Source organism: Caballeronia sp. ATUFL_F2_KS9A (genome assembly GCF_023630765.1).
Classification (GTDB): domain Bacteria; phylum Pseudomonadota; class Gammaproteobacteria; order Burkholderiales; family Burkholderiaceae; genus Caballeronia; species Caballeronia zhejiangensis.
Genome location: NZ_JALQEK010000052.1, coordinates 115344 through 173014 on the forward strand (window position 1 = coordinate 115344; position 57671 = coordinate 173014).

The 57671-nt window shown below is 61.5% G+C and carries 51 protein-coding genes and 6 pseudogenes (2 of these 57 cut by a window edge); 40 read left to right on the forward strand and 17 right to left on the reverse strand.

Annotated features, from left to right (window positions below; translation table 11 throughout):
• From leuC to NCS67_RS29450, 10 genes are all read left to right on the forward strand, one after another.
• Positions 1 to 101 carry the end of a 3-isopropylmalate dehydratase large subunit gene (gene leuC, locus NCS67_RS29405; RefSeq protein WP_250437666.1) on the forward strand. 1330 nt of this gene lie to the left of the window's left edge, so 101 of the gene's 1431 nt are visible here — the last part of the coding sequence; the start codon falls outside the window, past its left edge; it ends in the stop codon at positions 99 to 101.
• 1 nt (position 102) lies between these two features.
• Positions 103 to 699, forward strand: coding sequence for a 3-isopropylmalate dehydratase small subunit (leuD, locus tag NCS67_RS29410; RefSeq protein ID WP_175980147.1), 597 nt, complete (start codon positions 103 to 105; stop codon positions 697 to 699).
• A gap of 36 nt (positions 700 to 735) precedes the next feature.
• On the forward strand, positions 736 to 1806 hold the full coding sequence (gene leuB, locus NCS67_RS29415) for a 3-isopropylmalate dehydrogenase (RefSeq protein ID WP_008346610.1): 1071 nt from the start codon (positions 736 to 738) through the stop codon (positions 1804 to 1806).
• Positions 1807 to 1913: 107 nt separating this feature from the next.
• Positions 1914 to 2939 (forward strand): ABC transporter substrate-binding protein, encoded by a 1026-nt coding sequence (locus NCS67_RS29420; RefSeq protein ID WP_008346612.1) that lies wholly within the window; start codon positions 1914 to 1916, stop codon positions 2937 to 2939.
• Positions 2936 to 3790 (forward strand): ABC transporter ATP-binding protein, encoded by an 855-nt coding sequence (locus NCS67_RS29425; RefSeq protein ID WP_175980146.1) that lies wholly within the window; start codon positions 2936 to 2938, stop codon positions 3788 to 3790. The genes NCS67_RS29420 and NCS67_RS29425 overlap by 4 nt, the downstream gene beginning before the upstream one ends.
• Complete coding sequence (locus NCS67_RS29430; RefSeq protein WP_008346615.1) at positions 3771 to 4577, forward strand: ABC transporter permease; 807 nt, start codon at positions 3771 to 3773, stop codon at positions 4575 to 4577. Before NCS67_RS29425 ends, NCS67_RS29430 begins: the two co-directional genes overlap by 20 nt.
• 28 nt (positions 4578 to 4605) lie before the next feature.
• The gene (locus tag NCS67_RS29435) at positions 4606 to 5361 is read left to right on the forward strand and encodes an SDR family NAD(P)-dependent oxidoreductase (RefSeq protein WP_008346617.1); all 756 of its coding nucleotides are present in this window, start codon (positions 4606 to 4608) and stop codon (positions 5359 to 5361) included.
• 13 nt (positions 5362 to 5374) lie between these two features.
• Positions 5375 to 6217 (forward strand): fumarylacetoacetate hydrolase family protein, encoded by an 843-nt coding sequence (locus tag NCS67_RS29440; protein ID WP_175980145.1) that lies wholly within the window; start codon positions 5375 to 5377, stop codon positions 6215 to 6217.
• A 50-nt stretch (positions 6218 to 6267) separates the two neighbouring features.
• The gene (locus NCS67_RS29445) at positions 6268 to 7293 is read left to right on the forward strand and encodes an ABC transporter substrate-binding protein (protein WP_175980144.1); all 1026 of its coding nucleotides are present in this window, start codon (positions 6268 to 6270) and stop codon (positions 7291 to 7293) included.
• 16 nt (positions 7294 to 7309) lie between these two features.
• A complete protein-coding gene (locus tag NCS67_RS29450) occupies positions 7310 to 8233 on the forward strand; it encodes an SMP-30/gluconolactonase/LRE family protein (protein ID WP_008346624.1) in 924 nt (307 codons plus the stop codon).
• Here the strand turns inward: NCS67_RS29450 and NCS67_RS29455 are convergent.
• The 5 genes from NCS67_RS29455 to NCS67_RS29475 form a co-directional block, all read right to left on the reverse strand.
• On the reverse strand, positions 8224 to 9135 hold the full coding sequence (locus NCS67_RS29455) for a LysR family transcriptional regulator (protein ID WP_008346626.1): 912 nt from the start codon (positions 9133 to 9135) through the stop codon (positions 8224 to 8226). The genes NCS67_RS29450 and NCS67_RS29455 overlap by 10 nt on opposite strands.
• 93 nt (positions 9136 to 9228) lie before the next feature.
• On the reverse strand, positions 9229 to 10476 hold the full coding sequence (locus NCS67_RS29460; RefSeq protein ID WP_250437667.1) for an enolase C-terminal domain-like protein: 1248 nt from the start codon (positions 10474 to 10476) through the stop codon (positions 9229 to 9231).
• A gap of 3 nt (positions 10477 to 10479) precedes the next feature.
• Positions 10480 to 11799: an MFS transporter gene (locus tag NCS67_RS29465; RefSeq protein ID WP_008346630.1), complete on the reverse strand. Its 1320-nt coding sequence runs from the start codon at positions 11797 to 11799 to the stop codon at positions 10480 to 10482.
• Between the two features lie 13 nt (positions 11800 to 11812).
• Entirely contained in the window at positions 11813 to 12580 is a 768-nt protein-coding gene (locus NCS67_RS29470) for an SDR family oxidoreductase (protein ID WP_250437668.1), read from the reverse strand.
• Positions 12581 to 12680: 100 nt separating this feature from the next.
• Positions 12681 to 13400 carry a FadR/GntR family transcriptional regulator gene (locus NCS67_RS29475; protein WP_250437669.1) on the reverse strand — a complete coding sequence of 240 codons (720 nt, stop codon included), beginning with the start codon at positions 13398 to 13400 and terminating at the stop codon, positions 12681 to 12683.
• A 252-nt stretch (positions 13401 to 13652) separates the two neighbouring features.
• Here NCS67_RS29475 and NCS67_RS29480 point away from each other — a divergent pair, with 252 nt between their 5' ends.
• Complete coding sequence (locus tag NCS67_RS29480) at positions 13653 to 14594, forward strand: helix-turn-helix transcriptional regulator (protein WP_250437670.1); 942 nt, start codon at positions 13653 to 13655, stop codon at positions 14592 to 14594.
• A 79-nt stretch (positions 14595 to 14673) separates the two neighbouring features.
• On the opposite strand, the gene NCS67_RS29485 is transcribed toward NCS67_RS29480, so the two are convergent.
• The 3 genes and pseudogenes from NCS67_RS29485 to NCS67_RS29495 form a co-directional block, all read right to left on the reverse strand.
• Positions 14674 to 15663: a cytochrome d ubiquinol oxidase subunit II gene (locus NCS67_RS29485; protein WP_250437671.1), complete on the reverse strand. Its 990-nt coding sequence runs from the start codon at positions 15661 to 15663 to the stop codon at positions 14674 to 14676.
• 16 nt (positions 15664 to 15679) lie between these two features.
• Positions 15680 to 16054, reverse strand: a pseudogene (locus NCS67_RS29490) (cytochrome ubiquinol oxidase subunit I); the annotation flags it as partial.
• A gap of 153 nt (positions 16055 to 16207) precedes the next feature.
• The gene (locus NCS67_RS29495; protein WP_250437672.1) at positions 16208 to 16417 is read right to left on the reverse strand and encodes a hypothetical protein; all 210 of its coding nucleotides are present in this window, start codon (positions 16415 to 16417) and stop codon (positions 16208 to 16210) included.
• 89 nt (positions 16418 to 16506) lie between these two features.
• Here NCS67_RS29495 and NCS67_RS29500 point away from each other — a divergent pair.
• From NCS67_RS29500 to NCS67_RS29510, 3 genes and pseudogenes are all read left to right on the forward strand, one after another.
• Positions 16507 to 16875: pseudogene (locus NCS67_RS29500) on the forward strand (alpha/beta fold hydrolase); the annotation flags it as partial.
• A gap of 536 nt (positions 16876 to 17411) precedes the next feature.
• Positions 17412 to 17672, forward strand: a complete 261-nt coding sequence (locus tag NCS67_RS32070) for a hypothetical protein (protein WP_309806213.1) — start codon at positions 17412 to 17414, stop codon at positions 17670 to 17672.
• A 657-nt stretch (positions 17673 to 18329) separates the two neighbouring features.
• Positions 18330 to 19469 (forward strand): porin, encoded by a 1140-nt coding sequence (locus tag NCS67_RS29510; protein WP_250437673.1) that lies wholly within the window; start codon positions 18330 to 18332, stop codon positions 19467 to 19469.
• Positions 19470 to 19520: 51 nt separating this feature from the next.
• Here the strand turns inward: NCS67_RS29510 and NCS67_RS29515 are convergent, their stop codons facing one another.
• The gene (locus NCS67_RS29515; protein ID WP_250437674.1) at positions 19521 to 20537 is read right to left on the reverse strand and encodes an ABC transporter substrate-binding protein; all 1017 of its coding nucleotides are present in this window, start codon (positions 20535 to 20537) and stop codon (positions 19521 to 19523) included.
• A gap of 221 nt (positions 20538 to 20758) precedes the next feature.
• Here NCS67_RS29515 and NCS67_RS29520 point away from each other — a divergent pair, with 221 nt between their 5' ends.
• The 16 genes from NCS67_RS29520 (at position 20759) to NCS67_RS29595 (ending at position 37246) form a co-directional block, all read left to right on the forward strand.
• Positions 20759 to 21718: a LysR substrate-binding domain-containing protein gene (locus NCS67_RS29520; protein WP_250437675.1), complete on the forward strand. Its 960-nt coding sequence runs from the start codon at positions 20759 to 20761 to the stop codon at positions 21716 to 21718.
• A 212-nt stretch (positions 21719 to 21930) separates the two neighbouring features.
• Positions 21931 to 22971, forward strand: coding sequence for a Bug family tripartite tricarboxylate transporter substrate binding protein (locus tag NCS67_RS29525; protein WP_250437676.1), 1041 nt, complete (start codon positions 21931 to 21933; stop codon positions 22969 to 22971).
• 41 nt (positions 22972 to 23012) lie between these two features.
• On the forward strand, positions 23013 to 23867 hold the full coding sequence (locus NCS67_RS29530; protein WP_250437677.1) for an amidohydrolase family protein: 855 nt from the start codon (positions 23013 to 23015) through the stop codon (positions 23865 to 23867).
• 74 nt (positions 23868 to 23941) lie between these two features.
• Complete coding sequence (locus tag NCS67_RS29535) at positions 23942 to 25975, forward strand: tripartite tricarboxylate transporter permease (RefSeq protein WP_250437678.1); 2034 nt, start codon at positions 23942 to 23944, stop codon at positions 25973 to 25975.
• Positions 25976 to 25998: 23 nt separating this feature from the next.
• On the forward strand, positions 25999 to 26529 hold the full coding sequence (locus NCS67_RS29540) for a carboxymuconolactone decarboxylase family protein (protein WP_250437679.1): 531 nt from the start codon (positions 25999 to 26001) through the stop codon (positions 26527 to 26529).
• Between the two features lie 48 nt (positions 26530 to 26577).
• The gene (locus NCS67_RS29545; RefSeq protein WP_250437680.1) at positions 26578 to 27519 is read left to right on the forward strand and encodes a LysR substrate-binding domain-containing protein; all 942 of its coding nucleotides are present in this window, start codon (positions 26578 to 26580) and stop codon (positions 27517 to 27519) included.
• A gap of 186 nt (positions 27520 to 27705) precedes the next feature.
• A complete protein-coding gene (locus NCS67_RS29550; RefSeq protein ID WP_250437681.1) occupies positions 27706 to 28677 on the forward strand; it encodes an ABC transporter substrate-binding protein in 972 nt (323 codons plus the stop codon).
• A gap of 23 nt (positions 28678 to 28700) precedes the next feature.
• Positions 28701 to 29726, forward strand: a complete 1026-nt coding sequence (locus tag NCS67_RS29555) for an amidohydrolase family protein (protein WP_250437682.1) — start codon at positions 28701 to 28703, stop codon at positions 29724 to 29726.
• The gene (locus NCS67_RS29560; protein ID WP_250437683.1) at positions 29726 to 30571 is read left to right on the forward strand and encodes an amidohydrolase family protein; all 846 of its coding nucleotides are present in this window, start codon (positions 29726 to 29728) and stop codon (positions 30569 to 30571) included. The genes NCS67_RS29555 and NCS67_RS29560 overlap by 1 nt, the downstream gene beginning before the upstream one ends.
• Before the next feature lie 21 nt (positions 30572 to 30592).
• Complete coding sequence (locus NCS67_RS29565) at positions 30593 to 31450, forward strand: HpcH/HpaI aldolase family protein (protein ID WP_250437684.1); 858 nt, start codon at positions 30593 to 30595, stop codon at positions 31448 to 31450.
• Positions 31450 to 33000: an acetolactate synthase large subunit gene (locus tag NCS67_RS29570; RefSeq protein ID WP_250437685.1), complete on the forward strand. Its 1551-nt coding sequence runs from the start codon at positions 31450 to 31452 to the stop codon at positions 32998 to 33000. The genes NCS67_RS29565 and NCS67_RS29570 overlap by 1 nt, the downstream gene beginning before the upstream one ends.
• 33 nt (positions 33001 to 33033) lie before the next feature.
• Complete coding sequence (locus NCS67_RS29575; protein ID WP_250437686.1) at positions 33034 to 33927, forward strand: phosphate ABC transporter substrate-binding protein; 894 nt, start codon at positions 33034 to 33036, stop codon at positions 33925 to 33927.
• A 17-nt stretch (positions 33928 to 33944) separates the two neighbouring features.
• Positions 33945 to 35219, forward strand: a complete 1275-nt coding sequence (locus NCS67_RS29580; protein ID WP_250437687.1) for an MFS transporter — start codon at positions 33945 to 33947, stop codon at positions 35217 to 35219.
• Entirely contained in the window at positions 35216 to 36469 is a 1254-nt protein-coding gene (locus NCS67_RS29585; protein ID WP_284504191.1) for an MFS transporter, read from the forward strand. Before NCS67_RS29580 ends, NCS67_RS29585 begins: the two co-directional genes overlap by 4 nt.
• A gap of 164 nt (positions 36470 to 36633) precedes the next feature.
• On the forward strand, positions 36634 to 36870 hold the full coding sequence (locus NCS67_RS29590; protein ID WP_250437688.1) for a hypothetical protein: 237 nt from the start codon (positions 36634 to 36636) through the stop codon (positions 36868 to 36870).
• A 121-nt stretch (positions 36871 to 36991) separates the two neighbouring features.
• Positions 36992 to 37246 (forward strand): DUF4148 domain-containing protein, encoded by a 255-nt coding sequence (locus NCS67_RS29595; RefSeq protein ID WP_250437689.1) that lies wholly within the window; start codon positions 36992 to 36994, stop codon positions 37244 to 37246.
• A gap of 54 nt (positions 37247 to 37300) precedes the next feature.
• Here the strand turns inward: NCS67_RS29595 and NCS67_RS29600 are convergent, their stop codons facing one another.
• The gene (locus NCS67_RS29600) at positions 37301 to 37567 is read right to left on the reverse strand and encodes a DUF4148 domain-containing protein (RefSeq protein WP_250437690.1); all 267 of its coding nucleotides are present in this window, start codon (positions 37565 to 37567) and stop codon (positions 37301 to 37303) included.
• Positions 37568 to 37698: 131 nt separating this feature from the next.
• Positions 37699 to 38724, reverse strand: coding sequence for a porin (locus NCS67_RS29605; RefSeq protein WP_250503924.1), 1026 nt, complete (start codon positions 38722 to 38724; stop codon positions 37699 to 37701).
• 441 nt (positions 38725 to 39165) lie between these two features.
• Here NCS67_RS29605 and NCS67_RS29610 point away from each other — a divergent pair, with 441 nt between their 5' ends.
• From NCS67_RS29610 to NCS67_RS29640, 7 genes are all read left to right on the forward strand, one after another.
• On the forward strand, positions 39166 to 40437 hold the full coding sequence (locus NCS67_RS29610; RefSeq protein ID WP_250437692.1) for an MFS transporter: 1272 nt from the start codon (positions 39166 to 39168) through the stop codon (positions 40435 to 40437).
• A gap of 49 nt (positions 40438 to 40486) precedes the next feature.
• Positions 40487 to 41473 carry a DODA-type extradiol aromatic ring-opening family dioxygenase gene (locus NCS67_RS29615; RefSeq protein WP_250437693.1) on the forward strand — a complete coding sequence of 329 codons (987 nt, stop codon included), beginning with the start codon at positions 40487 to 40489 and terminating at the stop codon, positions 41471 to 41473.
• A gap of 105 nt (positions 41474 to 41578) precedes the next feature.
• Entirely contained in the window at positions 41579 to 43483 is a 1905-nt protein-coding gene (locus NCS67_RS29620) for a TolB-like translocation protein (RefSeq protein ID WP_250437694.1), read from the forward strand.
• A 288-nt stretch (positions 43484 to 43771) separates the two neighbouring features.
• The gene (locus NCS67_RS29625; RefSeq protein WP_250437695.1) at positions 43772 to 44746 is read left to right on the forward strand and encodes a hypothetical protein; all 975 of its coding nucleotides are present in this window, start codon (positions 43772 to 43774) and stop codon (positions 44744 to 44746) included.
• Between the two features lie 90 nt (positions 44747 to 44836).
• Positions 44837 to 45862 carry a porin gene (locus NCS67_RS29630; RefSeq protein WP_250437696.1) on the forward strand — a complete coding sequence of 342 codons (1026 nt, stop codon included), beginning with the start codon at positions 44837 to 44839 and terminating at the stop codon, positions 45860 to 45862.
• 216 nt (positions 45863 to 46078) lie between these two features.
• Complete coding sequence (locus tag NCS67_RS29635) at positions 46079 to 47014, forward strand: helix-turn-helix domain-containing protein (protein ID WP_250437697.1); 936 nt, start codon at positions 46079 to 46081, stop codon at positions 47012 to 47014.
• A gap of 135 nt (positions 47015 to 47149) precedes the next feature.
• Positions 47150 to 48271: a lactonase family protein gene (locus NCS67_RS29640; protein WP_250437698.1), complete on the forward strand. Its 1122-nt coding sequence runs from the start codon at positions 47150 to 47152 to the stop codon at positions 48269 to 48271.
• Between the two features lie 1255 nt (positions 48272 to 49526).
• On the opposite strand, the gene NCS67_RS29645 is transcribed toward NCS67_RS29640, so the two are convergent.
• From NCS67_RS29645 to NCS67_RS29655, 3 genes and pseudogenes are all read right to left on the reverse strand, one after another.
• The gene (locus NCS67_RS29645) at positions 49527 to 50507 is read right to left on the reverse strand and encodes a phosphotransferase enzyme family protein (protein WP_250437699.1); all 981 of its coding nucleotides are present in this window, start codon (positions 50505 to 50507) and stop codon (positions 49527 to 49529) included.
• Entirely contained in the window at positions 50480 to 52192 is a 1713-nt protein-coding gene (locus tag NCS67_RS29650) for an alpha/beta hydrolase family protein (RefSeq protein ID WP_250437700.1), read from the reverse strand. The genes NCS67_RS29645 and NCS67_RS29650 overlap by 28 nt, the downstream gene beginning before the upstream one ends.
• Before the next feature lie 767 nt (positions 52193 to 52959).
• Positions 52960 to 53115 (reverse strand): annotated as a pseudogene (locus NCS67_RS29655) (IS3 family transposase); the annotation flags it as partial.
• A 70-nt stretch (positions 53116 to 53185) separates the two neighbouring features.
• Here NCS67_RS29655 and NCS67_RS29660 point away from each other — a divergent pair.
• Positions 53186 to 53476, forward strand: a pseudogene (locus tag NCS67_RS29660) (helix-turn-helix domain-containing protein); the annotation flags it as partial.
• Between the two features lie 13 nt (positions 53477 to 53489).
• On the opposite strand, the gene NCS67_RS29665 reads toward NCS67_RS29660, so the two are convergent.
• From NCS67_RS29665 to NCS67_RS29675, 3 genes and pseudogenes are all read right to left on the reverse strand, one after another.
• Entirely contained in the window at positions 53490 to 54287 is a 798-nt protein-coding gene (locus NCS67_RS29665; RefSeq protein ID WP_250437701.1) for a reverse transcriptase domain-containing protein, read from the reverse strand.
• Positions 54277 to 54540: pseudogene (locus NCS67_RS29670) on the reverse strand (transposase); the annotation flags it as partial. The pseudogene NCS67_RS29670 and the gene NCS67_RS29665, both read right to left, overlap by 11 nt.
• 220 nt (positions 54541 to 54760) lie before the next feature.
• On the reverse strand, positions 54761 to 55528 hold the full coding sequence (locus NCS67_RS29675; protein ID WP_250437702.1) for a hypothetical protein: 768 nt from the start codon (positions 55526 to 55528) through the stop codon (positions 54761 to 54763).
• A 523-nt stretch (positions 55529 to 56051) separates the two neighbouring features.
• On the opposite strand from NCS67_RS29675, the pseudogene NCS67_RS29680 reads away from it, so the two are divergent.
• Positions 56052 to 57188 (forward strand): annotated as a pseudogene (locus NCS67_RS29680) (IS21 family transposase); the annotation flags it as partial.
• Positions 57185 to 57671, forward strand: the 5' portion of a protein-coding gene (gene istB, locus NCS67_RS29685) for an IS21-like element helper ATPase IstB (protein WP_250437703.1). The gene runs 335 nt beyond the window's last position; the window shows 487 of its 822 coding nt (coding positions 1-487); the start codon lies at positions 57185 to 57187; its stop codon lies beyond the right edge, outside the window. The pseudogene NCS67_RS29680 and the gene istB, both read left to right, overlap by 4 nt.

Below are 57671 nucleotides of genomic sequence, written 5' to 3' on the forward strand. Positions count from 1 at the left end.
AGGGACCTGGGGTGCGCACGCATCTGATGAGTCCGGCCATGGCTGCTGCCGCTGCCGTGACAGGGCGTCTGACCGATGTGCGCCGTCTCCTGGGAGCATGAAATGGAAAGCCTGATTCACCTCGATGCGGTCGCCGTCCCGATCGCCGGCATCGATTGCGACACGGACCAGATCCTGCCCGCGCGCTTCCTGCAAAAACCCCGCTCCGACGATTTCGGCCAGTTCCTCTTTCGTGCGCTGCGCTTCGGTCCGGATGGCGCCGAGAAGCCTGAGTTCGTGCTCAACCAGGCGTCGTTTCGCGAGGCGCGCATCGTGGTGGCGAACCACAACTTCGGTTGCGGCTCTTCGCGGGAGCACGCGGTCTGGGCGCTGTATGACTACGGAATCCGGGCGGTGATCGCCCCGAGCTTCGGCGATATCTTCTTCATCAACTGCCTGAAGAACGGGCTGCTTCCGATCGTGCTGCCGGAGAGCGTCGTGCTTCCGCTCCTGGAAAGCCTCGGCAGCAGGGCAGTCAGCCGGATCTCCATCGACGTGCCCGCGCAGACCGTGACGTTACCCGATGGCGCTTCGCATCCTTTCGATATGGAGCCCTTCGCGAAGGAATGCCTGCTGCGCGGCATGGACGAGATCGATTACACGCTTTCGCATCGAGACCGCATCGATGCATTCGAGCGCAATCGTGCCGATGCATGGTGAGGCGCGCGCTTTCCAAAACGACCTGGAGGAGTTCAGATGAAGATTGCAGTCATGCCCGGTGATGGCATCGGTCCGGAAGTAGTGGCGCAGGCGCTCAAGGTGCTGCAAGTCGTGGCGCCCCATGCAGAGACCCAGGAGGCGCATATCGGCGAGGCCGGCATCCGGGCGCACGGCGTGCCCCTTCCGCAGCCCACGCTCGACGTGGCGCGCAAGGCCGACGCCATCCTGTTCGGTGCGGTAGGCGTCGCGGACGAAGCAGGGATACCCCGCGAGCGTCGTCCCGGAACGGGTCTCCTGCAGTTGCGCGAAGCGCTCACGCTGTACGCGAACTTCCGTCCGGCCTATATGTTCCCGGAACTGATCGGCGCTTCGACCTTGCGGCCGGAAGTCGTCGATGGACTCGACATCGTGATCGTTCGCGAGCTGAACGGCGATGCCTATTTCGGTCAGCCGCGCGGCTTCGAGACCAACGAGGCAGGCGAGCGCGTCGGCTTCAACACGATGCGCTATTCGGAATCGGAAGTCGAACGCGTCGCGCACGCGGCTTTCCGCGCCGCTCGTCGACGTCACCACAAGCTGTGCTCGGTGGACAAGGCCAACGTGCTGGAGGCGAGTCAATTGTGGCGCGAAACTGTCACGCGCGTCGGGCGGGACTATCCGGACGTCGAACTGAGCCATCTCTTCGTCGACGCCGCCGCCATGATGCTGATGCGCCGGCCCAAGCAGTTCGATGTCATCGTCACGGGCAACTTGTTCGGCGATATTCTGTCGGACGCCGCGGCCATGCTGACCGGATCGATCGGCATGCTGCCGTCGGCTTCGCTGGGCTACGACCGCAAAGGGCTGTACGAGCCCGTGCATGGGTCGGCGCCGGACATTGCAGGCAAGGACATCGCCAATCCGCTTGCTGCCATCCTGTCGCTCGCGATGATGCTGCGCGAGAGCTTCGAGATGGAAGACGCCGCCGAGCGCGTCGAACAGGCCGTGCGGGCCGTGCTGTCCGCCGGCTACAGAACCGCCGATATCCATCAGGAAGGTACGCAAAGCGTCGGCACCCGTGACATGGGCGATGCAGTGGTCGAAGCCTTGCAGAAAGAAGTCGTTTAGGGCGGATCGCGGCCTGGACCGGCTGGCAGCGCGGCGTCACGATCACGCAAGGCCAGCCTTGCAGGGCAGTTTTCGCACCCACATCCCTTGAAAGGGAGGAGACAACCATGAAGCTGAAACTCGCAGTTGCACTGTGCGCAGCCGTGGGACTCGTTTGCGCATCGGCCACGGCAGTGGCGAAGGACACGCCTGAGAAGCCCGAGCTGCACATCGCGGCGGCGTCGACGGGCATCACCTACCTGCCGATGCTCGTCGCCAAGCAGCGCGGCTATTTCAAGGACGAGGGGCTCGACGTAACCATCGCCGCATTCTCGGGCGGCTCGAAGACGCTGGAGGCCTTGTTGGGCGGCAGCTCCGATATGGTGGCGGGCGCGTACTCGAACACGATCACCATGGCGACGAAGGGTCAGCACCTCGTCGTGGTGGCCGCACAAGTGATTTGCCCGGGATGGATCTTCGGCGTATCGCAGAAACACGAGACCGACGTCAAGTCGCCCAAGGATTTGAAGGGCATGCGAATCGGCGTGAGCGCGCCAGGCTCCAGCACGCACATGGCGGTCAACTACATCCTGCACAAGGCGGGGCTGCAGCCTTCGGACGTATCGATCATCGGGGTGGGGCAGGCGGCCGGCGCCGTTGCGGCGGTGCGTGCGGGGCAAATCGATGCGCTTATCGTCAACGATCCCAGTGCCACGATCCTGACGAAAGACGGCAGCCTGAGACCGCTCGAGAACATGCGTACGGCGGACGGCAACGTGAAGGTGTTTGGGGCGGACTATCCCGAGTCGAGCGTATTCGCGACGCAGGACTTCATCGACAAGAATCCGAAGACGGTTCAGGCAGTCGCCAATGCGATCGTGCGCGCGGAAAAGTGGATCGCCACGGCGACGCCGCAACAGGTCGCCGACAACGTCCCGCCGCAGTTTCTGGGCGACAACAAGGCGCTCTACGCCGAGGCCTTCACGAACAGCCGACGCTGCATCGCGCAGAACGGGGAAATCACGGCCAAGGGCGCCCAAACGGTGCATGAAGTGCTTGCGGCCTTCGACCCGGCGGTGGCCTCGGCCAAGATCGACCTCGCCACGACCTACGACAATCGATTTGTCAGAAAGGCGGCAGAGGTCCAGCCATGAGCACCGCCGCGTATAGCGTCCCGCTCGACAGCGGACAGGCGGAAGCGCGCGAAGCGTTACGCTTCGACAACGTGACCTGCACTTTTGCCGGCAACGGCAAGAGAGCGCAGACCTACACCGCGGTTTCCGGCGGAAGCCTGACGATACGAGACGGCGAGTTCGTCTCGATCGTCGGTCCTACGGGTTGCGGCAAGTCGACACTGTTGAACGTCGCCGCCGGGCTTACCCGGCCTTCGTCGGGCAGCCTGAGCGTGTTCGGCAAGAAACTGACTCACGGTCTCAACACGCAGGCCGCCTACCTGTTCCAGGTCGATGCGCTCATGCCGTGGAAGACCGCCGAAGAGAACATTGCCATCGGCCTGATCTTTCGCGGGATGCCGCGCGAAGAAGCCTTGAGCGTCGCCCGCGGCTGGCTCGAGCGAGTAGGGCTGCAAGGTCATGGGAAGAAATATCCGCATCAGATGTCGGGCGGCATGCGCAAGCGGGCCGGTCTCGCGCAAGCCCTGGCGCTCAATCCCCGCATCATTCTGATGGACGAACCGTTCAGCGCGCTCGATATCCAGACTCGTCATCTGATGGAAAACGAGCTGTTACGGCTGTGGTCGAACGACCGCAAGTCCGTGATGTTCGTGACTCACGATCTCGAAGAGGCGATCTCGCTTTCCGACCGGGTCATCGTGCTATCGGCGGGACCGGGTACACGACCTATCGCTGAGTTCGAGATCGATCTCGAGCGGCCGCGCGAGATGTCGGAGATCCGGATGACGCAGCGTTTCCTTCAACTGCACACCCAGATATGGGACGTGCTTAGAGGCGAGGTTCTGAAAAGCTATGCGCGCAATCGAGTTTAGTCCAGGCAATCGCTTCACCGTTCTGGCGACGCGGCTCGCAATCCTGCTCGGCGTGCTGTTCATCTGGTGGCTCGGCACGTATCAGAAATGGCTGTCGCCGTTCTTCTTCGGCGATCCGGTAGGCGTGGCGCGTCGCATCGTCGAGTGGTTCGTCACGGGCTCGGTGTTTCGCCATCTGTACACGACGCTGCTCGAAACGATGCTTGCGTTCGCAATCGGCACGGTTCTGGGTTTGGGATGCGGTCTCTGGCTTGCCCTTAGCCCGTTTCTGGCGGTCGTGTTCGATCCGTTCATCAAAGCGATGAACTCCATGCCGCGCCTGATTTTCGCGCCGATTTTCGCGCTTTGGTTCGGGCTGGGCATCTGGTCGAAAGTCGCCTTGGGCGTGACGCTCGTCTTCTTCGTGGTCTTTTTCAACGTGTTCCAGGGTGTGCGCGAAGTGAGCCCGACCGTGCTCTCCAATACGCGGATGCTCGGGGCGAACTCGCGTCAACTGATGAGGCATGTGTATCTGCCATCGGCGACGAGCTGGGTGTTTTCGAGCCTGCACAACGCGATCGGCATCGCGTTCGTCGGCAGCGTGGTGGGCGAGTATCTGGGCTCGGAGAAAGGCGTTGGCTATCTGATTCTGCTGGCCGAAGGCGTGTTCGATATCAACTCGGTCATCGCGGGGATTCTGGTGCTGACCGTGTTCGCGCTAGTGCTCGATACGGCCGTATCGATGATCGAAGACTATCTGCTGCGCTGGCGCCCCGTGGCCGGACAGACCGTTGCCGCCAGCGCGTGAATGCGCGATCCAACCTGAAGGGACTAAATTGCAGACGAACACAATCAATCTGGCGGACCGCGTCGCTGTCGTGACGGGCGGCGCGCAAGGCATCGGTCTCGAAGTCGGCCGCCGGCTGCTCGAGTCCGGTGCGCGACTCGTGGTCTGGGACGTGAATCCTGCTGGCATCGAGCAGGCCCGTACTCAACTGCGCCGGCACGACGTTCACTTCGAGCGCGTCGACATTGCCGATTACGCGAGCGTGCAAGCGGCTGTCGCGGCGACGCTGGAATCGATGGGACGTATCGATATCCTCGTCAACAACGCGGCGATCGTCGGCCCGAATGCGCCTCTGATCGACTATCCGATCGATATCTGGAAGCAGGTCATGGAGATCGACGTGAACGGCACGTTCCATTGCTGCCGTGCGGTGGTCCCGGAAATGGTCCGTCAGAACTACGGCCGTATCGTCAATCTCGCTTCGGTCGCCGGCAAGGAAGGCAATCCGAATGCGGCGGCCTACAGCTCGGCGAAGGCCGCGGTCATCGCAATGACGAAGTCGCTGGGAAAGGAGCTGGCACGTCACGACATCGCGGTCAATTGCGTGACACCGGCCGTTGCGCGCACGCCCGGCGCGATGGAGCAGGCGCCCGAGCATATCGAGTACATGCTGGGCAAGATTCCGCGCGGCCGTTTCCTCGAACTGAATGAAGCCGCGGCGATGATCGCGTGGCTCGTCAGCGAAGAAAATTCCTTCACCACCGGAGCGGTTTTCGATCTGTCCGGCGGTCGCGCCACCTACTGAAGCGAGCATACATATGAAGCTGTTGCGCTACGGTTCACCGGGCGAAGAGAAGCCGGGCCTTCTCGATGCCGATGGACATATCCGTGACCTGTCGAACCATGTTGCCGATATCGCCGGCGACGCTCTGCTGCCGGATAGCCTCGCACGCCTGAAAGCGCTGGACATTGCGTCGTTGCCGCGCGTGGAAGGCAATCCGCGTCTGGGCCCCTGCGTGGGCGGCACGCGCAAGTTCATCTGCATCGGCCTGAATTATTCCGACCACGCAGCGGAAACCGGCGCCACGGTGCCGCCGGAGCCGATCATCTTCATGAAGGCCACGAGTGCGATCGTCGGTCCGAACGACTCGATCGAGATTCCGCGCGACTCGCTCAAGACCGATTGGGAAGTCGAGTTGGGCGTGGTCATCGGCAAGACGGCCAAGTATGTCGGCGAGGCCGATGCGATGAACCATGTCGCGGGCTATTGCGTCATCAACGATGTGTCCGAGCGCGCGTTTCAGGCGGAGCGTCAGGGCCAATGGACCAAGGGCAAGTCGGCGGATACGTTCGGTCCGACCGGGCCCTGGCTCGTCACCGCAGACGAAATTCCCGACCCGCAGACGCTGCCGATGTGGCTGGAAGTCAACGGACATCGCTATCAGAACGGCAGTACGGTCACCATGGTGTATGGCGTGCGATATCTGGTTTCATACCTGTCGCAGTTCATGTCATTGCAGCCGGGCGACATTATTTCCACGGGCACGCCGCCCGGAGTCGGCCTGGGGCAGAAGCCTCCGGTCTATCTGAAGGCGGGCGATATCGTGACGCTGGGTATCGAGGGCCTCGGGCAGCAGCGCCAGAACGTCGTGCAGGGTTGAACGCTTCGCGGGACGGTCGCGCGAGAAATATTCGACGGAGACAAACTATCGTGACAGCGCTTTGGCGTCAGGTTTCCATTGCATTGGCAATCTTCGCTGCCGTCTCGACTGCATCGGCCGCGAGCGGCGCGCCTGTGCCGGAGAAGCCGAAGCTGCATCTGGCGGCGGCGGGCGTCGGCTTTCCTTACCTGCCGTTCGTCATTGCGGACAGCCGGGGCTACTTCAAACAGGCCGGGCTGGATGTCGAGATCGGCGTGTTCAGCGGAGGCGCCAAGGCGCTGCAGGCGATGATGGGCGGAAGTGCCGACATCGTGGCAGGCGCCTACTCCAATACGATAACCATGGCCGCCAAGGGGCAGAAGCTGGTCTCGTTCGTGACGCTGGCCTCGTGCCCCGGATGGGTGTTCGGTGCGACGCGCGCGAGCCACGACAAGGTCAAGACTTATGCGGACCTGAAAGGCATGCGTATCGGCGTGAGTTCGCCCGGATCGAGCTTTCATATGGGCGTGAACTATCTGCTGAGCAAGTCCGGCTTGAAGCCCGGCGACGTGTCGATCATCGGCGTGGGTTCATCTGCCGGAGCGATCGCTGCGGCGCGCAGCGGTCAGATCGACGCGTTGATGAGCAACGACCCGGTCGCCACCGTTCTGCAGGGCAGCGGCGATCTGTTTCCGTTGGCCGTGATGCGAGACCCGGCCGGCACGCGCGCGACACTGGGCGGCGACTATCCGGAAGCGGCCATGTACACGACGAGAGATTTTCTCGTCAAGTATCCGAATACCGTGCAAGCGGTGACGAATGCGATCGTCGAGGCCGAGCGCTGGATGGCGCATGCAACGCCCGAACAGGTCGCCGCCGCCGTGCCGCAGCAATATGCGCTGGCCGAAAAGGATGTCTTCGCTCGTGCGTACGCCAACATGCGAAGCTGCATTTCGCGCGACGGCCTGATGACGGACGCCGCCGCGCATACCGTACACGATGTCCTGACCGCATTCGATCCCGAAATCGGCAAAGCATCGATCGATCTGAAGGCCACATACGACAACCGTTTCGTCGAGAATGCGGACAAGCGTTGAACCGAGGAGACCAGACATGGAGAGCGACATCCGCATCCTGGCGGAGGGCCTGATGTTCCCCGAGGGACCGGTGGCGATGGCCGATGGCTCGGTCGTGCTGGTCGAAATCGAGCGCGAGACGATCAGCCGCGTATCCGTCGACGGCAGCGTGAGCGTCGTTGCGGAAACAGGCGGAGGGCCGAACGGTCTCGCTGTGGGTCCGGACGGCGCTTTCTACATCTGCAACAACGGGGGATTCCTGTTCCGTACCGTTGCGGGGCTCAATCGCACTCGGCCGGGTATCCATCCAGGCTATACGAGTGGGCGGATCGAACGGTTCGACCCGCGCACGGGCACGCTGACGACGCTCTACGAGCGCTGCGGCGATCATCCGCTGTGCGGGCCGAACGACATCGTGTTCGACCACGAAGGCGGCTTTTACTTCACTGATTTCGGCAAGAACCGGCTGCGCGATCGCGATCACGCGGGTCTTTATTACGCGCGAGCCGACGGGTCGATGATCGTCGAAGTCGCGTATCCGCTTACTACCGCGAACGGCGTCGGTCTGTCGCCCGACGATCGCGTGGTCTACGTCGCCGAAACAGAAACGGCGCGCTTATGGGCGTTCGACCTGGAGGAACCCGGCCGGGCGCGCAAGCATCCGTATCCATCGCCGCACGGCGGACGTCTCGTGTGCGGGCTTCCGGGCTACCAGCGATTCGACAGCCTGGCCGTGGACGCGGCAGGAAACATTTGCGTAGCGACGCTCGTCACGGGTTGCATCACCGTGGTCGCGCCGACCGGCGAGGTGATGCGGCAAGTCATGGTCCCCGACGGCATGGTGACGAACATCTGCTTCGGAGGCGCCGACATGAAGACAGCGTATGTCACGATGTCCGGCACCGGGCGTCTGGGTGTGCTGTCGTGGCCGGAACCCGGATTGAGGCTAGCTTATTCGTGATTGCCGGGCTGCTGCTGCGCGCTTGCGAGCAGGTGTTTGAGGAAGAGCTGGACGGGTGCGGGAAGAGACTCCGCCTCACGCACGCAGATTTTCCAGTGCCGCTCGGCCCACGGTTCGTCCAGCAGGACAGCAACCAGCGGCGCCGAGCTGACGTAGCGCTCGGCGTGATGCTCGGGCACGAGTCCCACGCCAAGGCGCGCTTCGACCATGCTGCGCACCGGCTCGAAGCCATTGACCCGGATAGACAGCTTGAGCGGATGGTCGAGGTCTGCCGCCGCGCGCAACACCAGCGAATTCAGATAGCTTCCTTCCTGAGGCCCCACGAGCGGATATCGCGCCACCTCGCGAAACTTGAGACGGCCGGCACGGCCCAGCGGATGATCGGGCGGCATGATGACCACGAGGCGGTCGCTTCGGTACGGATAGACCTGCAGGCCGGCAGTTACCGTGGTGCCGCCGAACACGCCGATATCGGCAGTGTTTTCGGAAACGGCGCGCACGACAGCAGGGCTCAGGCTCTCCTGAAGGTCGATGCGCAAAGCTGGATGGAGATCCAGGAAATCGCGGATATCCTTGGCGATGTACTGGACGATGGTGGAGAGGCTGGCGTGTAGCCGGATCTGACCGCGAACGCCTTCCGCGTGGTCGAGCAATTCGCTTTCCATCTGCTGGATGTCGCGCAGAAGCGTCCGTGCGTGTTGCAGCAGTGCTGCCGCCGCGACGGTCAATTCCAGCCCCTTGTTGCTACGCACGAACAACGCCGTCTTGAGGATGTCTTCGAGCTGCGACATGCGCTTGCTGAGCGCCGAAGCCGCGATGTTCTCGAATTCCGCAGCCCGCGCGATGCTGCCGTGTTCGCAGACGGCGACGAAAAGCTTCAGCGATTGGAGGTCGAAGCGCAAGTGAATCTCCGGGGACGCGATCGCTCGCGCCGCGACGTTTTCATGACGCGAGAATAGCCATGGAGCCGGCAGGAAGTCAATCGAGCGCAGCCGTCAGGGTGTCTGCAACCCGCCGTCCATCAAGCGCGTCTGCGTCCATAGCACGACGTTACGCTCGCACGGATACTTCGCCGCTTCACGCTCATCGAGATCGACGCCCAAGCCCGGCTTTTCGTTGGCATGAACGAAGCCGTTGCGAAACTGAGGAAGTCCCGGGAACACATCGAGCAGTGCCTCACGCGGACCTTTCAGTTCCTGAATCACGAAGTTCGGCGGCTCGGTGCCCGACCATTCCTGCACGCCGAAATTACGCGACGCAAGGTCGATATGAATGTTCGCTGCGTGCGCGAGCGGCGACATGTCGCCCGGACCATGCCAGGCTGTCCGCACGCCGAATTGCTCGGCGAAGATCTGCAGTTTTCGCGCCGCGGTGATGCCGCCGATCTGGCTCAGATGCACGCGAATGAAGTCGATCAACCGCTCCGTAATCAGAAAGCGCCATTCATACGGATTGTTGAATAGCTCGCCTTGCGCCAGCGGCGTCGTGGTTTTCTCGCGCAGCTGGCGCATCCATTCGCCTTCTTCGAGCGCCATCGCATCTTCGAGAAAGAACAACTCGAAAGGCTCGAGCTCGCGCGCGAAGCGAATCGCCTCCACCGGCTTCAGACGCTCATGCACGTCGTGGCACAACGCGACATCGAAGCCGATCTTGCTGCGGATGCCATCGAACAGCTTGAGCGTGTCGCGAATGTACTTGCGGCTGTCGAGGTAAATGCCGTCCGCAGCGCCTTCCGGCGCATTCGATGGCGCGCGGCCGAATGCGCCGCCGCCGTATCCGCCGCTTTGACAGCGAACATGCGTGATGCCCTGCTCGCGATATCGCTGAATGTTGTCGCAGAGTTCGTTGAGATCGCGGCCATCCGCATGACGATAGATCGGCACGCCTTCGCGCACCTTGCCGCCGAACAACTGATACAGCGGCATGTTCGCCTGCTTCCCCTTGATGTCCCACAACGCCATATCGATGCCCGAGATCGCGTTGTTTTCGATCGGTCCATTGCGCCAGTACGCGTTCTGATGCATCAATTGCCAGAGCTCTTCGATCGCCTCGGCATCGCGCCCGATCAGCAAGGGCCGCAAGTAATCTTCGATCAGGCACTTGACCGCGAGATGCCGGTACGCGAAGGTCGCGCAGCCGAGCCCATACAAGCCGGGCTGATTCGTCTCGACCCTGACGACGATGAGATTGATGCCTTCAGGCGCGGTCAGGATGACCTTGACGTCGGTGATGAGCGTTGCCATGAGTTATTTCACGAGAAGAGAAGTCACGGAATCGGACTTGCTGCCCGTGCCTCCCTTGGGTGTCGAGCGCTGGCCGGTCTGCGCGGGCACCAGCATCATGAGGACGACCGACGCGAGCAGCGCCGCGGCCATGAACACATACGATGCGGAAGGACTGCCCGTCGCACCGTTCAGATAGCCGACGAGCCACGCGCCGAGGAAGGCGCCGAGCGCACCGCACGCGTTGATGAGACCGATCGCGCCGCCGAGCACATTGCTCGGAATCAGCTCGGGGACGAGCGCGAAGAACGGTCCGTAAGGCGCGTACATCGTGGCGCCCGCGATCACGAGCAACGTGAACGACAGCCAGAAATTCGACGTGCCGACGAGATACGAACCCACGAACGCGACCGTGCCGATCAACAATAACGGCCACACGAAGAGCTTTCGATTGCGCGTTTTATCGGACAGATACGATGCGAGCAGCATCAAAACGATGGCCGCGAGATACGGCACGGCGGAGAGCCAGCCGACCGAGACGATATCGATCGTTTTCGACGCCGACTTCAGAATCGACGGCAGCCACATGATGAAGCCGTACACGCCGATACTCCACAACGCGTGAATGGCGCAGCACTTGAGCACGATGGACGAACGGAACGCCGCCTTGTAGTCCCGCACCGGCGCGATATGCGCCTGCTCGGACTTGAGGATGGCATCGAAATCGGCTTTCTCCTTGTCGCTCATCCAAGGGGCATCGGCGGGACGATCCTTTACCGTGAACCACCACACGATGGCCCACAGAATCGCGGGCACGCCTTCGATCACGAACATTTCGCGCCAGCCGAAGTTGCGAATGAGATAGCCCGACACGATCGACATCCACAACACCGTGACCGGATTGCCGAGAATGAGGAACGTATTTGCGCGTGAGCGTTCCGTGCGCGTGAACCATCGGCTGATGTACATGAGCATGGACGGCATCACCGCCGCTTCGACGATGCCGAGGATGAAGCGCAGCGCCATCAACGTCGGAATGTTGCTCACCATGCCGGTCGCGGCGGCGCATAGGCCCCACAAGATGAGGCTCGCGAAGATCAGCTTCTTTACGCTGTTCTTCTGTGCGTAGATCGCGCCGGGCACTTGAAACAGGCAGTATCCGAGGAAGAACAGCGAGCCGATCAGCGACGAGGTCGCCGACGTGATGCCCAGATCCTTGTCGATGCCTGCGGCCGCCGCAAAGCCGTAGTTCGCGCGATCCAGATAAGCGAGGCTGTACGTGATGAAGATGATCGGCATGAGATGCCACCATCTTTGCGGTGCGACCGTTTTGATGTTGTCCATGATGTCTCCGATGTCAGAGTACGGCGAGCCAGCCGCCATCGACGTAAATGATTTGCCCGTTCACATAGCTCGATGCAGACGACGCGAGGTACACCGCCGTACCGACGAGCTCTTCCGGCTTGCCCCAGCGCTGCGACGGATTGCTGTTCTTGACCCACTTGTCGAAGTCCGCGTTATCCACGAGCGCCTGGTTCATGTCCGTCAGGATGTAGCCGGGGCCGATTGCGTTCGCCTGAATATCGAATGACGCCCATTCGGCGCTCATGGCGCGCGTGAGCATCTTGATGCCGCCTTTTGCGGCCGTGTAAGGCGCAACGGTCGCGCGCGCGCCTTCGCTCGTAAGCGAACCGATGTTGATGATCTTGCCGCCGCGCTTGCGCTCGATCATGCGACGCGCGGCTTCCTTCGCGACGATGAATGCGCTCGTCAGATTGGTATCGATCACGCGTTGCCAGTCGGCGAGCGCGAGCTCGATCATCGGCTTGCGGAACTGAATGCCCGCGTTATTCACGACGATATCCACTTCGATGCCCTCCGCATCCCACGCGGCGAACGCAGCGGCAACCGACGCTTCATCGGTGACGTCGAATGCGCGGCCGCGTGCGTCGAAGCCTTGTGCCTGCAGACGGCCGACAGCGGCATCGACGGTTTCGGCTTTCGTGCCGTTGACGATAACGCGCGCACCCGCCCTCGCCAGTCCTTCCACGAGCGCGTAGCCAATGCCGCGTGCCGAACCCGTGACGACGGCCGTTCGGCCATTGAGATCGAACAACTTGTTCATGCGTGTTCCTTATGTGATGCAGTCGAAACGTCGACGCGAGCGCGTCCGCGCAGCCTCTTTGGCGAGGCTGCGTTCCTGGTTGCCAAACGATGATGTATTGCTATGAAGGCGTGTCGTTCACGGTGCGGGCAAGCGCCGCGCGATCGTCGAAGTCCTTTTCCGCGCGTTCGATCAGCGTGAGCACGGCTTGCTCCGCCGCATGTGCATCGCCTTGTTCGATCGCGATGCACAACGCTTCGTGCATCGGCAGCGAGCGGGCGGGGCCGCCCTCGATCTCCGAGCTCAACTCAAAGCTCGTGCGCAGAATTGCGGAGAGCGCGTTTTGCATCTGCTGAACAAACTGGTTGTGGCATGCCGTGAGAATCGCACCGTGGAACGCGAGGTCCGCCGGCACGTATTCGCCTTGTCCTGCAACGGCGCGCTCCATCGCCTTGAATGCGCGACGCAACGCGATGCGGTCCTCGGGCGTCGCGCGCTTCGCCGCGAGCTTCGCGGCATTCGGCTCGATGATCGTGCGCAGTTCCATCAGGTCGCGGATGAGGTCGTCATCGACCACGCCCGAACGTGCGCGCCATGTGATGACGTCGGGATCGAACAACTGCCAGTGCGAGCGCGGCAACACGATCGTGCCGTGACGGCGCCGCACCTGCAGCATGCCTTTCGCGGACAGCGACTTCATCGTCTCGCGAATCGTGATGCGGCTCACCTGCATGAGTTCGGCGAGTTCGCCTTCGGCCGGCAGGATGTCGCCGGGCGCGAATTTGCCCGCGCAGATCTGTTCGCCCATTTGATTGAGGACTTGCCTGTGCAAGGTCGGCATTCAGTTCCCTCTAGATCATACGTATGATTTGGAAGTTAGCAGACGATCTTTCATCGGAACAATCGGGGTTGACCCGGTGCAAGTGCATTGCCGGACGCGGGCATCAAACCTTGATATAGGTCGGCTCAACCATTCGGCGGGGCAGTCAACCTTTTGTACGGCTAGGCGGGCCGTTTCCGTTTCTTTAACGTTGAGTCATCGCTGTGCCGGTCCTCGGCACGCCGTCAGATCCAAGCAAGAGAAGGAAACATCATGACGCTCGACCTGCTTTCGCAAGCCGGGACGCCGCGCGCGCCCCTGATCGAACTCGAAGACCGATGGCGCAGCCCAAGCCCGCGCGTGCTGCAGCCCGCAGCGGATGCGCAGTCCGAGCGAATGGCAATGTCTCGCTGGCTGCATCACGGCGAAGCGCCGCTCGAAGCCGTCAACGAAGGCAGCGGCACGCATCATTGCGTCAGCCTGAATCTCCGGTGCGCGCAACTGATCTTTCGTCATGCGGGCCGCAAGCTGCTGCACGGGCGCGTGCCGGCCGGCGTGGTGCAAGTGACCGCGCCCGCGACGCGCGTCTCGGCCGTGTTCGAATCCGCGATGGATGTGCTGCATCTCTTCGTGCCGCAGCGGGCATTGGCGGAATGCTACGAGGATCTGTTCCAGCGGCCGCATGCGGGCGACATCGTGCTCGGCGATCCGAAGCTGATACGCGATCCCGCGCTCGAACGTCTGGGACAAGCGCTCGCCGTCTGCAAGACGGAAGGCGCGGCGCCTGGCAGAGTGTTCATCGACAGCGTCGCTTGTGCAATCGTGTCGCGGCTCGTCGCGCGTCATTTCTCGGCGCCGGCCGTGCGCGGACGCGAGCCGTCGGCGCTGCCGCAATGGCGCATCAACCGCGTATCGGAGTTCGTCGAATCGCATCTGGCCGACAACATCAGCCTGGCCGACATCGCCGCGAGCACCGGACTCACACGGATGCATTTCGCTGCGCAATTTCGGCGCGCCACCGGCATGCGCCCGCACGAATACCTGCTGCAAAAGCGCATCGATCACGCGCAGGCGCTTTTGCGCACCTCGAAGCACAGCATTCTCGATGTCGCGCTTTCCTGCGGATTCCGCTCGCAGGCGCACTTCACGACGGTCTTCAAGCGTCTGGTCGGCGCTACGCCGAAGCACTGGCAGACGACGCTCGACGCGGCATGAGCGCTGTCCGATCGAATGGCGCGACTTCAATGAAACGCCGCCCCAGGGCGGCGTTTTCGTGTCCATCAACGAAGATCGTTCACTCTCCCGCGTGCGCGCCGCCCGCGAGCTTGCCGCGGAAGATGTGATACTGATAAAGGTTGTAGCCGATCATCACCGGAAAGACGAGTCCGATGCCGATGAGCATGAACGCGAGCGTCGGCGAGTCCGAAGCGGCTTCGAGAACGCCCAGCTTGCCCGGAATGAAATCGGGGAACACGCTGATCGCCAGTCCCGCGAAAGACAGCACGAAGAGCGCTACCGATGCGCGGAACGGCCCGCGCGAACTGCCGAGATAGAGCGATGCCATGATGAACGCCAACGCGGCCACGGCGCCGAGTGCGAGCACGATCAGCAGATGCATGACGCCCGGTTGCGACCACCGCGCATGACCGATATCGCTCCTGAACCACGTCGCCAGCGTGAGCGGCGCGGCGGCGGCCACCGTGAACATCGCGCTCAGCAGGGACATCCTGCGCGCCCATTGCTCGACCATGCCCGAGGTCTTCCCGACGAGCCAGGTCGCGCCGAGCAGGCAGTAGCCCGCGACGACGCCCATCGCCGTGACGACGACGAACGCGAGCGCCACCTTGCCGGGCGCGAGCCCCTTGATGACCTTGCCGAGCACGACGCCCTGCGAGAGCGCCGCGATCAGGCTGCCGATGCCGAACACCTTGTCCCAGAGCGGACCCTGATCCACGGTATGACGAAACTCGATTGCGGCGCCACGCATGATCAATCCCGCGATCAGCGCCATGACGGGCAAATAGAGATGCTCCATCAGCAGCGCATAGGCGGCGGGAAACGCGCCGAACAGTGCGCCGCCCAGCACGACGAGCCACGTTTCGTTGGCGTCCCATACATGACCGATCGACTGGACCATGACATCGCGGTCGGCGGACTGCCTGCGCAGCAGCGTGAGGATGCCGACGCCGAGATCGAAACCATCGGTGACGACATAGAAGACGAGCATCAGCCCGATCAGGCCGAACCATGTATCGGCGAGCATCGTATGAACGGCACTATCCATTTGCAGACTCCTGAGTTCAGTAACCGGTGACGGCGTTCGCTTTCGATCGAGCCGTCTCGCCGGCCATCGCGGCGGGCGGCATGATGTCCAGATCGGGGCCGGCGCGCAGCCACCGTCTTGCGAGCACGAAGAACGTGAACAGCAGCACGGCGTAGAAGGCGAGGAACATCGCGATGCTGAGCGAGACCGAAGAGGATGGAACGGATGAGACGGCATCGCGCGTGCGCTGCAAGCCGTACACGACCCACGGTTGCCGGCCGACTTCGCGCACGATCCAGCCCGCTTCCACCGCCACGTAGGGCAACGGGATGCAGAGCACCCACGCGAGCAACAGCTTGCGCCGGGCGAGCAGCGCATCGAGCTTTCCGCGCGTCTTGCGCAGCGCATACGCGGGCATCGGCGCAGCGCCCGAATCTTTTTTCTTGTGCAGCATAAACACGTCTCCTGTGAGTTGTCGACCGGATTGCCGAACGCCGTGACACGCCGCATCGCATGCGGTATGCGGCGGCGCGGATCGACTGATGAGTTGATTGAAACGGCGGCTTCAGATCCGATCGGCCGAATTAAGCCGTTCTTCGAGCGAACGCTTGATGCGCATGATGTTCGATATCCCGAACGACAGTTGATCGATCGGTTGTTGCTGCGCAACGAGATAGTCCGATGCAATCCGATAGGCCATCGCGCGTTCGCGGAGCAGCGCATCGAGCGCGGCGACAAGCGTCGATATCTCGCCCGACGTCACTTCGACTTGCAAGGATGGTTCTTCGACGGCTACTGTAGCCGCTGCATTCAGGACGGCGGATGCCGCGTGTCTTTTGGAGCTACGCATATCGGTTCGATTCCGCACAGTTCTTTTTAGACGTACCGACGGGTCCGTTCTACGGCTTCAACCGCCCTGATGCGACGGTCCACCAGGGCGTCATTCAGAACTGGTGGCGACAAGGCATGATGGGTAGTGCAAAGGCACATTACGAGGGCATCAAGGCCTTTTCCGAAACGGACCAGACAGAAGATCTTCGCGCCATCACCGTACCCACGCTCGTTTTGCACGGTGAGGACGACCAGATCGTGCCAATCGGTGATTCGGCGAAGAAGTCGATCGAGTTACTCGAGAACGGAACGTTAAAGACATATCCCGGCTATTCGCATGGGATGTTGACCGTCAACGCGGACGTGTTAAACGCTGATCTGCTGGCTTTCGTGCAGGCCTAAGCCGATGCCCGTTTCGCAGCACAGTCGTGAAGCGGGCAGCCTTCCAAAGTCGGCCAGTTTTGGCCGCTCGCCAAAGTGACAGGGTGGCCAGTCGAACGGCCAGTTCACTCTGGAAGCTGCCAAATCCTCAATGCGCGGATAGAAACTCCGACGTGAGGCGCCTGGAGCGCCACTCGCGGTCTATGGCACATGGCGGGTGAGAACGCACGGTACGCTCTTGCGGTGGACCAACCTGTTGACATGCTGGACCTGCCTAGCGGGCTGACTACGGTATGTCGCACCTCTAGCTATTGGCTCGCAGCGACTCCGGACTGCGGACGCGATTCCGTGGTCGGCTGCACAAGGCGCGCATGCAGGTGTGCGCGCATTCAGGACACTGAGCCATACGCAGGTCGGTCTCATCGCGATGGTGCCGCATCTGTTCACGACGATCGTCTTGGTCCTGCGGTCGCACAGTTCGGGTCGCCGTAACGAACGCCGTATGCATTCGGCGATTCCGCTCGCACCTTGCCGCCGCCGCGCTGCTCGGCACAGGTTTGAAGACGAACCCGTATGTATCGGTCACGATAATCATCCTGAGCCTCGCCGGACTCTATGCGTTCAAGTCGCCGTTGTGGGCATTGCCTACGCTGTTTCTCACGCGCTCGACCGCGGCCGTTTCCATCGCGATCATCAAATCGGTGAGCAATCTCAGTGGCTTCGTCGGTCCGTTCGCGAACCACGCAGGCTTTCGAGGCGGACGAACTGCTGGCGTGGCACGCCTGATTCAGGCCCGTCCGCACGAGCCGATTCGGTGATTTCGGAGTCGACTGCTACTTCGCACAGGCCGTCCTCTTCGCTTCGCTCAACGAGAGAGTTTCGAGCGGCGCAGGTCGCGGGCCTGCGCAGGGCGAACGTACCGCTGCCCTGAACGACAGCGACGGACTTCGTCGCGAGTTAGATCTTGTTCACGCCCTGGTAGCCCCGAGACATGTGGTCAATCGACCGGTTGGCGTAGACGACCGAATACTCGCGAGTCCCTCACGGTCGATATCGGAAAATAATCTCGGCACGCTCGCCTCTTTGGACGAGTAGATAAAGGGGGCGCATACCGGTCCTGACAAAAGTCTGGAATTGTCGTCGCGGCGGAAATTCACACTCAGCGCGTCCCATGAGTACCCGACAGCGTGAGAACACGTCGTGTGTGCGCGCGCGTCGATCCGTCCGGTGGGAGACATCTCGTATGCCCGTTTGCGGCACCCGATTCGAAGGTCCACCGGCGGATCGGTTCCTCTCCCCTGCGCGGCCGCATTAACCATTTGCTCAATCTTGACGCTGTTTTTTTCAACTTGGAGATGACATCCCGCTGGCAGAATTTGATCATCGCCGGAACACATCAAAGAAAAGCTCACAGGCGCGGCCGTCCCGACACCGCTTCACCGGCTCAGTGAGCAACATGACGGAGACACAGACAAATGAAATACCGGACCGCGCTATGCGTCTGCGCCGCACTTCTGAGCGCCTCTTCCGCATGGGCGCAAGACGAGGAGGAGGACGCACCGCCGCCGAAACCCGTCGGCGCCAGCTCGGTGACGATGTACGGCTTGATCGATCAGGGTGTCGAATTCGTCAACAACGTCGCCACTGGGAAGAACCAGACCGCGAACGGATGGCGTACAGGAGATGGCACCGCCACCTCTTACTTCGGCGTCCGGGGCAGCGAGGATCTGGGTGGCGGAGTCAAGGCGATTTTCGACCTGCAGGGCGGCTTCAGCCCGACGACCGGCGCATCGAGACAGGGTGGGCGCATCTTCGGCCGGCAGTCGTATGTGGGTCTCGACGGGAAATATGGCCGCCTGACATTCGGCCGCCAGTACACGATGCGCTTCTTCGGCATCTCGTTCATCAATCCGTTCGGAACCGGCGCGCAAGGTCTGACGACGCTCGACAACGGCATCGCCAATGCGCGCGCCGACAACGCCGTGAGTTATCGCTATTTTCTCGGCGACTTCGAAGGCGGCGTCAACTACAGCTTCGGCCGCGATGCCGTCAACGGCAACAGCAATGTCGCGACCAACTGTCCGGGGCAGACCTCTCCGTCGAATCAGTGCCGGGAGTATTCGGCGTTGCTCAAGTACGAAGGCCACGTCTGGGGCCTGGCGACGTCATACGAGCGCAACTATGGCGGCACCTCCGCGACGTGGGGCGGCCTGACCTCGCCCGATCTCACGGATAGCCGCTTCACGTTGGGCGGATACTTCATGATCGCGAAGGCGAAGTTTGGCGTGGGATGGATCAGGCGCGTGAACGAAGGTATCGCCACGCCGAGAAGCAATCTCGTATGGGTGACAGGGACGGTTCCGGTGACGCCGTTCTTCCATATCGACGGGATGCTGGCGCAACTCAAATACGAGCATTCGCCCAACAAGGCGGTGATCGAAGTGCTGCGCGGCGAATACCTCCTTTCCAAGCGCACGCTTCTGTATGTGACGGGCGAGCATATCAACAACTCAGGCACGCTGGCGCTTGCGGCGACCACGCTGTCTCCGGTGCCGACACCTCCCGCCGGTGGATCGCAGATATCCGTGATCGCGGGCATCCGGCATACGTTCTAAGACAGAAATCGGAGAAGCTTCGGTTTCTCCGTTGCGGTTTCGTCCAGTGGTTCAGGCAGCGGTTGTCGCGGCGGCCCTCGCGGCCGACATATCGGCCACTGCGCCAAACGCCTGTTTCCGCTTCAGGCTTCCCACGCCGATATCCATGTCCTGCAAGTACGCGACCTCGCGCTCGCTCAGCGAAAGATCCCGCGAATAGGGCCGCTGCGTCTGATTGAACTCCCAGATCGCCTGCGCCGATGCAGCGTCGAAGCGCTTCTGGGCGCGCTTGCGTGCATCGAAAAAGGCGTCGTGCGATGCGGGCGACATCAGAAATTCGTAGAGCGCGCCGTAGGCCGCCATCACCGAAACCAATCCTTCGTGCTTGCCTGCAAGCGCATCATTCGATGCATAAGCCGTCTGGAACACGCAGCGCGGTAATGCCTGCCACAGGTTGCCTCCGTCGATGACATGCAGGCCTGCATCGTCGTTGAGATGCGAGATGCTGGAGCAGCAGGCATCGGCGGCGCCGCTTGCCACCGCATCGAAACATTGGTCGTTGCTGCCATGATCGATGAATTCGATCAGCGAAGCGTCGATGCCTTTTTCCGCCATCAGTTGCAGCATGAGCGTATGCAGCAGGCCGAGCTTCGGGCCGACCGCAACGGTCTTTCCGCGCAGATCGTCGAGCGTCGCCGGGCCTCCGGGTCTCGCGAAGAGCGTCAGCGCGCACTTCTTCATGCCGGCCCCGACGATCTTCACGGGCGCACCCTGTTCGATGCGCGTGAGTACGAGGTTGTAACCGGAGACCATGCACACGTCGGCGGCCCCGCGCGTGATGGCATCGAACGGTCCGCTCGTGCCCGGCACCTGGATGATCCGCGCATCGACGCCGTAAGTCTTGAAGTAACCGAGTTCATCCATCAAGGCGTTCAGCGTGGCGTTTTCCGGTCCCGGATTGCTGACGATGCGAATGTCAGTGGAAGCGGCCCTGGCGATAAAAGGCGCGGCGAGGCCGCCTGCCGCCAACCCCATTCCCATGGCGCCTGCCTTGCGCAGGAAGCGGCGGCGCGTCGAGTCGTACGTCATTGCGCTTGTCTCCGAACGCCGGTCGAACCGGCTGAGTTGAGTGAAGCCCTTTGCGAAATACCTGGAAATACACGCTTGCCAGCCTGCATTAGCGCGTGACGAGCGGCGCGCGCCATGCTACGGCATGCACGGTCGAATTGTGCCAACGCGTACGCCCCCGGTCGATTGAGTAAAATGTCCGACGACTTAACCATTCGCTCATACCGGAAGAGGAGTGTGACGTGTCGGCGGAAATCGACTGGTATCTGCAGATCAACCTCAAGGCGCGGCACCTGCGGCTGCTCGTGACGATCGATACGTACCGCAATCTGAGTCAGGTGGCGGAAGTCACGCACGTCACCTTGCCTGCGGTGTCGAAGTCGCTGGCGGAACTCGAACGCGGGCTCGGTCTCTCGCTTTTTACGCGTACCGGGCAGGGCCTCGTACCCACGCCCTACGGGGAATGTCTGACGCGCCACGCGCACGCCATGCTTCACGTTCTGCATCAGGCGCGCGACGAATTGAAGGCGCTGAGCGCGGGCACCGAGGGCAAGATTGAAATCGGCGTCCTGCCGGTGTCCGCGTCCATTCTGCTGACGCAGGCGCTGAAACTGCTCAAGGAGCGCTCGCCCGGCACCAATGTGAAGATCGTCGAAGGCTCCGCCGCGACGCTCCTGCCGGACCTGTGGCAAGGTCATCTCGATCTCGTGGTCGGCCGCCTGCCGCCTCCCGATACGCTCGGCAGCTTCGACGAAAAGGAACTGCTCGAGGAACCGGTCATGCTCGTGACCGGGCGGCATCACCCGCTTGCGCGCAAAAAGTCGCTGCAATGGACGGATTTGCGTCCGTATCCGTGGATCCTTCCGCCCATCGGTTCGATCCTGCGCGATCCGCTCGAACGCGCACTGGAAGTGCACGACGTGCCGCTGACGAACAACTACATCGAGACCGTGTCGCTGCACGTGATCCGCGCCCATTTGCAGGTCTCCGACTGCATCGCGGTAATGGCGGATTCCTCCGCGCGCAACGCCGCGCATCCCCAGCCGCTCCATACGCTGCCGCTGACCCTGCCGCGGCTCTTGCGGCCCGCCGGCGTGCTGTGGAACCGCGCGCGCGCCCTCACGCCGAGCGCGCAACTCATGCTTTCCTGCCTCGAAGATACGGCGCGGCGTCTCTCGGAAGAAGCGCGCGCGGCCCGCTGAGTTCGCGCCCGGGCGCGACGCAGAGCGCGCGCGCACCTTAACCATTCACTCAACTCGACGGCTGTTTTTCTCAAACCACCGTATGAAACCCGCTGGCACAATTGACTCGCGCTCACCTGATAACGAGCGGCGACTCGAACTGCCACCGGTCACGAAGCGTTTCCGGTAAAGGCTGCGGCGGTTCCGCGCATCTACACGGAGACAGCAAGATCATGAACTACAAGAGCGCGCTAGGCGCTTGTGCAGCCCTGTTCGGCTTCGCGGCGACCGCATTCGCGGCCCCGGCATCCCGTCAATCCGTGGAAGATTTCTATCGCGGCAAGGCGTTGACGCTCGTGGTCAGCGCGGACGCCGGCACGCCGACAGACATCATCGCGCGTCAGTTCTCCCGCTTCTTCGTGAAGTACGTTCCGGGACATCCCAAGGCCATCGTGATGAACGTGGTGGGCGCGGGCGGCATGGTCGCGGCGGCCTCGCTGCAATCGCGGCAGCAAAGCGACGGCACCGTGATCGGATTCCTGCAGCGTAACAATCTCTACATTCCGCTGCTCGACGAACGGCAGAACCGCTTCGATCCGCGCAAGGTGCGATGGCTCGGCAGCCTCAACAAGGTCGAATACTGCCTGGTATCCATGACGCGATCCGGCGTGACCACCGCCGACGATCTCAGCAAGAAGAAGATGTATGTCGGCGCGACCGGCTTCGCCAACGAGGATCGCACGCTGCCGGCGCTGCTCGACGAATACCTGGGCGCGAAGATGAGCATCGTGCCCGGCTATACGGGCCGCGGCGAAGTGTATCTCGCCATGCAGCGGGGTGAGGTCGATGGCTGGGCGTCCACCATCGACGGTCTGCAACAGGGCGAACCGGTGCGGCTGCTCAAGACCGGCAAGATGAAGGTGCTGCTGCATCTGGGCTGGACCAGTCCCGCGGCGTTCGCCAATGTGCCGAACCTGTCTTCCTACATCACGCGGCCCGACGTGAAGGCGCTGTTCAATCTCTTCATTCTGCCGTTTCAGGCGGGCCGTCCCATCGCCGTGCCGAAGGACGTACCGCAAGACCGTCTCGACGCGCTGCGCGAAGCGTTTGCGCAGACCATCGCCGATCCGGATTTCATCGACGCCATGAAGCAGGCGGGTTATCCGATCGATCCGATCAAGGGCGACACGGTGGAGCAGATCGTCGCCCGGCTGTATGCGACGCCCGAAGCGCAACTCGAAGATGCCCGCAAGCTCATCTTCAGCGCACACTGACCACGGCCCGAAGGCACATCAACATCAAACGGACCATTCACATGACGCCCGAAATCATCGACATTCATCCGCATATCATTTCGACCGATACGGAACGCTATCCGATCGCGCCTCAGCACGGGCACCGCTCCACGTGGTCGGCGACGCGTCCCGTCACCTTCGAGCAACTGAACGCCGAGATGGATGAAGCCGGCGTGTCGAAAGCCGCGATTGTGCATTCGTCGACGACCTACGGCAGCAACAATTCGTATGTCGCCGACAGCGTGGCGCGGTATCCGGACCGCTTCACGGGCGTCTATTCCTTCGACGTGATGGCCCCCGACGCGCTGACGGCCTTCGACTACTGGCTCGCGCGCGGTATGGGCGGCATCCGGCTTTTCACCGGCGGCGCCACGCATCAAGGCGACGGAAGCTGGCTCGTCAATCCCGCGACGTTCCCGGTCTGGCAACGCTGCGCCGAACTCGGCATGACGATGGCCGTCCAGACCACGCCCGACGGTTTGTCGATGGTGGCGGAACTGGCCGAGCGCTTTCCCAACGTGAAGATCGTGCTCGATCACTGCGGCCGCCCGAATCTGGAACAAGGCCCGCCATATGCGAACTGCGCCGCGCTGTTCTGGCTCGCGAAATACGACAACGTCTACATGAAGATCACGCCGCGCACGTTCGATCTCGCGCAGGCGGCGCCCGGCGGCGCGGAACCGTTCTTCGCGAAGCTCGTGGAAGTGTTCGGCGCGGATCATCTGGCGTTCGGCTCGAATTATCCGGCTTCGGCAGGACCGCTGAAAACGCTCGTAGAGCAAGGCAATGCGTGCTTCGCGGCGCTGAGCGACGAGGAACGCGCATGGGTATGGGGAGGGACCGCAAAGAAGCTCTATCCGATGCTGGCCGGCTGAGCATCGCACCTGCGCTTGGCTGCGACATCAATACAGGTGAGCCGACGAAGCTCGCCATTCCATCAGGATGAGACATGGAGTTCTTCAACGATGCAACGTTGATGGCGGCGGGACACGCGCTATCGACGCTCCTGCAGTTCAACCGGATCATCTTTCTGGTGTTCGGCGTGACGGTCGGGCTCGCAATCGGCTTGCTGCCCGGCATCGGCGGGCTGACGGGCTTTGCGCTGCTCGTGCCCTTCACGTACACGATGGACCCGTACGCCGCGTTCGCGATGCTGCTCGGCATGGCGTCCGTCATCACCACCTCGGACGTGATTCCCGCCGTGCTCTTCGGGGTTCCTGGCCACGCGGCGTCGCAGGCCACGGTGCTCGACGGCCTGCCGATGACCCGGCGCGGAGAAGCATCTCGTGCATTGAGCGCCTGCTATATGTCGTCGCTGATGGGCGGGCTGATCGGCGCGGTCATTCTTGCCGTGTCGCTGCCGCTGGTGCGCCCCTTCGTGCTGTCGATCGGCACGCCGGAGATGTTGTCGCTCACCGTGTTCGGCGTGTCGATGGTGTCGGCGCTGTCGGGCAACGCGCCGCTGCGTGGCGTCGTGGCGGCATGCTTCGGCATTCTGGTCGGCATGATAGGCACCAATGTCGCGACCGGACAGATGCGCTGGACCGGCGATATTCTTTACCTTCAGGACGGCATTCCGCTGGTGCCGATCATCCTCGGCATCTTCGCGTTGCCTGAACTGTGCGAGCTGGCGATCCGGCGCGCGGCCATTGCCGAGAACGTGCAATTCACATCAAGGCAGGGCATGCGTCAGGGCGTCATCGACAGTTTCCGCAACTGGTTTCTCGTGCTGCGCTGCGGCGGTCTAGGCGCGATCCTCGGCGCGGTGCCGGGCATCACCGGCGCGGTGACGGACTGGATCGCATACGGCCACGCGTTGCAGACCGCCAGAGGCGCGAGGGAAACCTTCACCAAGGGCGACGTGCGCGGCGTGATCGCGCCCGAGGCGGCGAACAATGCGCGGGAAGGCGGCAGTCTCGTGCCGATGCTTTCGTTCGGCGTGCCCGGCGGCGCGGCCCAGGCCATCCTGCTCGGCGCAATGATGGTGCACGGCTTCATTCCCGGCCCCGACATGCTCACGCGCCATCTCGACTTCACCTATTCGATGGTCTGGTCGATCGCGCTCGCCAACATCTTCGGCGCGGGCCTGTGCTTTCTCCTGAGCGGCCAGTTCGCCAAGGTCTCGACGCTGCGCTACACGCTCATTCTGCCGGTGATCATGCCGGTCATCTATGTCGGCGCGTTCCAGGGTTCGCGAAGCTGGGGAGACCTCTTCGTGCTGCTTATCGCCGGCGTGATCGGATGGACCATGAAGCGGCTCAGATGGGCGCGTCCGCCGCTGATTCTCGGCCTCGTGCTGGGCGTGCTGATGGAACGCTACATGTCGATTTCCTTCGTGCGCTACGGCACGGACTGGCTGTCGCGGCCGGTCGTCGTCGTCCTCCTGAGTCTTGCCGCGCTGGTCTTCTTCAAGCCGCTTTTCAGCGCGCTGCGCAGCGGCGGAGTCGCACAGTTCAAGCCGAGTGGATCGATCGTCCTGAAGCGCGAGGATCTCGTGTATGTGTTCTTCATCGGCATCGGGCTCTACATGCTGCTGAGTTCGCAAGACTGGCTGCTGATGGCGCGCATCGGGCCGACGGTTGTGGCGAGCATTCTGGTATTCGCGGGAACCGTCAGCCTCGCGTACAAGGTCTTCGTGATTCCGGCGAACGGCGCGGCGCGCGCCAGCAGCGGCGTTCATATGGATGTATCGGGCGATCACGATGAAAAGCTCGCCACGGTAACTGTGCTGTCGCGCGCCGCGCGCTTTCTCGGCTGGTTTGTCGCCTTCCTGGCGTGCATGTCGGTGATCGGCATGCTTCCGACCGTGCCGCTGATGATGGTGGCGTACATGCGCGTCGAGGGGCGCGAATCGTGGAAGCTCAGTCTGATCCTCGCCGTGTGCGTAACCGCGTTCCTCTATTTCGTCTTCGACCGGATTCTTCATATTCCCTGGCCGGACAGCTTCCTCGGACGATGGCTGCCGGGTCTGGGCGGAAATTGACTCTTCATTCAAAGGAGACTCGCATGGCGCAGGACCGGCTGGCGCGTATCGACGCGGAGCAGGCTACGGACGAACAGAAGCGGGTCATCGCGCAACTGGGGGCGGGGCGGGGGCGCATTCCGACGCCGTTCAACATCTGGCTGCATAACCCGCGTCTGGCCGAGGGCATGGAAATCATCGGCACGCATGTGGACCGTTCGCCCGTGCTCAGCGAAGCGGAAACCGAAGTCGCCATTCTCGCGACGGCGGTGTTCTGGAACGCCCCGTATGTGATCGCCAATCATCGGCGGCATGCGCTGAAGGCGGGCGTGCCCGATGCGGTCGTCAGCGCGATTCTGGACAAACGCCGACCCGCGGGCGAACATGGGCGCTTCGGCCTCGTGTGCCACGCAGTGAGCGACATTCTCGCGGGTGGCTCCATCGACGATGCGCGCTTCGCCGGGTACGATGCCGGGCTGGGCCGGGCGGTCATCGCGGAGCTGCTCGTGACGATAGGCTATTTCACCTCGATCTCGCTCGGCATGACCTTGCATGCGCTCGAACCGAAGGACTGAGCGCCATGCCTGCGCAATCCGATGCGTCAAGGCAGTGGGAGATTCAACGTGACGGGGCTTGACGGCTATTTGCAGGTGAACCTGAAGGCGCGGCATCTGCGCCTGATCGTGACCATCGATACCTACCGGAATCTGACGCAGGTGGCGGAAGTCACGCACGTCACGATGCCGGCGGTGTCCAAGTCGCTGGCCGAGCTGGAGCGCGGGCTCGGGCTCACCTTGTTTTCGCGCACGGCGCAAGGGCTCGTGCCGACGCCGCACGGCGAGTGTCTCATCCGTCACGCGCGGGAAATGCTGACCATACTCCATCAGGCGCGCGATGAAATGAAGGCGCTGAGTTCGGGCACGGAAGGCAAGGTGCATATCGGCATGTTGCCCGCTTCGGCGTCCGCGCTGCTGCCTCAGGCGCTCAACCTGCTGAAGGTCAAGTCGCCGGGAACGAACGTCAGGGTGGTCGAAGGCACGCGCGGCGCATTGCTTCCCGAACTCTGGCAAGGGCGGCTCGATCTGATCGTCGGCCGGCTGCCTGCGCCGGACACGCTCGGCAGCTTCGAGGAAAAAGCGCTGCTCGAAGAACCCATCACGTTGATGACCGGGCGGCATCATCCGCTGGCGCGGCGCAAGAACCTCAACTGGTCGGATCTTCATCCGTATCCGTGGATCCTGCCGCCGCAAGGCTCGATTCTACGCGATTCGCTGGAACGCACGCTCAGGGCGCACGATGTACCGCTGACGAACAACTACATCGAGACGCTGTCGGTCCACGTGACGCGCGCGCATCTACAGATCTCGGATTTCATCGCTGTCATGGTCGGCACGCCGGCCAACGACGACGCGCAGCCCCTGCATGCGCTTCCCTTGACCTTGCCGCGCTTGCTCAGGCCGGCAGGCGTGCTGTGGAACCGGAATCGCGGGTTGACGCCGAGCGCGCAGCTCATGATCGCCTGCCTGGAAGAAGCCGCGCAGCAATTGCAGAGCGGCAACTCGTAAGTCTTTGGAAAGCATCGATCACACGACGTGTATCTTGATTTGCGTGCATTAATTAGGCATCCATATCGTGTGAGGCAGCACCTTTACCAAACGGTTAAGCGTCACGCCGCTTTATTCAATAGACGGCGTCGGGCTTCTCAAAAGATCATGTCGTCAACAACACGATATTCCTCCATGGAGACTCAAGTGACAAAGAAGGTCCATCTCAAGCTCGCCATCGCCGAACATCCGCACACTTCCGCCATCCGCAACGGTTCGATTCCCATCGAGGGCGTCGACGCGGAATTCATCACCGTTCAGCCGCAAATCGGCGCGTTCCGGCGCATGGTCCGCGATGTCGAGTTCGACGTATGCGAACTGGCGCCGACCACGTACATCATCGCGCGTGCTTATGGCGCGCCCTTCGTCGCGTTGCCGATCTTCGTCGTGCGCCGCTTCCATCATTCCGGGCTGCTCGTGCGGCCGGACGCGGGCATCAAGACGCCCAAGGATCTTGAAGGCAAGAAGGTCGGCGTGCGCGCGTATTCGGTGACGACGGGCGCATGGACGCGCCAGGTGCTGATCGACGAATTCGACCTCGATCCTTCTAAGGTGACCTGGGTCGTCGATGACGAGGAGCACGTCACGCAACTCGAGCTGCCGCCGAACGTCATTCATGCGCCCAAGGGCACCTCGCTCGCAGACATGATGGCGAAGGGCGAACTCGTCGCAGGTTTCCACGGCAATGCGGGCATTGGCCGCACCGGCGACCCGACGGGCGGCTGGAAGGAAGTGGAAGCGGATTATCCGGACCTGTTCCCGAACGCGGAAGAACTCGAATCCGAGTACTACGCCCGCACCGGCGTGTACCCGATGCACGGCACCATCGTGGTCAAGGACTCGGTGCTTGCGGAACACCCGTGGGTCGCGAAGTCGATCTACGACGCGTTCGACAAGGCGAAGAAGGAGTGGCTCGCCAAGCTCAACGCAGGCGAACTGAACGACAAGAAGAACAAGAAGTACATCGAGCTGCAGAAGATCGTCGGCAACGACCCGCTGCCCTACGGTATCGAAGAAAACCGCAAGACAATCGAAGCGCTCGAAGCGACCGCCTTCAAGCAAGGCCTGACGCCGCGTCGCATGTCCATGGATGAGCTGTTCGTCGATCCCCGCGTCTGAACCTGCACGGAAAGCACAAGAACATGATCATCGATTGCCACGGTCACTTCACGACCGTTCCCGCTTCGTTCCGCGACTGGCGCGCCAGGCAGATCGCGGCCGCCGACGATCCCGCCAATGCGCCCCCGCTGTTCGGCGCGCACGTTTCCGATGACGACATTCGAGAAGGCGTCGGCAACGGTCAGTTGCGTCTGCAACAGGAACGCGGCGGCGACCTCACGCTGTTTTCGCCGATCGCGGGTCTCATGAGCCATCACCTCGGCAACGAGCGCACGAGCCTGGAATGGGCCGAAGTGTCGAACAATCTCGTGCGACGCGTCTGCGATCTGTATCCGGACAACTTCGTGCCGGTTTGCCAGTTGCCGCAGTCGCCGCTCGCGCCGCCGAAGAACTCGTTGCCCGAACTGCGCCGCTGCGTCGAGGAAATGGGATTCGTCGGCTGCAATCTGAATCCGGACCCAAGCGGCGGTTACTGGACCGGCAAGCCCATGACGGATCGCGAGTGGTATCCGCTCTATGAGGCGCTGTGCGATCTGGATGTCCCCGCGATGATCCACGTCGCCGCATCGTGCAATCCGTGTCATCACGGCACCGGCGCGCACTATCTCAACGCGGACACGTCGGTGTTCATGCAGCTCCTGCAAGGGGATCTGTTCAGGGACTTCCCGACGCTGCGCCTCGTGATTCCGCATGGCGGCGGCGCGGTGCCTTACCACTGGGGGCGTTATCGCGGCATGTCGCTCGAGATGGCCAAGCGTCCGCTCGAAGGTCTGCTGAACAACATCTTCTTCGATACGTGCGTCTATCACCATCCGGGCGTCGAGTTGCTGACCAAGGTGGTGCCGACGAGCAACGTGCTGTTCGGTTCCGAAATGATCGGCGCGGTGCGCGGACGCGATCCGAATACCGGCCAGTATTTCGACGATACCAAGCGCTATATCGACGCATGCGAAGCGTTGAGCGATGCGGACCGGCACGCGATCTTCGAGGGCAACGCGCGACGCGTCTATCCGCGTCTGGACAAGCACCTCAAGGCGAAAGGACTGTAATGAACATCATCGACATTCATCCGCACATCATCTCGGACGACGAGAAGCGCTATCCGCCCGCGCCGCTGTTCGGCAAGCGTTCGGACTGGTCGCAGGAACGCCCGAACACGGTCGAGGCCTTGATCGAAGCGATGGACGAAGCAGGCGTCGCGAAGGCGGCCGTCGTGCATTCGTCGACGACTTACGGCTTCGATAACAGCTATGTGGTGGACGGCTGCAATCAGTACAAGGACCGGCTCATCGCCGTGGGTTCGGTCGATATGCTCGCCGATGACGTGCAGACCGTCATCAGGAACTGGGCCGACCAGGGACTGGCGGGCTTGCGCATCTTCACGGGCGGATCGACCAAGGATTTCGATCCGAGCGAACTGGACAACCCCAGGTCGTTCAGGGCGTGGGAAATGCTCGCGGAGCTGAAGCTCCCGATGTGCATCCAGACCGGATCGGTCGGCCTGCCGCAAGTGCGCATGCTGGCGGAAAAGTTTCCGAACGTGAACATCATCCTCGATCACCTCGCGCGTCCGGACGTGCTCGACGGGCCACCATACGCGAACGCAGCCGGACTCTTCGCGTTGCGTGACCTGCCGAACGTCTACATGAAGCTCACGCCGCGCATCTTCGGCGACGTGAAGAAGGAAAAGGCGAGCGCCGAGACCTTCTTCCCGCGTGTGGTCGAGGCATTCGGCGCGCAACGGCTCGCATGGGGATCGAATTTCCCGACATCGACCGGCACGCTCAACGAGATTCTCGCCACCGCCCAACAGGGGCTTGCATGCCTGAGCGACGAAGACCGCGCATGGGTCTTCGGCAAGACCGCACAGAAGCTCTATCCGGCGCTGAGCTGACAACCTGAACGAGAACGCATCATGTCAAACACCCGCCTGAACAGCATCATCCGTGCTTTCGAATCCGGCAAGCCCGCGCATGCCGCCTTCGCGAAACTCGACAAGCAGACTGCCATCGAAATGAGCGATGCGCCTTATGACGGCATCGTCTTCGAAATGGAGCACAACCCGTACGACGTGTCCGCGCTCGGCGACGCGTTGCAGTACATGCTCAGCCGCAAGCAGATTGCGGAGTCCGGTTCGGTTGCGCCGAAGGTGACGCCGCTTGCGCGCATCCCCGCCAATGGCGCGGAGATGAACCAGAGCTTCGCGAAGCAGGTGCTCGATCGCGGCGCGTACGGCGTGATCTGGCCGCACGTGTCGACGGTCGAGCAGGCCTACAACGCCGTAGCTTCCTGCCGCTATGCGCGGCCGAAGAACGCGCCGCTCTATGAGCCAAAGGGCCTGCGCGGCGACGGTCCCGCCAACGCCGCGCGCTACTGGGGCCTGTCGATGGCCGAGTACTACGAACGCGCCGATGTCTGGCCGCTCGCGCCGCAGGGCGAGCTCCTCGTCGGGCTGATGTGCGAGAGCACCCAGGCGATCGACAATCTCGACGACATCCTCGCCAACGTGCCGGGCATCGGTTTCATTCTGATCGGCGAAGGCGATTTGAGTCAGGAGCTGGGGTTCCCGCGTCAGTACGAGCATCCGGAAGTGCTCGCGGCGATGGGGCAGATCGTCGAGACGTGCCGCAAGCACAATGTGGTCGTCGGCAATCCGCATGTGACCGCGAAGAATCATCGCCGCTTGCAGGAAGAGGGCTATCGCTTCCTGATGTCGGCACCCGCGCGCACGTATGGCGTGGTCGGTCTCGCACGCGAACTGGCGGGTTACTGATGAACGGCGCCGAAAGTCTCGTGGCGACGCTGGTGGAGCAGGGCGTCGATATCTGTTTCGCCAATCCGGGCACCTCGGAGATGCATTTCCTCGCTGCGCTCGGCGGCAATCCGGCGATGCGCAGCGTGCTGTGCCTGTTCGAAGGCGTGGCCACCGGCGCCGCCGATGGCTGGTATCGCATGAAGGACAAGCCCGCGTCGACCTTGCTGCACCTGGGCCCTGGCCTGGCGAACGGCCTCGCGAACATCCATAACGCGAAGCGTGCTTCGTCGGGGATGGTCAATGTCGTCGGTGAACATTCGGTGTCGCATCTCAAGTACGATCCACCGCTGACCTCGGATATCGAAGGTCTCGCGCGCCCGCTGAGTCATTGGGTGCGGCGCGCGGAATCGTCGAACACGATCGCCTGGGACGCGGCGCAGGCCGTGGCCAGGGCGAGCGGGCATCCGGGCCAGATCGCCACGCTCATTCTTCCCGGCGATACCTCGTGGCAACCCGTCGATGCAGCACCCGGGTTGCCGCCGAACCGCGGCGAGGCGCGCCGCGCGCCGAGCGCCGAGCGCATCGAACATGTGGCGCGCGTGCTGCGCTCGGGTGAGCCCGCGCTGATCATTCTCGCGAACAAGTCCACGCGCGGCGTGGCGCTGGAGAAGGCGGGACGCGTCGCGGCCGCGACAGGCGCCGTGCTCGGCTCGCAGTTCTTCACGGCGCGCATCGAGCGCGGCGCGGGACGTGTGCCGCTCGCGCGCATTCCGTATGCGGTCGCGCAGGCCCAGGCGTTTCTGAAGGACTACAAGCACATCATCACGGTTGAGACGCGCGAGCCCGTCGCGTTCTTCGCGTATCCGGACAAGCCGAGCCTGCTCAAGGCGGAAGGCACGCTCGTGCATCCGCTCGTCGAGGCGGACGAAGACAGCGAACTCGCCTTCGACATGCTGTTGCAGGCGCTCGGCGCGGCCGCCACCGCGCCGCTTCTTCAGGCGCGCATCAAAACGCCGGTGCCTGTGGGTGCGCTGAATCCGGCGAGCATCGCGCATGTGCTCGCGGCCGGCTTGCCGGAGCACTGCATCGTCGTGGACGAGTCGCTGACGACGGGTCGCGAATCCATGAGCCTGACCATGGGCGCGCGGCCGCACGATCTCATCAACAACCTGGGCGGCTCGATCGGTTATGCGACGCCCGTGGCCACCGGCGCGGCGCTGGCGTGTCCCGAGCGACGCGTCGTCTGCATGGTCGGCGACGGCAGTGCGATGTACACCATCCAGTCGCTCTGGACGCAGGCACGCGAAGGACTGAACGTCACCACGATCATCTTCGCCAACAACAGCTACGCAATCCTCAAGGCCGAATACGCCAACATGGGCGCGGGCGCGCCGGGAGAGCGCGCGTTGTCGATGATCGATATCGACAAGCCGCGCATCGACTGGCTGGCGATGGCGAAGAGCATGGGCGTGCCGGCAGTGGCCGTCGAGAAGGCGGAAGGCTTCTACAAGGCGCTGGTCGATTCGGCGCGCGAAGCCGGGCCGAGCCTGATCGAAGTACGGCTCTGACATCCAACGACACCAGCAACAGGAGCACACAGCATGACAACCACGCAAACCGAAGCGCCGACGTTGCGCGTCAATCTCGCGGAATACGCGGTGACGAAGGCCATGCGCAATGGTCAGGTTAAGTCTGATCTCGTGAACCTCGAATTCTGCGGACCGACGCCCGCGCACAACGGCTTTAAGGCGATGGTACGCGAGAGCAGGTTCGACGCGGGTGAACTGGCGATCGTCACGTTCCTCCAGGCGAAGGCCTACGGCAAGCCCTATGTGCTGCTGCCCGCGCCGATCTCGGGACGTTTCCAGCATCACTGCGCCGGATACAACATCGACTTCGGCCATCTCGATCCGAAGGATATCGAAGGCAGGAAGGTCGGCGTGCGCACCTACACGCAAACCACCGCGTTGTGGATTCGCGGCATCCTGCGGCACGAATACGGCGTCGATCTGGACAAGGTCACGTGGATGACGCTCGGCGACGGCCATCTCGCCGAATACAGCGATCCGCAGAATTGCCAGCGTTTGCCGGCGGGTTCGTCTATTCCGCAGATGATGCTCGACGGAGAGCTCACGGCCGCCTTGCTCGGAGAAGACATGCCGAAGGACGAACGCGTGCGCACGCTCGTGCCCGACCCGCAGGCTGCCGCGAGAGACTGGTTCGCTCGCACCGGCGTCGTGCCGATCAACCACATGTTCGTGGTCCACGAGAAGCTCTCGAAAGAACGGCCGGATATCGTGCGCGAGCTGTATCGCATGGTCGTGGAAAGCCGCGCGAGCGCGGACAGCGTTCCCGCCGTGTTCCCGCCGCTCGGCCTGGAAGCGAATCGCAAGGGCCTGCAACTGGCCGTCGACTGGGCGCTCGATCAGAAGATCATTCCGCGTCGTCTGTCGGTCGACGAGTTGTTCGACGATGTGACCGGTTCCCTCGGTTAAGGACCTCGGAGCGCAATGTGGACATCACCCGGGTCGAACGCGCGCGGACAGCGAACCGCTGGGCCATCCTCGTGCTGCTCGCGCTGGGGCTCATGATCTCGCACGTGGATCGCACCAGCATGTCCGCGGCGTTCGCCGACCGTCATTTCGTGCAGGAATTCGCGCTGACGCACGTGCAGCGCGGATGGCTCGGCTCCGCGATGTTCTGGGCGTATGGCCTCTTTCAGTTGCCGATGGGCTGGCTGGTCGATCGCTACGGCGTGAAGTGGCCGTATGCGATCTGCTTCCTGCTCTGGTGCCTCGCCGCCGCTGCGACGGGCGCCGTGACGACATTGTGGGCGCTCATCATCGTGCGTCTGATGATCGGTGTCGCGGAAGCCGTGGTGGTTCCGGCGACCTATCGCTATCTCGCCGATCATTTCGACGAAACGCGAAAGGGCACGGCGCTGGGCATCTTTTCCATCGGCGGAAAGATGGGGCCGGCGCTCGGCGCGCCGATTGCGGCGTGGCTGATCTCGACGGGCTCATGGAAAGCGATGTTCATGATCACGGGACTCGTCGGGTTGATCTGGCTGGCGCCGTGGCTGCTGATGCTCGAGAACGACTTTCCTTCGCGCGCGCAACTCGCCGTCGCCAGGAAGCGGGCAGCGTCGGTGCCGCTCTCGAACCTGCTGTCGAGTCCGGTCGTGTGGGGCGGGCTGGTCACCAACTTTTGCTACAGCTATTTTGCGTTCTACTGCATGACGTGGATGCCAGCTTATCTCGTCGAGCAACGCGGCCTGTCGCTCGGTGAATCGGGCCTATATGTGTTCTTCAGCTTCGTCGGGATCGCGGTCGTGGCCGCCCTCGCGGGATGGGCTGCTGACCGGATGATCGCACGCGGATTCGATGCCGTGATCGTGCGCAAGTCGTTCATCGTCGCCGGATTCGTCGGCGGGACGACCGTGTTGCTCGGCGCGTATGCCCGTTCGCCGCAGATGGCCTTGCTGTGGAACGTCGTGTCGCTTTCCCTGCTCGGCCTCGTGACGGCAAACAATCTGGCGCTCGTCAAACTCACGCTGGTTCCCAAGCAGGCGGTCGGACTGAATACCGGCCTGCAGCAAGTGGCGACGAGTCTCGCGGGCGGCGTATCGGCGAGCCTGTCGGGCTGGCTGCTTCATGTCGGGCACAGCTATACCTTGCCGATGCTCGCCATCTTCGTGTTCCTGCTGCTTGGGGCCGCCAGTACCGTTGTGCTGCTCCGAAGGAAGTGGGCGCCAAAGGTCAATGCTCCCATGCGTGACGTGTCATGACTCCGTCGCATCCGTCTTCATCGCCGTCCACGCAGAATCATCCGGACGATGTGACGTCCCTGCTGCGTCACGCGTCGCTCGTGCGCTTCCTGATCGCGCGGGTCGGCTCGATCAGCGCGCAGCAAATGCTGATGCTCGCGATCAGCTGGCACATGTATGACCTGACATCGAGCGCCTGGGATCTCGGCCTCGTCGGTCTGTTCCAGTTCGTTCCCGGTCTCGCCACGACGCTCATCGCGGGGCATTGCGCCGACCGGCTGCATCGGGGACGGATGGTTGCCGCGTGCCTGGCGTTGCAGGCGGTCGTGGCGACGCTTCTGATCGTCTCCACCGCGACGCACAGCGTAACGCGCGACGTGCTGCTGACGCTCTCGCTCGTGCTCGGCGCAATCAGGCCGTTCCAGATGGCGGGGCAGCAGGCGCTCCTGCCGATGCTCGTTCCGCCGCGCCTGCTTGCGCGTTCGATGGCGCTCGGCACGGTGGTCCAGCAAATCTCGGTGATCGCCGGGCCGGCGCTGGGTGGGGTGCTGTTCGCGGTCAGCGTCGGCACCGTATATCTGACGAGCGCGCTGCTGTTCTGCATCAGCGCCGTAATGTACTCATTCGTTCGCTACGACTACACGCCGCCCTCGCGCGAACCTGTCACGGCGGACACGATCCTCGCGGGCTTGCGCTTCATCTGGGGCAGTCCGCTGTTGCTGGGCGCGATCTCGCTCGATCTCTTCTCGGTGCTGTTCGGCGGCGCGACCGCGCTGCTTCCCGTCTACGCGAAGCAGATTTTGCACGTCGGACCGCAAGGCCTGGGCTTGCTGCGCTCTGCACCCGCCATGGGCGCATTGTGCATCGGACTCGTGCTTTCACGACGCGCGATCGTCAGCGGTGTCGGCAAGAAGCTGCTGATTGCGGTGGCGGTGTATGGCGTGTCGATCGCGGCATTCGGCCTCTCGCGATGGTTTCCGTTATCGCTGCTCTTGCTCGCGGTGTCGGGCGGGGCGGATACGATCAGCGTCATCGTCAGGCAGACCTTGATTCAGCTCGAAACGCCCGATCACATGCGGGGGCGCGTGGCGGCGGTCAACACGCTGTTCATCGGGGCGAGCAATCAGCTCGGCGAATTCGAGTCGGGCGTGAGTGCGACGGCGCTGGGCGTCGTTGGCTCGGTCGTGGCGGGCGGCTTCGCGACGGTTCTGATCAGCGTCGCCTGGAGCCGCCTTTTCAAGCCGCTCGCGAAGCGCGACGCGCTGCATTGATCCGGCAGCGCGTTCTTTCCGGGTCAGGATGACGAGCGTGAAGTGGTGGCCATGAGAGCCTGCTTTTCAAGGGTGGTGCGATACATCGAGCGTGCCGGCATCGGTGCGCGGCTGAGTGTCCTGAATGAGATCTACGGTTTCGTCGATCCGAGCGAGAAACAGTCATGAGCGAACAGAGAAAATCGCTTCGGTTCCTGATGCACGACTGGTTGGGGCGAGCCGGAAACATTCGAATCAGTCGCGCGGCACGTTCGAGGGCCATGCCCTGGCGTGCGGTGCGCATCGAGATCATGGTTGCGTCCGAAGCCTTCGCTATCGTGTTTTTTTGCCACGACGATGGCTCGTGGTGCGTCTATCCGCCGACGTCTCCCTCGCTTGCGATGAACCCTGTTCCGACCTGAAAGCGCACGCAAGCGGCGGGAGCTAAGTGTCAACCCTCAATTGCTAACCCTGCTAGACTGTTTGAGCGAACTTCACGCATCCCGCGATGCAGTGTCGCCAGGCAAGCCTGGGAGGTGTTGCATGAAACCGCTCGTCAAAGCTGTTTCAGGGTTGGTCCTTGCCATTCCCGTTCTTTCCTTTGCGCAGACAGGCGACCAGTCCTTGACTCGCGCACAGGTTCGCGCCGATCTCGTCCGCGCTGAAAATGCGGGCTACAGCCCGACCGCCTGGGCGGATTTCCCTGACGGTGAAATACAGGCTGCCGAATTCCGCGTCGCTGCGCGCAAGGCGATGAAGGGCCGGGCCGACGAAGCCGGCCGTAACAGAACGCCCTAGCAGTCCGGCGATATAGTCAGATAGCCGCGTGACAGGACGGCACAGCCGGTTGGTTCATCTTCCCGATTGCGCCGTCCCGCTCGACCCGGAACCATAAGCCGTGCTGGCCGCGGCCTGCTCGCGCATGATGACGGCTTCGGCGCGTCGCAGGCTGCCGGGACAGTCGCCCGTGCAGTTACTCAGTGGATTGTAGCCAGCCCTTTCAAGCCGCGCGAGTTCCGCGCGGACGTGCTCGCGTGTGACTGGGTCGCTCGATTGAGCGGACGCCAGTGCGGGAAGCAGGAAAACGGCGGCGATGATGGTGGCGATCGAGGCGTTCATATTTACCCTTTGACATGTGTCTGCCGCGTGTTGCAGCAGCGATGAGACGAATTACACACTAAGGGTAAATACTGAGTCTATTGAATTAAAAGGCCTGAGGCTTGAGCATTTGGTCAAGCCCGAACCATTCACTAAAACTTGTGCGTCATCCCCAACACGATGCCTCGCGCATACGCACCGGGCGCGGTCGGGATGCCGCTGTATTGCGTGCCGTCGAGCGTGTAATTTGCTTGACCGTGGTTATCGATCAAACCGGCGGCCGCGTAGAGACTCGTCGCTTTCGAAAGGAAGTACTCGTAGGTGAGACCGATCTGCTGTGCGTCTTTTCCCTGTCCGGCGCGATCATGGGCATAGCCGTACATGACCGAAAGCAGATTGAATGGATCGAGCAGATAAGACATGGAGGCTTCGTAAATGTCGCGTTCTTCGCTATTGTCCGTCTGCCGTTCCGACTGATACGCGAGATACATGCGCAGATTTCCCGCGCGATATCCCGCCGCCGCGCGCCATACCTTCTGCACCGAACTGCCGGTGGGATTGCCTTGCGATTCATATCCCGCGGACAGGCGAACCGGACCGTTCACATAGCGCGCGACCACGTTATAGAAGTGCAGGCCATTGCTTGGCTTCATCGTCTGGTCGCGCAAGGAGATCATGGCTTGCGCGCTCAAGCCGTAAATCGTGGGCGCAAAATAGGCGATCGCGTTGCTTGCGCGCACGGTCACATCCTGAAAGTTGTTGATCGGCGATGCAATACTTTTCACGGCAGTCGGATCGATTTCGCCGTTCAGAAAAAGATATTCGGGCTTCTTCTGACGGCCGATGCGCAACTCGCCGAACGGTCCGCTCATGCCGACCCACGCAAGGCGGTTCCATGCGGCGGTCGGATCGGTCGCTGCGCCCGTCACGCCGGAGAAGCCCTGTTCGAGCTGGAAATTGACACGATATCCGCCGCCGATGTCTTCGCTGCCTCTCAAGCCATAGACGGTGGCGAAGAGTCCGCTCGATACCGCACGGCCGACCGATCCCTGACCGCCGTTCTGAAATTCGATGCCGTTATCGACGATGCCATAAAGCGTCAAGGACGATTGCGCTTGAGCATTATCGAATGCGCTTGAAACGCAAAGCGCCAGGGGCAAAAGAATCCGCTTTTTCATGGTGTCTCCGGTTTTAATTATTGAATGTCGATGCGCGGTGACCGCGACGCGAACGTTCGCACCAGGCGCGACGAGAAGCCGCGCGTGTTATGGCTTAGCGGCCGATCGAGGCGATGTGCGTGCGTTGCGCGCCAGGCGAGGCGAGCTCACGCTAAAGGACGCGAGCCTTTATAGACGGTCGACGGCGCGAGGCGGTATCGGCTCTCGCGGCAGGAATCGAATGCAGAATAGAGGATTGCGAACGATGCGTCCCTGTACAAAAGTAAGGTTCGCCGGGATTTAAGTCCGTTTATGGCCTGTTTGTTAAGGGATCGCGTCTTCTCGCACCGGCCCTGAAGAAAAGTGCCATCGAAACTCAGTTTTGTGTAGGGACTCGGGCGACGCCTTGGCCTATTCTTGCTTCCATCCGGAAGATTCAATCGAACATAAGAGAAAGGGCATATGGAGACAAGCAAACCCGGAGTGACGCGGCGCTGGGCAGTGCTTGCGCTGCTCGCGCTCGGCGTACTGATTTCCTTCGTCGATCGTACGAGCATTTCGGCCACGCTGGCGGATGCGGATTTCATTCGGCATTTCGCGCTGAACGACGTGGATCGCGGCTGGATCAACGCGGCGTTCTTCTGGTCTTACGGCGTGTTTCAGATACCGATGGGCTGGGTCGCGGACCGCTACGGCGTGAAGTGGCCCTATGCGATCAGTTTCGCGTTGTGGTGTATCGCGACGGCCTTTATGGGGGCGGTGACCGCGCTTGCGAGTCTCGTCGTCATGCGGCTCATTATCGGCATGGCGGAAGCGATCGTGATTCCAGCCAGTTACCGCTGGATTCGAAACAACTTCGACGAAAGCCAGAACGGTCTCGCCGTCGGCATTCTCGCGATGGGCAACAAGTTCGGCCCCGCGCTAGGCGCACCCGTAGGCGCGTGGTTCATCGTGCATTACTCATGGCAGACGATGTTCGTCGTCACCGGCCTGGTCGGGCTGTTCTGGCTCGTGCCCTGGCTCACGATGGTGCGCAGCGACTTTCCTTCGAAGGAGCAGATCGCGATCTCGGATCAGCGCGCGCGCTCGGTGAGCCTCGGCAACATCATGACGAGTCCGGTCGTGTGGGGCGGCATGATCACCAACTTCTGCTACGGCTATTTCACGTTCTACTGCATGACATGGATGCCCGCGTATCTGGTCGAACAGCGGAACCTGTCGATCTCGCGCTCGGGACTCTTCACGTTCTTCAGCTTTGCGGGCATCGCGATCGTCGCGGCTCTAGCAGGGTGGGCGGCGGATCGTGTGATCGCAAGCGGCCGCGATCCGATCCTCGTGCGCAAGGCCTTCACCGTGACGGGCTTCGCGGGCGGCTGCACGGTGCTGCTCGGCGTTTATGCGAACTCGCTCGAGATGGCGTTGTTCTGGAACGTGCTGTCGCTCTCGCTGCTTGGTCTCGTCACCGCGAACAATCTCGTGCTGTCGCGTCTCACGCTGATTCCGAAGCAGGCCATCGGGCTCGTGACCGGAGTGCAGCAGGTCGCGACGAGTCTCGCGGGCGGCGTGGCCGCGAGTCTGTCCGGCTGGCTGCTGCACGTGAGCGGAAGTTACGACCTGCCGATGATGGTCATTCTCGGCTTTCTGGTGGTGGGTGCGATGGCCACCATCGTGCTCTATCGCCCTGAATGGGCGCCGAAAGTCACCGAACAGCAAGGCACGCTGCGACGCGCCTGAATGCCTGGACATCGTTGCACTCATCACATTCAAAAGAGAAACACCAAACATGGCGAAGATCGTATTCGGAATGGCGGTGCCGCACAGCGGCATGCTGGGTCAGGCTCCGGAGGACTGGCTCATCAACGGCGAGCGCGACCGCAACAACAAGGAACTGTGGTTTCGCAACCGGACCTGGACCTATCCCGAACTTGAAGCGCATCGCGAGGCAGCGTTCGAGAAGTTCCTGACTATCGAGGAACGCACGGCGCGCGCTCAACGCTGCCGCGCAGCGCTCGACAAGATGGCCGCCGCTTACCGAGAGGCGGAAATCGACGTGGCCATTATTCTGGGCAAGGATCAGAAAGAGATCTTCACCCACTTATCGCCGTCGATCGCCATCTACAGCGGCGCGCAAGTGCACAACGGTCCGCCGCAGCGCGCCGTGTATGCGCCGGATCGTCATGTGGTGCACGACTGCCATCCGGAGCTGGCGACTTACCTCATCGAATATTTTCAGCGCGAGAACTTCGACCTGACCGATCTCTTTGCGTGGCCCGACAACGTGTGGATGAAGCCGCTGCCCGAGTATCCCGTGGTGCCGCATGCGTACAGCTTCGTCTATCACCAGATCATGGGCGATGCGCCGCCGCCGCATGTGCCGGTCATCATGAACTGCTTCTATCCGCCGACGCAGCCGTCGATGTCGCGCTGTATCGAGTTCGGCCGCATCCTGCGCGACGCCGTCACCGCGTGGCCCGAAGACGTGCGCGTGGGCATCTTCGCGTCCGGCGGGCTGTCGCACTTCGTGAATGACGAGGAGTTCGATCATCGCATCATGAAGATGCTGGCCGATTACGACTATGACGGCCTGGCCGCGGTGGACGACCGCTCGTATCAGTCCGGCACATCGGAAATCAAGCTCTATGTGAGCGTGATGAAGGCCGTGCAGGAAACCCGGGCGCAAATGACCCTGGTGGACTATGTGCCGTGCTGGCGCACGCCCGCCGGCACCGGCGAAGGCATGGGCTTCATGTACTGGAAGGCCGCCGAGTGAGCGGTCTTCGTCGACACGACATCACGCCAGGGACGCAAAGCGGCATGCCGACCCTGGCCTGCTTATAACGACTGGAGACATGCTTTGTATTCGAGGATGTGTTTCATGAAGCGCGTGGCGGGACTCGTCGTCGGCGCATGCGTAGCGAGTCAGGGTGTCGCGAACGCGGCATCGGACGATATGAACGGTGCGAGCGGCACCATGCTGCTGAACCGCGTGGGACCCGTCACGTCCGAGTTGTACATCGCCAATGCGGACGGGACCGACGAGCACAAGCTCTTGCCAACGCCGGGGTTCGATTACCACGCGTCGTTCTCGAAGGACGGGCAGTGGATCGTGTTCACGTCCGAGCGCGACGGACTGGGCGAATCGAATCTGTATCGCGTGAAAATCGACGGAACGGGTTTGCAGCGGCTCACGGATCACGTCGCCGTGGACGATGCCGCGCAGTTCTCTCCCACCGCCCCCGATGTGATCGCGTTCGTCTCGTCACGCAAGGGCGAGGCGGGCTTCGGCACGACGAACGTGTGGACGCTGAACATCGCGACCGGCGCGCTCACGAACGTCACGGGCGCCATTGCTTTCGATGCGTCGAAGCCGCACAGCTACTTCCGGCCTTCGTGGTCGCCGGATGGCAAGTGGCTGGCGCTGTCGTCGGATATCGGCTCGGAATGGCGCGGCCATAATCTGCCGGTCGGTTGGGAGCGCACGCAGGAGAGCAGCATCTACGTCATTCGGCCCGATGGTTCGGGATGGAAGAAGATCGCGAGTCATTCCGGCTTCGACGACGGTTCGCCGTCTTGGTCACCGGACGGCACGCGTGTCGTGTTCTATGAGACGCCGGTCGAATCGACGTGGGGCGCGCACCGGCCGGAAGGCATCAACGCGGTCAGTTCGCAGATCGTATCGGTCGCGCTGAGTGATCTTTCCAGAACCTCGCTGACCTCGACGCCCGGTTTCAAGGTGTTTCCGCATTATCTCGATGCCACAAATATCGCGTATCACGTCAAGGGCGGCGACACCGAAGGCATCTACACAACGGCGGGCGCGTTCCGCTCGACGTCCAACTCGGGCATTCGCTCGCCGCAATATTCGGCTGACGGCAGGAAGATGGTCTACGAGAAGGTGACATTCCGCCCCGCGCATCCGAACGGCACGCCGATGTTCAGCTTCGATCGCGCGTGGAACTACAAATATATCGACGTGTTTCCGCAACTCTCGCTGGATCGCAAGCAGCTCGTGTACACGGAGAAGGCGATCGGTTCATCGATTGCGGTCATCAATACGGACTTCACCGGTTATCGCCGCATCTATGATTCGCAGACGAGCGGTCTCGATCCCGACATGATCAAGAAGGGACTGGCCGGCGCGTTCCAGCCGACCTGGTCGCCGGATCGACAGTGGGTTGCATTCGGCATCGGCGACTGGTTTTTCACACGCGGCGCGGGGCCGGGGCGCATTGCGCGTATCAAGGTCGATGGCAGCATGAACGGACATCCGGAGATTCTCTCGGACGGCGCGATGAATGCTGGCTTTCCGAGCTATTCGCCAGATGGAAAGAAGATCGTTTATCGCGTGTCTAACACGACGCTGCAAGGCCTGCGCATTCTCGATCTGGACACGCACACGACTACGGTGCTGACCAGTGGTCAGGACAATTTGCCGGGATGGTCGCCGGACGGCACGAGAATCGTCTTCACGCGCAAGCAGGTGAACGCGGACGATCCGAACAAGTTCAACTACGACGTGTTCACGATCCATCCTGATGGCACGCATCTCGAGCGCCTTACATCGGACGGCTCGAATCAGGGTCACGCCGTGTGGACCTACGACGGGCGCATCGCTTATAGCTCGGGTACCTATGGCTTTCGCGACGAGCTCGCGCTGTACGACAACAGCTTTCAGCCCGACGGGCAAAACTGGGTGATGGACGCGGACGGCAGCAACCCGCACGCCATTACCGACACGCTCTGGGAAGAAGCGATGCCGCTGTACGTGCCGAATCACTGAAGCACGAATTCGCGTGGTTAAAGGAAGGCGTCGTGGCTGTGCACGACGCTTTTTTTCTTGGGCATCGCCTTAGGGAAATTCACGCGCGCGGCTAACAAAAATGCCAGCGAATCTCACTTTTGTGTAAAGGCTCTGGCGCCTGATTTCCATACCATGACCTGGCGTCCTACTAAAGAACCAGGAAAACGACGCATCGAGACCCGCAGCAAACAAGCACACGTCGGATTCACTTTGACGCTTCAGACGTCACGCGAATCTAACCGGGTGGATAAAAAAGTGGATGGAGACATGAAGAAACTTTCGACAGCCCTGAAGAGGCCGCTGATTGGCGCAGCGTTGCTGTGTTGCGTGAGCGAATATGCCAATGCCGAAGTCTACACCGCGCCGAACGGCTTCGAGCCGCCTCAGGCAAAACAGACACAGGTGAACCCGACCGCGCCGTTGTCCGCGCCGAGCCTGAAGTCAGGCGAAGAACTGGGCGAGCCGCCCGTCACGTGGAACGACACTTACATCGGTTATCGATACGGCAGCGACTTTCATTACCCGGGCATTGCGAAGGAGGTGGCGCAGAACATCGGCTCCCTCACGACGACGGGCGGTTTTCGCTACGGCAGTTACGCGTTCAATGTGGATTACCTCGTGTCGAATTCGGCGAATCCGGAGGCGGGCGGTCCTTCGTCGGGCGGCGCGCAGGAAGTCTATAGCGTGGGCCGCGTGGAACTGAGCGCGGGCAAGATACTCGGCCGCTCGGTGGGCTTCGGCTTCATTCGTGACTATGGCCTGACGGCGGGCTATGAGTTCGGCACCAAGAACGATGCTTATGGCGAGCGGGCGCGCATGATTGTCCTCGGACCGACCATCGAATTCACCGTGCCGCACGGCTTCTGGAATATCACGGCGGGCTTGCGCACCGAGAGCAATCACAACGGCATTACCGGTCAGGACGTGCGCTTTCATACGGCGTGGCACATCGAGAGTTCATGGCTCTTTCCGTTCCGCGCGGGTCCGGTGCCGTTCGTTTTGCGTGGGTTCGCGAGCGTGACGGGCCCGAAGGGCAAGGACGGCTTCGGCGTCGAAACACAAACGGAATTCCTCACGCGTCTTTCCTTGCTAGCCGATCTCGGTTCGTTCGCGGGACATCCGCGCACGGTCTATGCCGGCGTCGGGTACGAGTACTGGCATCACATGTACGGCACGCCATCGAGCGCGGCGCCAGGCACCGTCACCTCCGTGCCCATGGTGATGGCGGAAATTCACTTCTAGGCCGAGTGCTCGAACAACGCGGGCTCGGTGACACAGTCGCGCAATCCGTCGAGCGGCTTCGCGCTGATTAAAAAAAAGTCAGGAGACAAGGTGAAGAAGAAGCTATCCGCGCTGACGGGCGTGGCGTGCGCCTGCATGCTCAATCTGGCGCATGCGCAATCGGCGGTCACGCCTTACGGGATCATCGATAACGGCATCGAATATCGGAATACAACCGGCGGTTCGGTCGCGCGCGCCGTGTCGGGCGGATTGTTCGCGAGTCGTTATGGACTGAAGGGCAGTGAGGAAATCGGTGGCGGGCTGGCGATCAATTTCCAGCTCGAACAGGGTTTTTCCGGCGTGACGGGCGCAGCCGCCAACGCCGCGGCGGCTTTTAACCGGCAGGCGTGGGTCGGTATGTCGGGCGCATTCGGCGAAGCGCGCATCGGCTTGCAGAACACGCCGCAATACATGTTCATCAACCCGGAACTGGATCCGGTGGCCGTGATGAGCATCGGCTCGCCGATGAACAGCTTCAACAGCCTGACGATTCGCGAAAACAACGCGATCTCTTATTTCACGCCGACGCTCTACGGCGTGACCGCGCAGTTCATGGTCGCGATGCGCGACTCGACGACTCAACCGGTCAACGGCATTCAGTTCTATAACGCGGCCGTGCGCTACGTGAACGGGCCGTTTGGACTTGCCGCCGGCTATGAGCAGGCTGCCAACGCGACGGGCACATCGATCCTGAAGGTATTCAACGCGGGCGGATCGGTCACGATCGGCGCGGCGCGCTTTTATCTGGCGTATCACACGGAACGGCAGACCGACGACAGCGTCAAGCGCGATGTCTATGAAGTGTCCGGCGCTTATTCTTTCACACCGGCAGACCAGCTCTCGCTCATGTACGGTTACGCGCACGACCGGCTGGGGCAGGGCAACAATGCACAGCAGATCGGCGTCACCTATTCGTATTCGCTCTCCAAGCGAACCACGCTCTACGGTTCGGCGGGATTCATTCAGAACCGCAATCAGGCCAGATTCACGCTCAATGGCACGGGATATACCGGTCTCGCGGTCGCACCGGGCACCGATTCGCGCGGTGTGATCGTCGGCATGGTGCATCGGTTCTGATCGATGTGTCGGGGTAAATTGCAGGCGCGTCGCGCGGAATTATATGGAAAAATTTCTATCGTTTTCGCGACCCTTCAGCGGGTTATGATCTCCTGGTCGTTAAGTCCCGCGTTACCTCGGGACATCGCAAGATGCAGCGCCCCAAGCTGCTGCACATGGTTGGAAAGCAGACGGCGGTCGTCAGGGCCGGTCGTCACGGCCAGTCAAGGAGAGGCAATGACACGCGGTGCCTCGGGGAAAAATCCGCCCCGATCCCAGCTCACGACGGTTCCGAAGGTTCGGCTCTATGTCGATGAACCCGAGGAAAATCAGTGGTTCGTGCATGTCGGCCATGTCACCGAGCGCGGGCGCTGGCGTACCGAGCCGCACGCGCATCCGGAATATGGCCAGCTCATTTTCGTGCGCAACGGGCGCGGCGTGATGAACCTCGAAGGCCGCAGCGTGCCGTTCGAAGGACCGTGCGCGCTGCTGCTGCCGACCGAATGCGTTCACGGCCTGGACTACGAGTACGACGCCGACCGCTGGGTCGTGACCATCGAAGTGTCCTATCTCGCGCAGGTCAATGCGCGGTTGCACGAATTCATCGCGCTGTGGGCATCGCCGCGCGTGATTTCGCTGACCGATTCCGACGCGGCCGGCATCGATGTCTATAACCTCATTCGAAGTCTCGCGCAGGAAGTCGATTCGGATGCCGTGGGCCACGTAACGGGAACCGAAGCGCTGCTGACCCTGCTGCTTCTCAGGTTGCTGCGCGAAGCGAGCCTCGACGAGACAGGCAACGAATCCGGTTCGCGTCACGATATCCGCGTGGTTGAACGCTTTCGCAAGCTGATCGACGAGCATTTTCGCGAGAACCTGCCTTTGCAGGACTACGCATCGAGGATGGCCATCTCGCTGGTGCAGTTGCGCGCGGCGTGCGCGTCGGCGGCGGAGCAGAGCCCGACCAAGATGATCCATGCGCGCATCATCACCGAGGCCAAGCGCAATCTCATCTTCGGCGACCTGTCGGTGGAACAGATCGCTTTCGGGCTCGGCTTCGCGGACGCCGCGTATTTCACGCGCTTTTTCCGTCGAGAAGTGGGGCAGGCGCCGAGTCAGTTTCGCGCGGCGGCACGGCAGCAGCAGCCGCAACGGAAGGCATCGTCGCAATAGCACGGCGCGCCCGGGTGACGATGAAAAAAGTCCAGGCGAATCGTCGAATTTTGCCGGGACGCGCGGTGCGGGATCGAATAGGCTAGTCATAACGTCATCCGCCATTCGACCATGTTTCATTTCTTTCGAAGCACCTTGTCGGTTTTCGTGCTGCTGCTCGCGGCGGCGCCGTATGCCAGCGCCGCGGGGCCCGCGCAGGACGCGCCGCACGAATGGGTCTACGTGGGCACGCAGGATCATCGCATCGAAACCTTGCGGCTCAATACATCGAGCGGCGAGCTGGCGGTCGTTTCATCGTCCGTCGGTGACATCCGGGCTACGTGGCTGATGGCGCATCCGCGCCTGCCGGTGCTCTATGCGGTCGACGACCAAAGCAAAAAATCGGGCAGCGTGACCGCTTTCGGCGTGAACCGCGAGACGGGTGATCTTCGGCGGCTTGCCGTGGTCGCGACAAAAGGCATCGGTACCACGCATCTCACCTTCGATGCATCGTCGGACACGATTCTCGCGGCGAATTACAACAGCGGTTCAGTGTCGAGCCTCGCGGTTCGGGAGGGCGAGCCGCAAGCGCCCGCATCGACGATCACCGAACGCGGCTCCGGCCCGAACAAGCGGCAGATGAGCGCGCACGCGCACGACGCGGTCGTCGATCCATCCGGACGCTACGTGCTCGCGCCCGATCTCGGCGCGGACCGCGTGTTCGTCTATCGCTTCGATCGATCGACGCACACGCTCTCAACGAATGACGCGAACTCGCCGCACGATTTCGTTGCACCGTTCGGCAGCGGACCGCGTCATATCGTGTTCGGCGTGGATGGGCGCTTCGCATATCTCGTCACGGAGTTGTCCGCCGACGTCATGGTGTTTCGATGGGATGCGCGGCAAGGGCGCTTAACGCTCGCGCAATCATTGCCGATTTCCACGGCGGGATTTGCGGGCGTGAAGAGCGGCGCGGAAATCACGGTGAGCGGCGATGGGCATTTCGTGTATGTGGCCAATCGCGGCGAGAACCAGATCGTCGTCTATCGTGTTGATGCTGTGAGTGGAACGTTGTCGGAGATTCAGCGTGTCGCGTCGGATGGCTCGAAGCCGTGGAGTTTCGGCATCGATACGACAGGGCGGTGGCTGGTGGTGGCGAATCAGGAAAGCGGTACGGTGAATGTGCTGGCCATCGACCGGAAATCGGGGTTGCTGAAGAGCGCGGGACGTTCGGTAAAAGTCGAGCGTGCGGTGACTGTTGCGTTTGTAGTTGGATGATCGATGTATGCAGTGTGCCGTTGGCACGATTAGCGTAGCGGGTTCGCAGAGTTTGGCAGTGGGCGCGAAGATTACGTCGTCGCGGGGAAATAAAGTGTCATGAACGGTGAGAGCAACCCTCACGCCTGACTCGCCGCTTCTCAGATCGGATGCGTCGTCACTTTGACGCTACTCCGCGCTGTGCCGATGACAATGCGGTGAGGGTGAATTAGACCGTGGTCTATTGGAAATGCAATGCACGGTCGGCGACGTAGCGACGTCTCATTCCGTTCGCATGGCGGATGTCATGGACCCACCGGCGTAGTGGCTGTTGAGGGTCGGGTTCTGCCTTCTGTCGCCTGCATCAGGTTTGAAGTAAACGACGCGCGCACACGCAGAATCATTTCATTGCGTTGCGTTGCGACGCTATAGCGCAGGAATGTCCGAGCGAATCGAGCATGCAGCACTCGTGCTTGTTGAGCAGACCGCGTGAGAGGCAACGTCGCAAGACTGACTGTCGCGCGGGCGCCTGCCGAAGCGAGCTCAGCCGTTGCCAGCAGCCGCTGGTCTGTGGCTGGGAAAAACAAGGACTTATCAAAGACGAGTTTCCGCCACAATCGGTCAAAGCATGGGGTTTTAAAACCCGAATGAAATGACATCGCATGTCATTGCTAAATCTCCGCCTTGCCAGCCATATTCGATTTTGTAGTTCGTTTCGATGCCTTTGCAGAATTCGCCCGTCTTGTCGGCAAAGGTTCGAACCTGCGAGAATTTCCACAAGCTGGTGTGCTGTGGGTCGTTCTCCATGGTGTAGAGATAAACAGAATTACACAGGCCCTGCGGCCGGACGTTGGCGAGCCATTTGTTTGGTCCCACCTTCTTGAATTTGACAGGTCGTTTTGAAAAACCATGACTTTACAGGTTTTTGTTTAGGCAAGCGTTGATTGTTGAACCCACTTCTCGAAGTTCCGCCATCGTCGGGTTATTACATAAGCTGAACAGCTCCTGCAACTGTCGGATCGTCAAAGCATTTTTGCTCGTCTGGGCATTCCGTTCGACTTCCGCTCGGCGCCTAAGAATGTCGGTGGAGATCCGATCAGTTACCTTTCTTGGGTCATTGCCCGCCTCTGCACGAACATCATCAATCCGCTTTGTTACTTCAACCGAGAGTTTCGCAGGATCCAGCGCGTAGTGAACCGACAGCTGAGTAAAGCGACAGATAACTTTCGCGCTGGAGGACGTGAAATCGAGGCATGGTCACAGAACGATTGCTCCCCTATCCAGTCGGTGACCGCAACACCCTCAAGTTGCCACTCACGGCATTATTCGCGATGATTCGCGCTCGTTCCCAAACGACGCTCCACAGTTCATCGACGAACTCGCACTCTTCTATGAGCCACCTTGTCATGCGTATCTGCTGCTGCAGCACACACCAGCGTATTGACTTCGCGAGTTGCTCGGTCATTCGCACGCCATAGCCATCCAGAAACGCGCGCCACATCTGGTCTGGCTCCGCCTGCATGCTAGCCTCTAGCCAAAGTGCGATCGCCGCGATATCAATGACTTGCGGACCCCGTCCACAATCGTCGAAGTCAAAAAGGGTGACCTGATTGCCCAAGATGCGCATGTTTTGCGGCCGCACATCGCCATGGCAGAAGCCCACGGTGCCGAGCGCGCCATCGGCGCCTTCGCGTTTCAGCGACGCGATTGCATCGGCGAGGTGATCCGCTGTGGCTTTAGAATGCAGTGCGATTTTTTCGATGGACCCTATTGCCGTGCTTAGCCCGGGTGAGCGCGACGGCGCTAGGGTGCTCAGGACCGGCTGCCGATGCAGGTCCGCGAGCGCGACACCGATAAGCGCGTAATCGCTTGGGCGATCAGCAGGTTCGTTTCCGCCAACGGGCTGGAAGACAGTAGCAAATCGCGTGGAACCGTCCGGGAGTGTCAGCGTTGAAACGTTCGACCCAAGGCGACTCGCAATCGGTCGACCTGCATCCAGCGCGGGCGTCGCTTGGATGGCATTCAGCACTGCCATCTCGGCGTGGATGTCCTCGAGCGATCGGTCGTGGCGGCAGAGACGGACATACGCGATCGCTTGACCCGTCGCCGCACTGAGCCGCATGGTCCAGTTGGCACCGGCAACGACAGTTTCGACCTCGCCCCGAAGGTGATAGAGATCGCGGAGGTGGGCCGCGACGACTGCCTCGCCTTTCTCGCGGTCAGTCGGCCTCATCGTGCGCTGTGATGCTGAGTCCACGCGACGATTCGTCCGAACGCGTCACGAATGTTTGCGGGACTCGCGTAGACATGATCTTCGCCCCAATAGCGGACGAACTCGACGGGCTTGCCTTGCCGGCTCAAGGCGACGAACATCGCCTCGGATTGGGCGATCGACACGTAGTCGAGGTCGCCATGCATCAGCAAGAGCGGGGCTTCGATTTTGTCGGCGAACAGTATCGGGCTATTGCGCATGTAGGAGGCGGGGTCCTGCCACGGCGGGCGGGAAAGATGAAAGAAGTCTTCGCACATGTCGGCGAAATGGAATTCCGCCTGGTGCCTCGACTCATAGCGCCAGCGCGGATCAAGCTGGCCATGAAGTGCGATCAGGTCCGAGACTCCGGCCAGCGAAATGCCGGAACAAAAATGCCGCGTCTTCGCTAGCAGCGCCATAACGGCCCAGCCGCCGGCACTTTGCCCGAAGACATGCACACAATCCCGGTCAATGATTCCTGCTCGTTCCGCTGCGTCCAGCGCCCGTCCGGCGCCCGTAGCGACCGCGTCGATCAAGTCGCCATCGGTGTTCTCGTCGAAAGGAAGATCGGGGTCCAGCACGACATAGCCTTGCGCTGCAAAAAGATGAGCGTTGTAAATGAAAGTCGGCCCTTCGACGAGCAGCGGAGCATCCGGATTGGCCGCTCGGTCGAGCGTCGGATAGACGAACATGACAGCCGGACGGCGGTCGCCCTCTCGCCAGTCCGGTGGCAACACACAGCGCATGGTCGTTACGCGGCCGCCCGGCAGTTCGTATTGGACCTCGAACGCTCTGCCGATGCGCACACCCGCTAGGTGCCCGTTGATTCGCAAGATAGTTCGCCATCTCTCGTGGCCGCGCAGCCATAAAAGTTCGGCCCCGGTGTTGCCGCGCGCGACCACCATGCGCTCGTCGGTCGCTTTATCATGCCAAAGTTGACGGTCGGTAGGGCGCATGGCCGTGTCAATGACGTCCGGATGGCTCGACGTTGTTTCGTCGCTTGCAAGCGCGGCGACGCCAGGATGCGCCGTATTCGGCTCGGTAACGGTTGAGATGCTTCGGTCCACGAGCGAGACGGTCACCTGTTCGTGGGGCGGCCGCTTCCTTCCGCCTTGTTTGACCGTCAGCCTGTTACCGGTAGAGTGTTGGCCCACCTGCATCGCGGCCCAGGCTTTTGGGGCGGCTTCGATTGTCGACCTTGCGCTCTCGATTCCGGCTGCACGGCGACCCGCGGGAACGACAAGAACGGAGAGGGTGTCGTCGTCGACCCATCGAAGTGACGGTTGCCCCTCGAATTCCATGGCGACGTCGCGATCAGCGATGGTCTCGACGCTGACGCTGTCTGGGTCAACTATGCACAGCCGAACCCAGTCGCGATGCGCGGCGATTGCGGCTATAAGTTTCCCGCTCGGCGACCAGTACGGCGATGTGATGCCCGCGCCGTCTGGTCCGCTGACGATGCGCGCGCTCCCGGTCTCGACATCGATGATATGTAACCGACCACGGTCGGCCCCCCAGAGAAACGGTCGCGTGGAACTCGGCAGTCCCGCGAGCCCTGCCGTCACGGAAACTGCAATGCGCTTCCGATCAGGACTCACGTCGAGGATCGGAATATGGGAGCCGTCTAAGCTTTCGAATGCTAGGACATCGTCGAGGCTCAGTGATCGGGGCGACGGATTTGAAGTGAGCATACGGCGCGCTTCGCGTTGAACGAAAGAACACATCCTATAATGCGTTCGCCAGGAGTTGCACGAAACCCTTTGTTGGTCGCGGCATCCTAAAGCGGCGCTGACCATCCGCGGTGCATGTCTTCAAAATGGCCTGTCGAGCCGAAGCATTCCTACTTGGGCGGGGCCACCTTCGGCCCCAACCGGCCGTTCGACATGCCGGCGTAAATCGCAGACAATCTCGCAGATTTACACCCTGGAGGCCGAGCGTAGAAATGCCAGATATGTCGACGAGAACTCGATCAGGCCGACGACCCCATGTCGATGAACTGTGGCGGTGACTGCTGGGGTTGCATTGGCGAGGTTGAGGCTGAACTGGGCTATGCCCAATCTGTCAATCAAGTCCGAGACGAACACGTTCGCGGACTTCGCTCGGGATGGATAGACGCTGCGAAGCAGTGACTATCACTAATCCTGTTCGGGTCACTGTCGGCCAGCTGCGGTCGTAGCACCATTGTATTGAGGAGCCGCTCGGATGGCTCATGACGTCCTCCGAGCGGCCACTACATCAAGCCAAAAGAAGCCGATGTCTCGCGCGTCAATGGTGCAGGACGCCCGGCCGGATGGGTTGATGCTCGGAGCTCATCATCGACTTGTACTCTAGGGACGTTATGCGCAAAACGCACTTGAACGTCACCGCAAATGAATTTGCATCGGCGTACCCGTCCGACTTGCGAGATCCAACCAGAAAGCGAAGTGAACCGCACCGGGAATCGTGGAGGCCGGTTGGGTTAAGTTAATGCGGGCATATCAGCGGCACTTCGGAGTTGCCTGTAGTAGTGTGCCTCAGCCTCAGCGGGAGGGATATAGCCGAGTGGTTCCATCAGCCGACAGTTGTTGTCCCAGGCGACCCATTCCAGGGTTGCGAGTTCGACAGATTCGCGTGTCGGCGGATTCAACCGGTCGTCGCAACACCTTTAATCGAGGAGGTGTTGCGTGGTGCGAAGTGCAAAGCAGGTGTATCGGTTGACGGGTCGAGCAGCGATGTACTCGCCAGGCGCCCCATCACTTGGACATGAGATTGAGCGTCGGTTTTGGCAACAGATCGCCACCGGCATTACCAGCGAGAAGGCGGCGCAGGCGGTAGGCGCATCACAAGCGGTGGGCTCGCGCTGGTTCCGCTATCGTGGCGGCATGCCACTATTCATGTCGAAACCTATTGCTGGTCGATACTTGTCGTTCGCTGAGCGAGAAGAGATAGCATTGCTCTCTGTCCAGGGGTTCGGGGTGCGCGAGATCGCCCGCCGTACATGATCGCGCATCAGCGAACGGTCCGGTCAAGTTTTCTGAACATGGTGGCCGTGTAATCGGTGTATTGATAGAAGGCGGCCCAGCCAGCGATTTGCCGGTTCAGGCTTTCCATCAGGTCCATCCGGTTCATGCCATAGTTGCCCGACAGTTGCTTGACTAACCGCTCGGCGAAACCCCGGTACTTCTCCCACGGGATGGTCGTCACCGGCCGCATGCGGCCGCGTGGTCCACGCTTGCGGATGATGCGGTGACCGAGGAAGACGAAGCCGTCGTTCACGTGTGCGATATGGGTCTTCTCCATATTCACCGTGAGCCTCAGTTCGCCTTCGAGGAACCCATGGCATGCTTCGCGCACTGCCTCGGCATGTTCGCGTGTTCCCTTGACCACGATCACAAAGTCATCTGCATACCGACAGTAGGCGATAGCCGGTTTCCACTGCCGGTTTTCTCGAACAGTAATCGGACGCTGCTTGAGAATCGCGAAGTTCCACGCCCTTCGATCTTTCCGCACCTTCTTGCTCAGATAGTTCCTTTCCATCCACGCATCGAATTCGTGCAGCATGATGTTGGATAACAGGGGCGAGATGACACCGCCCTGGGAAACACCTTCACTCGCGGCACGAAACAGATCACGATCAACGCAATCCGCCTTGATGAACTTCCAGAGCAGAGCAAGGAAACGCTGGTCGGCAATTCGCCTGCGGATTCCCTTCAGAAGAAGACGATGATGAACGGTGTCGAAGTAGCTGGCGAGGTCGCCCTCGATGACCCAGCGTCCGGCGACGCTTTGTTCACCACTGTCCTGCAACTGAAGCTTCCTTGACCTCGCGCTCCAGGGCCTTCAGCCGTTCGCGTTCGTCAGTCGTCACGCCATCGCGCTCGCCTTGGTCAACCTGATCGCGCTTGATCCATTCGTGCAGCGTCTGCGGCGTACACCCGATCATCGGCGCAATCCACTCGACCGCTGCCCACATCGACGGATGTTCGCTACGCTGCTCGCGCACTAAACGTACTGCACGCTCGCGAACCTCTGGGGAAAACTTGGTTGCCTTCTTGTTCATGGCTCCATTGTCTCAAGAGTGGGAGCCTCCACAAAATCCGGTGCGGTTCACTCCCTCGCTTGGACTCGTTTCCAGCTAATCGAGAAGTGGGCGTTTGGAAACGCGCCTATGCATTGAGTGTGCAAACTCATTGAACGCGTCCGACGCATTTTTTCAATGACTCGCTCCAGACACGTATGTAATGTCAACGCATTCGTTGTGCGCTGCGGAGTGACCATTCTCACTTACACGTTGCCGGGTCTGCTTCACACGCGGCGAGCCGAGTTTGTTGCGCACTCAAGTCGGCCTGAGCCTTCACTGCGTCGGCCTGCTCGGCCGTGGTGGACCGCCTAAACGGAGTCAGTACGTCGGTTACACCGGTAAGCGCGGCAGTGGTGCCCGAATTTTTCACGTACTGGATGGTAGAAATAGCGCCAGAGTCGGCCAGCATCAGAACAAACTGCTGCGTGCCAAATGCGGGAGACTTCGGGATATGCAGTGCGTAATCGCGATCCGAATGGTTTTCGCTTGGAAGAATGACATCCCGCAAGCCAACCGTTTGCTTGTTCTCGAACGGCCCCCATCGCAGTTCGATTAGAACGTGGACCATACGAGGCAACCGAATTTCCCCGCCGGACTGCGCCCGGTCGGTGACTGGCTGAACCACCTCAGCAGCATGAATGACGAGTGTAGGGGCAATGTACTTGCCGAGTGATGAGCTTTGAATAAGCGCATTAGTGCCGAAGCTGCCGGCGTCCGGCTCCATCACGCTTGATTCCTCCGAACGGGAGTGCACGAGCTCATTGAACTTCAGATTCTGCCTGGTATACGTAATCTTCACCGGTTTTGCTGATTCCTTAAAGGAACACCAACTAGCTTTTTGTCTAGCGCGAAGCCCGACGACAGAACCGCCCAATGTCACGGCTTGCTTGATGATTTCGGACCCCTCGCCCGTTTGTTTCGCGTTTATCGTTTTGAGCCTCGCATCATCCGTCAGCGTGACCGTCACATCCGTGTCGGAAAAAGTACCGCTAAGATCGTCAAATCAAGAGGTCGCGGGGCAGTGAAATGCGCAGAATAGTCTGTTTTGACGGTTAGAAGTGTCGTGACCTGCACGTCCTTTGTCTTGCTGCAGAGGATAGTCTGAGACGCGGTAATAGCGGTGTTGGACTTGGGAAGGTAGTACGTCACCGTCGCTTTGGGCATCTGAGCGCAGCCCGTCTGCAGTGCGAGAAGTGAGGCCGTGCATGCGAGCTTTATGTTCATTTTTGCCCACTCCAGCCCAGAGACTTGCGGTGTACATGCAGACCTGGAGTAGCGTAAGCGATGGCACTCCGCCGTTTGTGTTGCTTCCCGCACGAAGCGACGCCGACTAAAAGCTTAAAACATCGCGCTTTCGTCCGTTATATCCTAAATAACCCGCTCCGAATCCGGCCTAAAAACATCGCCGCACAAACGTCGCTGTCGCGCAACAGCCGCCTGCATTCTTTTCCGTTAGCGTAACCCGTCAGCAGCTGGAAACGAGCGCGGGACGAGCATTCTTCTTCCCGCAGTTGCATGAGCCTGGCGCACGCGGCCTGTCCGACTTCACCGACATGGCCGAACTGGGAGTGACGATCGCTGGCGTGCCATTCGAACACCGGCTGTACCACTTCGTGCTCGCGTTCTCGCGCTGGGAATACGCTAATGTCGTTGAAGGCGGCGAGAGCTTCGAAGCACTGTCCATGGGATTGCAAAATGCACTATGGCAGGCCGGGGGATGTCCGCGCGAGCATCGCACCGACAGTCTGTCGGCGGCGTTCAGAAACCTCGCGGATAAAGACGACTTCACAGTGCGCTATGCGGCGCTGCTCGAGCACTACGGCATGAACGGGACGCGCAACAATCGCGGCCTGGGCCACGAGGACGGTAGCGTGGAGTCATCGCATCGCTATTTAAAGGAAGCTGTCGACCAGGCCTTGATGTTGCGCGGCCATCGGGACTTCGTTGATCGTGCGGCCTATGATGAGTTTCTGCGCGAGGTCGTCATGCGTCGCAACCGGCGTAACGCAGCGGCGTTCCGCCTTGAGCGCGAACAGCTCATGGATCTCCCGTTAAGGCGCACGACCGACTTCGTCGAGGAAGAAGCGCGCGTTACACGCTGCAGCACCTTCACCATACGCGGCATTCTGTACAGCGCGCCGTCGCGCCTGATCGGTCATCGTCTGAAGGTGCGCGTGTATGGTGACCGGCTCGACTGCTAGCTGTCAGGCGCGCTGGTGCATAGCACCTCGCGAGGTTCGCGTGCCGGCGACAACCGCCGCGCACTTGATTACCGACACTTCATTGAGAGCCTCAAACGCAAGCCGCAGGCATTCAAGGGGCTTGCGTTTCGAGACGAGCTGTTTCCGCGCGAGGCCTATCGCCGGACCTGGGAACAGCTGGAGGCGAGACTGACGCAACGCGAGGCGTGCAAAGTCATCGTTGGATTGCTTGAACTCGCCGCGCTCGTTCGCGTCGAGGCCGTGCTGGCCGCGCGCCTCAACGCGTTGCTGGTTGACGGCAAGCTGCCTGATCTGAAGGCTCTACGCGAGGAGTTCGCGCCGCGTCACGCCGATTGCCCAAATGTCAATGTCGAGATGCCACCCGCAAGCAGCTATGACGACCTGCTCGACAAGGAGGTCGCATGAGCACGCATGCTTACGATGCCGGCCGTCTTGCCTTGATGCTCAATGAACTGCGCCTGCCGACCATCGCCCGCCTTTTGCCCGAGTTTGCGGAGCGCTCCGACAAGGAAGGCTGGCAGGCCACACGCTTGATCGGCGCATTGCTCGAACACGAACTGGCCGAGCGGGCCAAACGGCGCATTGAACGACATCGTGCCGAGTCGCATCTGGACCCGACCAAGACGCTTGCGACCTTCGACTTCAGCATGGTGCCGATGGTTTCAAAGGCACACGTCATGGCGCTCGCGACCGGCGATTCGTGGCTTGAGAAAGGTGCCACGGCGCTCCTGTTTGGTCCGCCTGGGGCCGGCAAGAGTCATCTAGGTTCGGCCATCGGACACGCGTTGATTGACGCCGGCTACCGGGTGCTGTTCACGCGTACGAGCGAACTCGTACAGAAGCTGCAGGCTGCGCGCCAGAGCCTGCAGTTGCCTTCAGCTCTTGCCA

Excerpts from the sequence above, each read along its gene's own strand:
- leuD (WP_175980147.1), top strand. The coding sequence starts at position 103 with ATGGAAAGCCTGATTCACCTCGATGCGGTCGCCGTCCCGATCGCCGGC.
- leuB (WP_008346610.1), top strand. The coding sequence starts at position 736 with ATGAAGATTGCAGTCATGCCCGGTGATGGCATCGGTCCGGAAGTAGTG.
- NCS67_RS29420 (WP_008346612.1), top strand. The coding sequence starts at position 1,914 with ATGAAGCTGAAACTCGCAGTTGCACTGTGCGCAGCCGTGGGACTCGTT.
- NCS67_RS29425 (WP_175980146.1), top strand. The coding sequence starts at position 2,936 with ATGAGCACCGCCGCGTATAGCGTCCCGCTCGACAGCGGACAGGCGGAA.
- NCS67_RS29430 (WP_008346615.1), top strand. The coding sequence starts at position 3,771 with ATGCGCGCAATCGAGTTTAGTCCAGGCAATCGCTTCACCGTTCTGGCG.
- NCS67_RS29440 (WP_175980145.1), top strand. The coding sequence starts at position 5,375 with ATGAAGCTGTTGCGCTACGGTTCACCGGGCGAAGAGAAGCCGGGCCTT.
- NCS67_RS29450 (WP_008346624.1), top strand. The coding sequence starts at position 7,310 with ATGGAGAGCGACATCCGCATCCTGGCGGAGGGCCTGATGTTCCCCGAG.
- NCS67_RS29460 (WP_250437667.1), bottom strand. The coding sequence starts at position 10,476 with ATGGCAACGCTCATCACCGACGTCAAGGTCATCCTGACCGCGCCTGAA.
- NCS67_RS29465 (WP_008346630.1), bottom strand. The coding sequence starts at position 11,799 with ATGGACAACATCAAAACGGTCGCACCGCAAAGATGGTGGCATCTCATG.
- NCS67_RS29470 (WP_250437668.1), bottom strand. The coding sequence starts at position 12,580 with ATGAACAAGTTGTTCGATCTCAATGGCCGAACGGCCGTCGTCACGGGT.
- NCS67_RS29475 (WP_250437669.1), bottom strand. The coding sequence starts at position 13,400 with ATGCCGACCTTGCACAGGCAAGTCCTCAATCAAATGGGCGAACAGATC.
- NCS67_RS29480 (WP_250437670.1), top strand. The coding sequence starts at position 13,653 with ATGACGCTCGACCTGCTTTCGCAAGCCGGGACGCCGCGCGCGCCCCTG.
- NCS67_RS29485 (WP_250437671.1), bottom strand. The coding sequence starts at position 15,663 with ATGGATAGTGCCGTTCATACGATGCTCGCCGATACATGGTTCGGCCTG.
- NCS67_RS29510 (WP_250437673.1), top strand. The coding sequence starts at position 18,330 with ATGAAATACCGGACCGCGCTATGCGTCTGCGCCGCACTTCTGAGCGCC.
- NCS67_RS29515 (WP_250437674.1), bottom strand. The coding sequence starts at position 20,537 with ATGACGTACGACTCGACGCGCCGCCGCTTCCTGCGCAAGGCAGGCGCC.
- NCS67_RS29525 (WP_250437676.1), top strand. The coding sequence starts at position 21,931 with ATGAACTACAAGAGCGCGCTAGGCGCTTGTGCAGCCCTGTTCGGCTTC.
- NCS67_RS29530 (WP_250437677.1), top strand. The coding sequence starts at position 23,013 with ATGACGCCCGAAATCATCGACATTCATCCGCATATCATTTCGACCGAT.
- NCS67_RS29535 (WP_250437678.1), top strand. The coding sequence starts at position 23,942 with ATGGAGTTCTTCAACGATGCAACGTTGATGGCGGCGGGACACGCGCTA.
- NCS67_RS29540 (WP_250437679.1), top strand. The coding sequence starts at position 25,999 with ATGGCGCAGGACCGGCTGGCGCGTATCGACGCGGAGCAGGCTACGGAC.
- NCS67_RS29555 (WP_250437682.1), top strand. The coding sequence starts at position 28,701 with ATGATCATCGATTGCCACGGTCACTTCACGACCGTTCCCGCTTCGTTC.
- NCS67_RS29560 (WP_250437683.1), top strand. The coding sequence starts at position 29,726 with ATGAACATCATCGACATTCATCCGCACATCATCTCGGACGACGAGAAG.
- NCS67_RS29565 (WP_250437684.1), top strand. The coding sequence starts at position 30,593 with ATGTCAAACACCCGCCTGAACAGCATCATCCGTGCTTTCGAATCCGGC.
- NCS67_RS29570 (WP_250437685.1), top strand. The coding sequence starts at position 31,450 with ATGAACGGCGCCGAAAGTCTCGTGGCGACGCTGGTGGAGCAGGGCGTC.
- NCS67_RS29575 (WP_250437686.1), top strand. The coding sequence starts at position 33,034 with ATGACAACCACGCAAACCGAAGCGCCGACGTTGCGCGTCAATCTCGCG.
- NCS67_RS29585 (WP_284504191.1), top strand. The coding sequence starts at position 35,216 with ATGACTCCGTCGCATCCGTCTTCATCGCCGTCCACGCAGAATCATCCG.
- NCS67_RS29590 (WP_250437688.1), top strand. The coding sequence starts at position 36,634 with ATGAGCGAACAGAGAAAATCGCTTCGGTTCCTGATGCACGACTGGTTG.
- NCS67_RS29595 (WP_250437689.1), top strand. The coding sequence starts at position 36,992 with ATGAAACCGCTCGTCAAAGCTGTTTCAGGGTTGGTCCTTGCCATTCCC.
- NCS67_RS29600 (WP_250437690.1), bottom strand. The coding sequence starts at position 37,567 with ATGAACGCCTCGATCGCCACCATCATCGCCGCCGTTTTCCTGCTTCCC.
- NCS67_RS29605 (WP_250503924.1), bottom strand. The coding sequence starts at position 38,724 with ATGAAAAAGCGGATTCTTTTGCCCCTGGCGCTTTGCGTTTCAAGCGCA.
- NCS67_RS29610 (WP_250437692.1), top strand. The coding sequence starts at position 39,166 with ATGGAGACAAGCAAACCCGGAGTGACGCGGCGCTGGGCAGTGCTTGCG.
- NCS67_RS29615 (WP_250437693.1), top strand. The coding sequence starts at position 40,487 with ATGGCGAAGATCGTATTCGGAATGGCGGTGCCGCACAGCGGCATGCTG.
- NCS67_RS29620 (WP_250437694.1), top strand. The coding sequence starts at position 41,579 with ATGAAGCGCGTGGCGGGACTCGTCGTCGGCGCATGCGTAGCGAGTCAG.
- NCS67_RS29625 (WP_250437695.1), top strand. The coding sequence starts at position 43,772 with ATGAAGAAACTTTCGACAGCCCTGAAGAGGCCGCTGATTGGCGCAGCG.
- NCS67_RS29635 (WP_250437697.1), top strand. The coding sequence starts at position 46,079 with ATGACACGCGGTGCCTCGGGGAAAAATCCGCCCCGATCCCAGCTCACG.
- NCS67_RS29650 (WP_250437700.1), bottom strand. The coding sequence starts at position 52,192 with ATGCTCACTTCAAATCCGTCGCCCCGATCACTGAGCCTCGACGATGTC.